The organism is Evansella sp. AB-rgal1, from assembly GCF_041820985.1.
Classification (GTDB): Bacteria; Bacillota; Bacilli; order Bacillales; family Salisediminibacteriaceae; genus Evansella.
Genome location: NZ_JBGUAU010000019.1, coordinates 57,672 through 115,342, shown reverse-complemented (window position 1 = coordinate 115,342; position 57,671 = coordinate 57,672). Strand labels below are relative to the sequence as shown.

50 protein-coding genes and 1 pseudogene (1 of these 51 only partly in view) are annotated in these 57,671 nt (G+C 37.4%); 8 read left to right on the top strand and 43 right to left on the bottom strand.

The window, feature by feature from the left end; all coding sequences use genetic code 11:
* The 12 genes from uvrA to secA form a co-directional block, all read right to left on the bottom strand.
* A protein-coding gene (uvrA, locus tag ACERII_RS16735; protein ID WP_373643872.1) for an excinuclease ABC subunit UvrA crosses the window boundary here: on the bottom strand, positions 1 to 1,128 show its 5' portion. The gene continues 1,749 nt to the left of window position 1, outside the view; only the first 1,128 of its 2,877 coding nucleotides appear in the window; it begins with the start codon at positions 1,126 to 1,128; the stop codon falls past the left edge of the window.
* A gap of 7 nt (positions 1,129 to 1,135) precedes the next feature.
* Entirely contained in the window at positions 1,136 to 3,136 is a 2,001-nt protein-coding gene (uvrB, locus tag ACERII_RS16730) for an excinuclease ABC subunit UvrB (protein WP_373643871.1), read from the bottom strand.
* Between the two features lie 476 nt (positions 3,137 to 3,612).
* On the bottom strand, positions 3,613 to 5,466 hold the full coding sequence (locus tag ACERII_RS16725) for a hypothetical protein (protein ID WP_373643870.1): 1,854 nt from the start codon (positions 5,464 to 5,466) through the stop codon (positions 3,613 to 3,615).
* A 606-nt stretch (positions 5,467 to 6,072) separates the two neighbouring features.
* A complete protein-coding gene (locus tag ACERII_RS16720) occupies positions 6,073 to 7,557 on the bottom strand; it encodes a S41 family peptidase (protein WP_373643869.1) in 1,485 nt (494 codons plus the stop codon).
* 531 nt (positions 7,558 to 8,088) lie between these two features.
* A complete protein-coding gene (locus tag ACERII_RS16715) occupies positions 8,089 to 9,447 on the bottom strand; it encodes a murein hydrolase activator EnvC family protein (protein ID WP_373643868.1) in 1,359 nt (452 codons plus the stop codon).
* An 88-nt stretch (positions 9,448 to 9,535) separates the two neighbouring features.
* The gene (ftsX, locus tag ACERII_RS16710; protein ID WP_373643867.1) at positions 9,536 to 10,429 is read right to left on the bottom strand and encodes a permease-like cell division protein FtsX; all 894 of its coding nucleotides are present in this window, start codon (positions 10,427 to 10,429) and stop codon (positions 9,536 to 9,538) included.
* A complete protein-coding gene (gene ftsE, locus ACERII_RS16705) occupies positions 10,419 to 11,105 on the bottom strand; it encodes a cell division ATP-binding protein FtsE (RefSeq protein ID WP_373643866.1) in 687 nt (228 codons plus the stop codon). The genes ftsX and ftsE overlap by 11 nt, the downstream gene beginning before the upstream one ends.
* A 530-nt stretch (positions 11,106 to 11,635) precedes the next feature.
* Complete coding sequence (locus ACERII_RS16700) at positions 11,636 to 11,977, bottom strand: c-type cytochrome (RefSeq protein WP_373643865.1); 342 nt, start codon at positions 11,975 to 11,977, stop codon at positions 11,636 to 11,638.
* Between the two features lie 74 nt (positions 11,978 to 12,051).
* On the bottom strand, positions 12,052 to 12,936 hold the full coding sequence (locus ACERII_RS16695) for a YitT family protein (protein WP_373643874.1): 885 nt from the start codon (positions 12,934 to 12,936) through the stop codon (positions 12,052 to 12,054).
* A 566-nt stretch (positions 12,937 to 13,502) separates the two neighbouring features.
* A complete protein-coding gene (locus ACERII_RS16690) occupies positions 13,503 to 14,057 on the bottom strand; it encodes a DUF7010 family protein (protein ID WP_373643864.1) in 555 nt (184 codons plus the stop codon).
* A gap of 528 nt (positions 14,058 to 14,585) precedes the next feature.
* Positions 14,586 to 15,687, bottom strand: a protein-coding gene (gene prfB, locus ACERII_RS16685; RefSeq protein ID WP_373643863.1) for a peptide chain release factor 2 whose coding sequence is annotated in 2 segments (ribosomal slippage) — positions 14,586 to 15,614 and positions 15,616 to 15,687 — 1,101 coding nt in all. Because the reading frame shifts where the segments join, the coding sequence is not laid out codon by codon here.
* Between the two features lie 597 nt (positions 15,688 to 16,284).
* On the bottom strand, positions 16,285 to 18,804 hold the full coding sequence (gene secA / locus ACERII_RS16680; protein WP_373643862.1) for a preprotein translocase subunit SecA: 2,520 nt from the start codon (positions 18,802 to 18,804) through the stop codon (positions 16,285 to 16,287).
* A gap of 505 nt (positions 18,805 to 19,309) precedes the next feature.
* Between secA and glcT the strand changes: the two genes are divergently transcribed.
* Together glcT and ptsG are read left to right on the top strand one after the other, a co-directional pair.
* The gene (gene glcT, locus ACERII_RS16675) at positions 19,310 to 20,137 is read left to right on the top strand and encodes a glucose PTS transporter transcription antiterminator GlcT (RefSeq protein ID WP_373643861.1); all 828 of its coding nucleotides are present in this window, start codon (positions 19,310 to 19,312) and stop codon (positions 20,135 to 20,137) included.
* 265 nt (positions 20,138 to 20,402) lie between these two features.
* Complete coding sequence (ptsG, locus tag ACERII_RS16670) at positions 20,403 to 22,475, top strand: glucose-specific PTS transporter subunit IIBC (protein ID WP_373643859.1); 2,073 nt, start codon at positions 20,403 to 20,405, stop codon at positions 22,473 to 22,475.
* Positions 22,476 to 23,384: 909 nt separating this feature from the next.
* Here the strand turns inward: ptsG and hpf are convergent.
* Together hpf and cspD are read right to left on the bottom strand one after the other, a co-directional pair.
* A complete protein-coding gene (hpf, locus tag ACERII_RS16665) occupies positions 23,385 to 23,957 on the bottom strand; it encodes a ribosome hibernation-promoting factor, HPF/YfiA family (protein WP_373643858.1) in 573 nt (190 codons plus the stop codon).
* A 536-nt stretch (positions 23,958 to 24,493) separates the two neighbouring features.
* Positions 24,494 to 24,691, bottom strand: a complete 198-nt coding sequence (gene cspD, locus ACERII_RS16660) for a cold-shock protein CspD (RefSeq protein WP_373643856.1) — start codon at positions 24,689 to 24,691, stop codon at positions 24,494 to 24,496.
* 607 nt (positions 24,692 to 25,298) lie between these two features.
* Here cspD and asnB point away from each other — a divergent pair.
* Both asnB and ACERII_RS16650 read left to right on the top strand, forming a co-directional pair.
* Positions 25,299 to 27,248: an asparagine synthase (glutamine-hydrolyzing) gene (gene asnB / locus ACERII_RS16655; RefSeq protein WP_373643854.1), complete on the top strand. Its 1,950-nt coding sequence runs from the start codon at positions 25,299 to 25,301 to the stop codon at positions 27,246 to 27,248.
* Positions 27,249 to 28,097: 849 nt separating this feature from the next.
* Positions 28,098 to 28,454: pseudogene (locus ACERII_RS16650) on the top strand (transposase); the annotation flags it as partial.
* Between the two features lie 71 nt (positions 28,455 to 28,525).
* On the opposite strand, the gene ACERII_RS16645 reads toward ACERII_RS16650, so the two are convergent.
* Positions 28,526 to 28,717 (bottom strand): hypothetical protein, encoded by a 192-nt coding sequence (locus ACERII_RS16645; protein WP_373643875.1) that lies wholly within the window; start codon positions 28,715 to 28,717, stop codon positions 28,526 to 28,528.
* A 99-nt stretch (positions 28,718 to 28,816) separates the two neighbouring features.
* Between ACERII_RS16645 and ACERII_RS16640 the strand changes: the two genes are divergently transcribed.
* Both ACERII_RS16640 and ACERII_RS16635 read left to right on the top strand, forming a co-directional pair.
* Entirely contained in the window at positions 28,817 to 29,242 is a 426-nt protein-coding gene (locus ACERII_RS16640) for a single-stranded DNA-binding protein (protein WP_373643853.1), read from the top strand.
* Positions 29,243 to 29,383: 141 nt separating this feature from the next.
* A complete protein-coding gene (locus tag ACERII_RS16635) occupies positions 29,384 to 29,623 on the top strand; it encodes a hypothetical protein (RefSeq protein WP_373643852.1) in 240 nt (79 codons plus the stop codon).
* Positions 29,624 to 30,007: 384 nt separating this feature from the next.
* Here ACERII_RS16635 and manA read toward each other — a convergent pair whose 3' ends face one another.
* The 26 genes from manA to ACERII_RS16505 all read right to left on the bottom strand — a co-directional run bounded on the left by manA (position 30,008) and on the right by ACERII_RS16505 (position 52,079).
* Positions 30,008 to 30,958 (bottom strand): mannose-6-phosphate isomerase, class I, encoded by a 951-nt coding sequence (manA, locus tag ACERII_RS16630; protein ID WP_373643850.1) that lies wholly within the window; start codon positions 30,956 to 30,958, stop codon positions 30,008 to 30,010.
* A gap of 117 nt (positions 30,959 to 31,075) precedes the next feature.
* Positions 31,076 to 31,462: a DUF8042 domain-containing protein gene (locus ACERII_RS16625; RefSeq protein ID WP_373643849.1), complete on the bottom strand. Its 387-nt coding sequence runs from the start codon at positions 31,460 to 31,462 to the stop codon at positions 31,076 to 31,078.
* A gap of 202 nt (positions 31,463 to 31,664) precedes the next feature.
* Positions 31,665 to 32,015, bottom strand: a complete 351-nt coding sequence (fliT, locus tag ACERII_RS16620; RefSeq protein WP_373643848.1) for a flagellar protein FliT — start codon at positions 32,013 to 32,015, stop codon at positions 31,665 to 31,667.
* Positions 32,012 to 32,437 (bottom strand): flagellar export chaperone FliS, encoded by a 426-nt coding sequence (gene fliS, locus ACERII_RS16615; RefSeq protein ID WP_373643846.1) that lies wholly within the window; start codon positions 32,435 to 32,437, stop codon positions 32,012 to 32,014. The genes fliT and fliS overlap by 4 nt, the downstream gene beginning before the upstream one ends.
* Before the next feature lie 37 nt (positions 32,438 to 32,474).
* The gene (locus ACERII_RS16610; protein ID WP_373643845.1) at positions 32,475 to 34,145 is read right to left on the bottom strand and encodes a flagellar hook-associated protein 2; all 1,671 of its coding nucleotides are present in this window, start codon (positions 34,143 to 34,145) and stop codon (positions 32,475 to 32,477) included.
* 111 nt (positions 34,146 to 34,256) lie between these two features.
* The gene (locus ACERII_RS16605; protein ID WP_373643844.1) at positions 34,257 to 34,631 is read right to left on the bottom strand and encodes a flagellar protein FlaG; all 375 of its coding nucleotides are present in this window, start codon (positions 34,629 to 34,631) and stop codon (positions 34,257 to 34,259) included.
* A gap of 124 nt (positions 34,632 to 34,755) precedes the next feature.
* Entirely contained in the window at positions 34,756 to 34,998 is a 243-nt protein-coding gene (locus tag ACERII_RS16600; RefSeq protein ID WP_373643843.1) for a hypothetical protein, read from the bottom strand.
* 125 nt (positions 34,999 to 35,123) lie between these two features.
* Complete coding sequence (locus tag ACERII_RS16595; RefSeq protein WP_373643842.1) at positions 35,124 to 35,705, bottom strand: Uma2 family endonuclease; 582 nt, start codon at positions 35,703 to 35,705, stop codon at positions 35,124 to 35,126.
* 134 nt (positions 35,706 to 35,839) lie between these two features.
* Complete coding sequence (locus ACERII_RS16590) at positions 35,840 to 36,040, bottom strand: YjfB family protein (protein ID WP_373643841.1); 201 nt, start codon at positions 36,038 to 36,040, stop codon at positions 35,840 to 35,842.
* Positions 36,041 to 36,060: 20 nt separating this feature from the next.
* A complete protein-coding gene (locus ACERII_RS16585; protein ID WP_373643840.1) occupies positions 36,061 to 36,423 on the bottom strand; it encodes a DUF8042 domain-containing protein in 363 nt (120 codons plus the stop codon).
* Positions 36,424 to 36,538: 115 nt separating this feature from the next.
* Positions 36,539 to 38,185 (bottom strand): flagellin N-terminal helical domain-containing protein, encoded by a 1,647-nt coding sequence (locus tag ACERII_RS16580; protein WP_373643839.1) that lies wholly within the window; start codon positions 38,183 to 38,185, stop codon positions 36,539 to 36,541.
* 369 nt (positions 38,186 to 38,554) lie between these two features.
* A complete protein-coding gene (locus tag ACERII_RS16575; protein WP_373643838.1) occupies positions 38,555 to 39,253 on the bottom strand; it encodes a response regulator transcription factor in 699 nt (232 codons plus the stop codon).
* 226 nt (positions 39,254 to 39,479) lie between these two features.
* Positions 39,480 to 39,710, bottom strand: coding sequence for a carbon storage regulator CsrA (csrA, locus tag ACERII_RS16570; protein WP_373643836.1), 231 nt, complete (start codon positions 39,708 to 39,710; stop codon positions 39,480 to 39,482).
* Between the two features lie 5 nt (positions 39,711 to 39,715).
* Positions 39,716 to 40,168: a flagellar assembly protein FliW gene (gene fliW, locus ACERII_RS16565; RefSeq protein WP_373643835.1), complete on the bottom strand. Its 453-nt coding sequence runs from the start codon at positions 40,166 to 40,168 to the stop codon at positions 39,716 to 39,718.
* 570 nt (positions 40,169 to 40,738) lie between these two features.
* The gene (locus ACERII_RS16560; RefSeq protein ID WP_373643834.1) at positions 40,739 to 41,320 is read right to left on the bottom strand and encodes a DUF6470 family protein; all 582 of its coding nucleotides are present in this window, start codon (positions 41,318 to 41,320) and stop codon (positions 40,739 to 40,741) included.
* Between the two features lie 248 nt (positions 41,321 to 41,568).
* A complete protein-coding gene (flgL, locus tag ACERII_RS16555; protein WP_373643833.1) occupies positions 41,569 to 42,750 on the bottom strand; it encodes a flagellar hook-associated protein FlgL in 1,182 nt (393 codons plus the stop codon).
* Between the two features lie 26 nt (positions 42,751 to 42,776).
* Positions 42,777 to 42,914 carry a hypothetical protein gene (locus ACERII_RS16550; RefSeq protein WP_373643832.1) on the bottom strand — a complete coding sequence of 46 codons (138 nt, stop codon included), beginning with the start codon at positions 42,912 to 42,914 and terminating at the stop codon, positions 42,777 to 42,779.
* Between the two features lie 16 nt (positions 42,915 to 42,930).
* On the bottom strand, positions 42,931 to 44,607 hold the full coding sequence (flgK, locus tag ACERII_RS16545; RefSeq protein WP_373643831.1) for a flagellar hook-associated protein FlgK: 1,677 nt from the start codon (positions 44,605 to 44,607) through the stop codon (positions 42,931 to 42,933).
* A 207-nt stretch (positions 44,608 to 44,814) separates the two neighbouring features.
* Positions 44,815 to 45,312, bottom strand: coding sequence for a flagellar protein FlgN (locus ACERII_RS16540; protein WP_373643830.1), 498 nt, complete (start codon positions 45,310 to 45,312; stop codon positions 44,815 to 44,817).
* Between the two features lie 25 nt (positions 45,313 to 45,337).
* Positions 45,338 to 45,595, bottom strand: a complete 258-nt coding sequence (gene flgM, locus ACERII_RS16535) for a flagellar biosynthesis anti-sigma factor FlgM (RefSeq protein WP_373643829.1) — start codon at positions 45,593 to 45,595, stop codon at positions 45,338 to 45,340.
* Positions 45,596 to 45,689: 94 nt separating this feature from the next.
* On the bottom strand, positions 45,690 to 46,118 hold the full coding sequence (locus ACERII_RS16530) for a TIGR03826 family flagellar region protein (RefSeq protein WP_373643828.1): 429 nt from the start codon (positions 46,116 to 46,118) through the stop codon (positions 45,690 to 45,692).
* A 171-nt stretch (positions 46,119 to 46,289) separates the two neighbouring features.
* The gene (locus ACERII_RS16525; RefSeq protein ID WP_373643827.1) at positions 46,290 to 47,033 is read right to left on the bottom strand and encodes a ComF family protein; all 744 of its coding nucleotides are present in this window, start codon (positions 47,031 to 47,033) and stop codon (positions 46,290 to 46,292) included.
* Positions 47,034 to 47,039: 6 nt separating this feature from the next.
* A complete protein-coding gene (locus tag ACERII_RS16520; protein ID WP_373643826.1) occupies positions 47,040 to 48,698 on the bottom strand; it encodes an ATP-dependent helicase ComFA in 1,659 nt (552 codons plus the stop codon).
* 103 nt (positions 48,699 to 48,801) lie between these two features.
* Complete coding sequence (locus tag ACERII_RS16515) at positions 48,802 to 49,647, bottom strand: DegV family protein (protein WP_373643824.1); 846 nt, start codon at positions 49,645 to 49,647, stop codon at positions 48,802 to 48,804.
* A gap of 463 nt (positions 49,648 to 50,110) precedes the next feature.
* Positions 50,111 to 50,803: a response regulator gene (locus tag ACERII_RS16510; RefSeq protein ID WP_373643823.1), complete on the bottom strand. Its 693-nt coding sequence runs from the start codon at positions 50,801 to 50,803 to the stop codon at positions 50,111 to 50,113.
* Between the two features lie 142 nt (positions 50,804 to 50,945).
* Entirely contained in the window at positions 50,946 to 52,079 is a 1,134-nt protein-coding gene (locus ACERII_RS16505; RefSeq protein WP_373643822.1) for a sensor histidine kinase, read from the bottom strand.
* A 578-nt stretch (positions 52,080 to 52,657) separates the two neighbouring features.
* Between ACERII_RS16505 and ACERII_RS16500 the strand changes: the two genes are divergently transcribed.
* Positions 52,658 to 53,296, top strand: coding sequence for a YigZ family protein (locus ACERII_RS16500; RefSeq protein ID WP_373643821.1), 639 nt, complete (start codon positions 52,658 to 52,660; stop codon positions 53,294 to 53,296).
* A gap of 108 nt (positions 53,297 to 53,404) precedes the next feature.
* Here the strand turns inward: ACERII_RS16500 and ACERII_RS16495 are convergent, their stop codons facing one another.
* Positions 53,405 to 54,253 carry a hypothetical protein gene (locus ACERII_RS16495; RefSeq protein WP_373643819.1) on the bottom strand — a complete coding sequence of 283 codons (849 nt, stop codon included), beginning with the start codon at positions 54,251 to 54,253 and terminating at the stop codon, positions 53,405 to 53,407.
* A gap of 521 nt (positions 54,254 to 54,774) precedes the next feature.
* Here ACERII_RS16495 and ACERII_RS16490 point away from each other — a divergent pair.
* Positions 54,775 to 55,794, top strand: a complete 1,020-nt coding sequence (locus tag ACERII_RS16490) for an LCP family protein (protein ID WP_373643818.1) — start codon at positions 54,775 to 54,777, stop codon at positions 55,792 to 55,794.
* 80 nt (positions 55,795 to 55,874) lie between these two features.
* Here ACERII_RS16490 and ACERII_RS16485 read toward each other — a convergent pair whose 3' ends face one another.
* Positions 55,875 to 57,401 (bottom strand): N-acetylmuramoyl-L-alanine amidase family protein, encoded by a 1,527-nt coding sequence (locus tag ACERII_RS16485; protein WP_373643816.1) that lies wholly within the window; start codon positions 57,399 to 57,401, stop codon positions 55,875 to 55,877.
* Positions 57,402 to 57,671: the final 270 nt, after the last annotated feature.

The following is a 57,671-nucleotide window of genomic DNA, read 5'->3' as shown; positions in this document are numbered from 1 at the left end:
ACCTTCAAAATATATTTCTTTCTCTCGAATATTTCCAAATTCATTTTCGTATCGGAAATAGATTTTCTCTGTACCGCTGCCGAATAAAACTTTTTCCATCTGTGGCTTCGGCAACTGTTCAATCGGAACATCCATATCAATTCCAAAGTGATCACATACACTTGATAAGAGCTGTGGGTAATATTGAGAACTCGTTGGTTCCCACGCGATAATCGCTCCTTCTTTCAAAGTTTTAGTCCAATCAGGAACTACTAACTCTAAATCCACCTCTAATTTTGTTCCTAAGCCGTCACAAGCTTGGCAAGCACCAAATGGACTGTTAAAGGAAAACATTCGAGGCTCTAATTCACCTATAGAAAAACCACAGTGTGGACATGAGTGCTTTTGGCTGAATAATAATTCTTCTTCGCCAATAACGTCTACGATTACTCGCCCATCAGCTAGTTCTAATGCCGTTTCTAATGAGTCCGCAAGTCGTGATTCCACCCCTGACTTGATAACCACACGATCAATCACTACTTCTATATTATGTTTCTTATTTTTTTCTAATTCAATATCTTCTGCAACTTCGCGCATTTCTCCATCTATACGAATACGTACAAAACCTTGTTTTTTCATATCCTCGAGAACTTTCACATGAGTTCCTTTACGACCAGATACTATTGGTGAGAGAATTTGCATTTTTGTTCGCTCAGGATATTCCATCATGCGATCTACCATTTGTTGAATCGTCTGAGATGTGATTTCTACTCCGTGAGTAGGACAAATGGGTTTTCCCACACGAGCGAAAAGAAGTCGTAAATAATCATATATTTCTGTCACGGTACCTACTGTGGACCTTGGATTTCTGCTCGTTGTTTTTTGATCAATGGAAATTGCAGGAGACAACCCTTCAATTGCGTCCACATCAGGTTTGTCCATCTGTCCTAAAAATTGTCTTGCATAAGTAGATAATGATTCCACATATCTGCGTTGCCCTTCCGCATAGATGGTGTCAAAAGCTAACGACGATTTTCCCGATCCAGACAAACCTGTTAAAACAACAAGTTTATTTCGCGGAATTGTTACGTCTATATTTTTCAAGTTATGGGAGCGAGCTCCTTTCACTACAATGTTATTTAAAGCCATTCTTAGGTCACCCTTCCCCTTTTAATTCAATAATTACGTCACGCAATTCTGCAGCACGTTCGAAGTTGAGATTTTTTGCAGCTTCCTTCATCTCTGCTTCCATTCGTTCTATTACTTTTTCTCGTTCCTTTTTGCTTAACTTTTGTTTCGGAGCTAGTACTTTTGGAACATCATAGGCTTCTCCATCTTCTGCAGCATACGTTGCTTGAATTAACTCTGGTACAGCTTTTTGAATGGTCTGAGGAGTAATTCCATGTTTATCATTATGCTCTTTTTGAATAGCACGTCGTCGATTCGTTTCCTCTATGGCGATTCCCATCGATTTCGTCATCTTGTCGGCATACATAATAACATGTCCATTCGCATTTCTTGCAGCTCGCCCCATTGTCTGAATGAGAGAGCGTTCGGAACGTAGAAAACCTTCTTTGTCAGCATCAAGTATTGCAACAAGGGAAACCTCTGGAATATCCAGTCCTTCTCGAAGTAAGTTAATTCCTACTAGAACGTCAAAGTGTCCTAGTCTTAGTTCACGAATAATTTGAATTCGTTCTAATGTTTTGATATCGGAGTGTAAATATCGAACAGATATTCCAATTTCTTTTAAATAGTCAGTGAGATCCTCCGACATTTTTTTCGTAAGTGTTGTAATAAGAACTCGTTCATTTCTTTCTTTTCGTATATGAATCTCTTCGATTATGTCATCAATTTGCCCTTTAATTGGTCGCACGTCGATTGTTGGATCTAATAACCCTGTCGGTCGAATAATTTGTTCTATCATTTCTGGGCAATGTTCTATTTCATATGGTCCAGGAGTTGCAGATACAAATATTGTTTGATGAATATGTTTTTCAAACTCATCAAATGTTAAGGGTCTATTATCCTTCGCTGACGGAAGGCGGAAACCATGATCAACAAGTACACCTTTACGCGCTTGGTCACCATTATACATTCCCCGAACTTGTGGAAGTGTAACGTGAGATTCATCCACTACAATAAGGAAATCTTTTGGAAAATAGTCCAGTAATGTATAAGGAGTTGCCCCTGGTTCTCGTAAGGTAAGATGACGAGAGTAATTTTCAATTCCTGAGCAATAGCCCATCTCATGCATCATTTCAATATCATATTTTGTTCGCTGTTCTAAACGTTGCGCTTCTAGTAGTTTTCCATTATCGTTCATTACTTTCAAGGTTTCTTCTAATTCCTTTTCAATGTTTATGATCGCTCGTTTTAACTTCTCTTCACGGGTTACGAAGTGGGATGCCGGGAAAATAGCAGCATGATTTCTCTCACCGAGAATCTCTCCAGTGAGTGCGTCCACCTCGGTAATTCGATCGATTTCGTCTCCGAAAAATTCAATTCGTAAACAGTGTTCATCACGGGATGCAGGGAATATTTCCACCACATCACCACGAACACGAAATGTTCCTCGAGTAAAATTAATATCATTTCTTTCATATTGAATATCTACTAAATCTCGAAGTAGTTCGTTACGCTCCTTCTCCATTCCTGTTCGTAAGGATACAACGAGTTCACTATATTCCGTAGGTGAACCTAAACCATAAATACATGACACACTGGCAACGATAATAACATCTTTGCGTTCGAACAGTGAACTAGTTGCGGAGTGGCGTAATTTATCTATTTCGTCATTTATGCTTGCGTCTTTCTCTATATACGTATCGGAATGTGGAATGTAGGCTTCTGGCTGATAATAGTCGTAGTAACTAACGAAGTATTCAACGGCATTGTTCGGAAAAAATTCTTTAAATTCACTATAAAGCTGTCCTGCTAGTGTTTTATTATGAGCAATTACTAATGTAGGTTTGTTCACTTCTTTTATTACATTGGAGATAGTGAAAGTCTTCCCAGTTCCTGTTGCGCCTAGTAATGTTTGAAATTTGTCACCACGGTTAACACCTGCAACTAGTTTTTTTATGGCTTCGGGTTGATCCCCTTCTGGTTCATACTTGGAAACTAATTGAAACGTTTGTCCACTTTGTTCTAACACCGCATATACCTCCTTAATGATTATAATCTATTTCATTTTCGTACATTGATTGATGGATTCAATGTTGAATGGCGTTAATCACAATTTTATATATTCTAATTGTTTGTCTGTTTTTGAGTTCAACAACTCCTATTTAAATAGGAATAGCTATCCTATATCATTACGAAAAAAAAGAAAAAAAGCAAATTGGATGCACTAGAAATAACTAGTAATCATTGTTAACACATATAGGACATTATAACACAAAAAACAACAATGCGAACATATATTCTTGTGTTATGTTCACAAAACTTTCGGGTCCCTGGTCCCTGAAAGCTTTGTGAACATTTCCAATTTTGTTCATGAAAAATTCACGGGTCTGGTCCCTGAATATTTTTGGAACTTTCATAGAATTATTGGAGAACAAAAAAAGGAAGGTTGTGTCACATCGCCGTCTGGCTTTGTAACATACTCTTCCTTTTAGACTTTAATCAGTTTTATTCATTGTCTTCCTTATTTTGTTTTTTATTCTTTTGTTTGCTTTTTTCGTTATTATCTTCTACTTTCGGTTTCCATGTGTCTCGATTCGTCACCGTTTTCCGAAATTCTTCATAAAAAGCATTTAGTCCAGCTGCTTGTCCATATGGTGAATCACCAGATTCCGCTCTTCTTTCTTCCACTTCCACGTTTTTTTGAAAAGTATCCTTGTGTTTGGATAGTTCAGAAATTACTTCGTCATCTCTAATAGCCGCTACTTCCTCTTCATCTATAACTGACTCCGTTTCAATAGCCTTGTATTTATCCACATCCACTTTTGGATAATCCTCTTTCTTATCCATTCTTGTTGGAAGACTTTCAATCGCTTCTATTACATCATCTGTTATATTAGAAAAATTACGTTCTTCTTCTGCTTGTTCAGCCCCAACTTCATTTGTTAAAGTCAGTTCCTCTATAGGAGAAATCTCCTCTTTTATAGGAAATGAATCCTCTTCCTCTTGATTAGTGAAGTCTCCCTCATTTTCATTACTAATTATACTTAGTTCATCCTCAGTGGCGTTAGCATCTTTTATAGAAGACTCTGAATCTTTGTTCAATAATACGTTTGCTGTTAAACTCCCACCATTTCGATCATTATGAACTACAACAGATGATCGAAGACCTCTCGCTGATAGATTTGTCATCTCTCCATCAGGAATAAAAAGCAACCCGATGTGATAATGATCTCCCTCATGAATAGAAGATTGAGCGAATCTTCTTTCTCCTTCACGGTCAAGGACTTCTAACTTACAGTAAGCCGAATTTAATTGTAGTGCTTCATAAATATCTCTTTGAGAAAACACCTCATACCCATTCACTTTGCTAATTACTTCACCAACTTCAATTCCCATTTTTTCAGCAGTAGAATGAGGAAGAACCCCTAAAACCGTCAAACCTTTTTCAATGTGTTTAAAGTAACTTGTTTTTTGTTTCTCCGAGTTTATAAATTTCATATAAATAAATTCTCGACCCAACAATCCTATAACGGGCACTGCTAGTAAGATTATGGAAAAATAAGATGCTACTCCTGCCACAACTGCTAACATGACACTCAATATTAATAATTGCTTCCCTAGTTTTTTCATTCCGGTCTTTGGATATTGACTTTGAACAGTCAACTGAAAACCTAATATAAAAGGGATTAACATAAGACCAAATTCAGATGAATTGGCAGATGGAAAAAGTGGCCACCAACCTTCATACGATAAATTTCCAATTGGTAATAATAACAGTATTGGAATTGGCCATAGCTTTTTTGCTTCATGACTTCCCACTGTTTTTCCTCGTTTGCTTTTTAAAAGTTTTGGAGATGTTTCTTTCCAGCCATTTATCATAACAAGTAGTGCCTCTGAAAGAAATAAAGCAACGACAATCCATGCGAACCCAACTAGATTCATTGAATTGATTTGCACTAGCCAATCATTTAAAAATTCGTAGTTGGTTCCTCCATTTGGTAAAAAGCCACTGATAATCAGTGCAAAAGATGCAATGAAGGTCATACTTAACCATCTTATCTTCCTAAACGGTAAAAATAATAACCATAAAGCAGTAATAAGAACCATCATTCCTACAGAAATTTCCATACCTACAACGGTAAAAATAATGGATAATATCAACCCGAAACCAATTCCAATCATTACTGGGGATGTCAATTCATGTATGACATCATAAACTCTTGTATGAAAGTCTTTTCTTTCCCTTTTCACCCGCTTTAATCCTATAAAGAATGCAGCAAGTATAAAGATATAAGTTAACGGATGTAACCATAACCTTCCAAAAGCTTTTAGTATTTCTAAGCCAATGACATCCAACATAAATCCCCCTCTTCTAATAAATGACGACAGTAAGTTTCACTTTACCAAAAGTAACAATATGTAAACTATAGGCTTTGTTAAAGGACAATGTTTATATTTGTGCTATTGTTAATTTTTACGAAGGGTGCGAGACTACTAATGGATATGCAAGCCAGGCAAAGCCACCAGGGAGGTAACGCCCCGGGAGAATTGCGGTTCGCCCCAAGGAATGCGAGGAAACCTTTAGTAAAATTCAACATCAACATTAAACAGAGCCAAACTATAAAATAAAAATATAAGAAATTATAGTAATCGCATAAAAACACCATTTCTATAACTTAACACATCTATCTTTTATACCCTTCCTTTCATTGTAAAACAATTATGAAAAAAGAAAAGACCTTTTTCACTGGAATGATGTCAAATTTATATTTAAAATTATCTAAATAAAACGTTCACAAAACTTTCGGGGACCTGGTCCCCGAAAGTTTTGTGAACAAAAAAGAGAAGTATGTCAATTGGTGTTACTACCTTTGACACACTTCTCTACGTATTATCATCTTTCTAAATCAAGTTGATAAACATCATCCTCAAAGACTTTCACCTGATTTAACCTAGTACATGCATTTATTGAGATAAAATTTCGATGGCCTTTTTCAACTGTAAGTCATGTTCTGGATCTTGAACCGCACTTATTACTTCTTGTTGTAATCTTTCTGCTGTTTCCGTATTTATTTCACCAGTCACATCTATATCAATGTCTCTTTGAAATGATCTAACTGCTTCTACCGTTGTCTCATCGAAGTAACCATCCGTTCTTCCAGGTCCATACCCTAACCCTTCTAGCATTAATTGCGCATTTGCAATTTGAGTGCCATTCATATCAAACGTTAATGTATTTTCCACGTTAATAGGTGATACATAGAAGAATTTTGGTTGATCTACCTCAATAGTTGGTTCAACTCCAACTTCATTAATAAAATTCCCATCCGATGTTAGCCACTTAAATATCGTCAATTTAATTTGACTCCCATCACCCATGCCTTTTGTTTGTTGAACGGTTCCCTTACCAAATGTGGTTTTTCCAACAACATCATATCCGCCAGCTTCCTTTAAAGCAGCTGCCAAAATTTCTGACGCCGAAGCACTACCTTCATTAATTAATGTAACAATTGGATAAGGCTTCTTTTCTTCAAGATTAGATAAAAAGCGAGTGACAGTTCCATCTCTATTTTCCGTTTGAACAATAGGTTCTCCACCAGGAACAACCAAGCTTCCAATGGAATCTACTGCATCTAAATAACCACCTGGGTTTCCACGAACGTCAATAATTAAACCATCGATACCCATTTTTTCAAACTCATTTAACTCTTCTTCCACTCGTTCTGCTGCGTTATCTCCAAAGGAACGAATCTCAATGTATCCAATCGATTTACCATTTTCTTCAAACAATTTAGAGTAGACAGTAATAATTGGTATTTCGTCACGAACAACATCAATGTCAAGTAATTCATTAACACCCGGACGCTGAATAGTTAATGTTACTGTCGTGCCTTTTTCTCCACGAATTTGGAGAACCGCTTCATAAAGTGATAAACCTTCTATATCTTCCCCATCTACTTTCATTATCTGATCATTTGGTCTTAATCCTGCTTTTTCAGCAGGTGAATCTCTCATTGGAGCTACGATAGTTACACGACCATTCGTCATGCTAACTTCCGCACCTATTCCTTCAAAAGAAGAGTCTAGACCTTCCATAAACTCTCTTGCAGTTTGCTCGTCCATATAGACAGAATAAGGATCTTCTAAAGTACCTAACATACCTGCAATGGCACCTTCAATTAATGTATCTTCCTCTAATTCTATAAAGTAATTCTTTAAAATATGTTCATATGCATTTGTAAACTTCTCTAGATTTCTCTTCGATAAACCAACATCATTGGAAATATCCCTACTACTCTCAACCACTTCTTCATCGGGGTCAGTTTGCTCAATAACAGGTGTTGATGAATCCCCTACAACTTGAAGACCTGTATACATTCCTCCTGCACCTAATAATATAGCTAATACAACAATAACAGGTAATAACGCTTTGTTTATATTTCCATTCATCTTCTCACCTCTTTATTCCTCTCTTCATTTTATCGCAATTCATAAAAGTAGAGCCAATAATATCAAGCACACTATTAACATGTATTGAATTATTAGATCATACATATAAATCCATTAGTAAAACTTGGCTTATTATATGCCATATTCACTAGATTATGTGTACCTAGCTATAGAAAGGAACATTCATAGGCATTGATAATATAGTTAATATACATATTACTAACTTAATTCACTCTTCTATCATAACGCAATTATAGTTAGTTTCACAAATATTGAATTCTAAAATATTGTTTATTGAGCTAAGCAAATACTTTCTGAATTCTATTATGTTATTTAGGTGTCTCCCCTGAAAATACTTCATCTCATTGTTAGGGAACTTATCTAGTTTTGCAACTTTGTTGGCATTCATTCCATTCGCTACTTCCCACTCCCTTTCCTGTGAGGAGCTGCCGAGCCACCTTCCATTGGAAAAGAGGGTGTGTTTAAAGGCACCATAACCTCTTAACACACCCTCTTAACAATAATAATCCGTTAATTAATATAATTCATTGGATTTCTTGAATTAGATTTTGCTCCATTCCATCCACCTTCATGTACTTCAAAGTGTAGATGAGGTCCAGTTGATTGACCAGTATTACCCATGATTCCAATTTGTTGACCGCGATTAACTCGTTGTCCACCCGAAACGTGTAAGGCATCCAAATGTGCATATAGAGTAGTAAGTTGACGTCCACCGATAAAATGGGATATTAGAATCGTATTTCCATACCCATTCATCCAACCAGAGTAAACAACGGTTCCTGATTCAGCAGCAACAATCGGAACATTCGAACGACCACCTTGACCAATATCAATCCCATGGTGCATTCTCCCCCATCTCATTCCATATCCTGAAGTAATGGCACCTGTTGCAGGACGCATTAATACTGCAGAACTAGTATTGCTTGGTGGAGGGGTGTTTGAAGTGGTTGAATTATTTGTTCCACTATCAGAACTATTTGTCTGTGTTTGTTGCTGTTGTCTTTGTAATTCTTGCTGTCTACGTTCTTCTTCTAATCTTTTTCTCTCTTCTTCTTCTCTTCGTTTGCGCTCTTCTTCTAATCTACGTTGCTCATCTTCCCATTCTTTCAGTTGAGCCTTCGCAGCATTTTCTTGAGCCTTTAAAATCATTTGCTCTTCTTCATAGGTAACTAATTGGTCTTCTAAATTAATTTGTTTTTCCTCAAGTTTTTTCACTAATCTATTCTTCTCGCTACGTTGTGCTTCTAAAGTCTTTAATAAACCCTCTAACTCTACCATCTGCTCTTCTAGGCTCGTTAATTCTTCCTCTAGTTGAAGCTTTGCTAATTCTACAGCTTCTTTATCAGCACGGTGCTGCTCTAAAATGTTTTTATCTTGTTGTGCAATGGTATTAAGAGCGCTTACTCTCTCAATTAAATCTCCAAAATTCTGAGCCCCAAGGATGACCTCTATGTAATTGATCACGCCCCCAGTTTGGTACATTGAGCGAACGCGATCTTTTAACAACTCATCTCTTTGCGCTATTCTTTCCTCTAATATTTCTATTTCTTCTCGCAACTCTTCTACTACAAGCTTCGTTGCATCAATTTCATCTTGTTTTTCACGGATCTTTGCATTTGTACGGGAAGTTTCTTCATCTAACAATCTGATTTCTTCTGCTGCTTCTCTAATTTCACTTTCAACACGTTGAAGTTCTTGTTCGGCTTTTCTTTTATCGCCGTCTAGTTCACCTTGTTGTTCCTGATAAGATTCAATTTGTTTTTGAAATTCTTCTCCTTCATTCGCTTGTACAAAAACATTTGTTTGAGTACCTATAAAAGTTGAAAATCCAAGGAGTAAAGCAAAAAAAACTAGCACTATTCGATTCATGTAAAATTAACCCTCCTTCTGTCACTTCATGATTTTATTTCCCTGGAAATACATATCTATTTGACAGAATTTGTTTTATTTTAATCTATTAAACTTTTAAAAATTTACGAACACTCATCATACTTCCCCAAATTCCAACAAACGCACCTATACTTATAAGTAATATCGCCATCTGCATAATTAGAGGATCTGGCGCTAGGAAAGTAAAGAAGTCAAGACCTGTATTTTCTCCCATACTATTATAGAAACTATTATAACCGTACAGTAACAGTGAAATAGGAATAATGGCTCCTAAAACCCCTAACAATAGTCCTTCTATAAAGAACGGCCAACGGATAAAACCATTTGTTGCCCCCACAAGTTTCATGATTTGAATTTCTCGTTTTCGAGCTATTATCGTGATTTTAATAGTATTAGCAATAAGGAACATTGCTGTAAACATTAATCCAATGATTACCGCAAAACCAACCAATCTTACGAAATCTGTAACCGCAAATAATTGTTCAAATATGTCTTTCCCATATTCTACAGCTTCCACATGAGACAATTCTTCAATTTCAGAGGCTAAAGCTTCTGTTTCCTGTGGATTCTCTGCTTGTACTACAAACACATCATTCAAAGGATTTTCATCTCGTAATGTTTCAAAGATATCTCCTTGATCTCCTAAACTAGCAATCAAAGAATCTAATCCTTCATCTTTTGGAACATAAAGAATAGAATCAATTCCATCTATTCCTTGGAGATCAGAAAGCAATTCCTCTTGATTTTCGTCCGTTGCAGTTAAATCAATAAACACACGAACCTGGACATCATCTTCTAATGAACTTGCAAAATGATTAACGTTCATTATAATCATTAAAAATGCTCCCACAACCAGAAGCATAACAGTAACAGCACTGATGGATGCAAATGTCATCCAACCATTACGTACTAAGTTTTTCCCACCTTCTTTCACATGACGGGCAAGGGTTCTACTTTTCATAACCGTATTCACCCCTTACTTCATCCCGAACAATGCGGCCACCTTCTATAGCAATAACTCGCTTTCGAATTGAGTTTACAATTTCTTTGTTATGGGTAGCCATAACTATAGTAGTTCCTCTATTGTTGATTTCATCTAGGATGTTCATTATTTCCCATGAAGTGTCCGGGTCAAGGTTACCTGTAGGCTCGTCCGCTATAAGAACAGCTGGATTATTTACGATCGCTCGTGCAATAGCCACTCGTTGTTGCTCCCCTCCGGAAACTTCATGAGGAAAAAAACGGGCCTTATTTTTTAATTGGACTATTTCTAGTACATTCATTACCCTGCGGCGAATGTTACTCTTGCTTTCTTCAATAACCTCCATAGCAAATGCAACATTTTCATAGACAGATAAATTGGGTAGTAACTTAAAATCTTGAAAGATAACCCCAATATTCCTTCGAATATAAGGAATATGTTTTTCTTTTACCTTTGCTAGATTTTTCCCATCAATGATGATATCGCCACGAGTAGGTTTTTCTTCACGGTACATCATTTTAATAAAAGTAGATTTACCAGCTCCACTTGGACCTACTACGTAGACAAACTCACCTTTCATGATTTCAATATCTATCCCATTGACGGCCATTACACCGTTAGGATACGTTTTCCACACTTCGTTCATCGTAATCAATTACATCACTTCCTAATTTGTATTTCCTATAGATGTCGAATAATGATGATTATGTGTGTATGTTATGGCAATATTTTTTTAACCTTCTATAATGGAGAAACATTTGTTGTTATATATTTAGAACATTTTCTTTACTTACACACAATAGTATAAATTCCTTTTTCTACAAAATACACCATTAGTTCTTAAAAAGATATTATTTATTGTAATAATCAGTTGTTCTATTTCAACAATTCTTTCACTATATAACATTATATCATCAAAAAATGACGAATTAAGTTTATTTTTTTTACAATTTCATTTCAAAGTTGAAATATTTCATCCAAAATTGATACGATTTACCAATTTTTACTCTAATCAAGCGTATAAATCACTTTTTACACTCGTTTTTCTGCTCATATACATCTTACTATATACTATTTTTCTGTACACCTGTAAAAAATGTCGAAAATCTGCCTTACAATCTCTTCTATTAAACAACAAAAAAACAGTACAAACTAATTTCGTCTGTACCGTTTTGAAAATCTCTTTTATTGTTGATCTTCAATCCATGCCGCAACATCTTCTGCATCTTGATCTACAATCATATTAGGAGTCATAGGTCCAGGTCCAATACCTAACGCCTCCAACACCTCGTCCTTCGTATATCCAAGTAATGGAGGACCAGATGCACCACCTAAATCTCCACCGTGGCAACCTGCACAATTCTGTCTGTACACTTGCTTCGCATTATCTAAATCATAGCTTAGATCTCCGGTTGCCCCTTGTTCCATGTTATTCTCATCTGCTGTTTGGGGCTCGTCCACATCATTGCCACCACACGCCCCTAGTACTAATACAGCACTAAGTATCGCTACCAGTAACTTTTTCATGCCGCTACCTCCCTCAAAGTTTTTATCGTATTATTACATCATTCAGCATATCTCCAATGATTATTATAACCTAGTTAATTATTTTTGAAACCTTTTCCGAGAACTTCTGATGCATTACTAACAATAACAAATGCAGTAGGATCAATCGTCTGAACGATTTGCTTCAATTTCGTCACTTCATTTCTGCCTACCACACACATAAGAACTGGTCTTTCCTGGTTCGTATATCCACCATACCCAACCAGTTTTGTAACTCCACGATCTACTTTCGTTAAAATTCCTTGCTTCACTTCTTCTTCATAATCAGAAATAATAATTGCCATTTTTGAATAACCCATCCCTACTTGAACTAGGTCAATCGTTTTCCCAGTAACAAATAAACCAATTAAAGCATACAGTGCAAATTCAAATCCGAATATAAACGCAGAAGTAGCAACCACAAGTCCATCCATAATAAATACGCATCCACCGAGCGACAACCCTGTGTATTTATTGATTATTTGCGCAGCCAAATCCGTTCCACCAGTGGATGAATTAGAACGAAAAACGATGCCAAGTCCTAACCCTACTCCAATCCCACCAAAGATAGCTGCTAAAAATGGATCAGACGTGGCTGGTGCAAGATCTCTCGTGATAAAAACAACGAGTGGTAAAAATAACGTGCCCGTCAGTGTTTTTAGCCCATACATAATACTCCCAACTAAACTTCCACCTAAAAGAAGCACTCCACCAATAAAAAGGGGAATATTAAAAGCCCATTGCGTATAGGCCGGCTCAAATCCAAATACAAACTTGAATATAATCGATAACCCTGAAACTCCCCCAGAAGCAATCTGATTCGGAAGTAAAAATATGTTAAATGCAATCGCAACAATCGCGGAACCAACGAGAACATGTAGAAATTCAATTATGATCCGCTGCGTTGGGTTAAGAGGCTCTTTATCCAACCTTCTTTTCATTTTCTTCATCATAATGATCACCTGTTTTCTTAAAGTATGTAAAAAAAACGATTTTACTCGCACCATTTCGCTGTCAAAATTTTTCACATAAAATCCTTTCGTAGTATAACACCGGTTTTCAAACGTGTAAACGCAAGCCTAGTAACGCTTTACAATGATAAAGACACTTCCTTTTTGGATGACTTTGTTCATGAATAGTGATAATTTTTATGCAATGTACAAGAGGATAGAACGTACAAGCGATAACGACCATAGTGTCTTATGGTCGCCTATTGAAGCAGGCTTCCTGAAATAATAATCAATAACAACACTTAAAGAGTCAATTTGATAAAAAAGAGGAAAAGGTTTGTGTTTTTTATAAATAACACTATAAGTAAAGAGGCATTTACTGTGGGGGGGGCAAAACGCAGCAAAAAAGCTGGAGCAAAACACCATAAAACAAAATATACCGCATGATATCAAATCTAAAGCCTTGATATCATGCGGTATTATTTTTTTTATATGTACTATTAGTCATTAGTTTTCCATATATGTTCTATCCCAAAAATATATATTCGCTTTTTTTACTATTGTATGCCATTAGTAATTTTACGCTTATAATCTAAATGGAGCAAAGCGATTAACAATAGAAGCAAAATAGTCATAGACAATGGTATTATCCATAAATTCTCTCCATTTGAATATAAGCCTAAAAACATGATTGCCACGGAATTTATTGGGGCCAATACATAAAAGGGCTTTGCATTATAGAACCAACCATAAGGAAAGAAATGAGCAACTGTTATGATTGCAAAAAAAAGAACTGCATCATGAGGACTTTTTATTATTGCAAAAAATAGGATAGGAAAATAGCTAAGTTGAGCTAGATTTAAATATGTTCCTAGATTACCCAATGGATTATTTGGAAGTTTCCAATCAGCTTTAATTAAGGCTGATATTGCAATCGACAATGGAAACATTATCCCTGTTGTAAATAGCATGAATATGTTTTTCTGTTGAATTTCCATTGGTTGTAAAAATATTATTGTAATGATTGACCAAATGACAACACCAGATAATAAAAATCCTATCCCATTTTTCCCCTTTACAGAAAGATCATTTCTAATATTAATTATGTCCAATCGTTTTTCCCTCCCTTTTTTTGTTCCATCCATGGACTGGTTTGTTCATGAATGTTATTTTTTCTCTAATAGTCTCACATTTTTTTAAACTTTATTAAACATATAATATCTTAACATAAATATCCATTTTTACGTTATAAAAATATATAAATTATCACTGTCAATAGAGTTTCTAATTTCTAAATGATTCTTCCTTGAATGAGAAAAATCTAGTAACAAAAACGCATGTAATCATATGACTACATGCGTTTTATAATTCGGCTATGTTAAACGTTGTTGTTGATTTTTACTCCTAGATACTCACTTTCCTAGGGCGAACCGCAAGCATCCTCGGTCGTTACCTCCCTGCGGGGTCTCGCCAGGCACGCTTTTCCCACAGGACTTTGAGTAAGCTTCCCCGAAAGACACTGCACGCAGAAAAATTCGACCGAATTTTCCAAGGCATCTAGCACCTTCCGTAAAAATCAACATTGTCCCTTAACATAGCCTATAATTTAGAAAAATTATCTAACCCGCTACTTATTTTTGTTAATTAACTTTGGATCGTAAATACGCATCGATGAAAGGATCTAACTCTCCGTCCATCACTGATTGTGTATTCCCAGTTTCATAATTCGTTCGATGATCTTTTACCATATTATATGGGTGGAAAACATAAGAACGAATTTGGCTTCCCCAACCAATGTCTGATTGTTCGCCACGAATTTCGTCTAACTCTTGCTGTTGACGTTCTATTTCTAATTGGAACAATTTTGCCTTTAACATTTTCATTGCTTGCTCACGGTTTTTTATTTGCGATCGCTCAGATTGACATGTAACCACTGTGTTCGTAGGAATGTGTGTGATACGAACAGCGGAATCAGTCGTATTAATATGCTGTCCACCTGCTCCACTTGCACGATATGTGTCTACTTTTAGTTGATCAGGTGAAACTTCAATTTCCACATTATCGTCTAGCTCTGGCATTACTTCACAAGATACGAATGATGTGTGGCGTCGTCCAGACGAATCGAATGGAGAAATACGAACGAGACGGTGAACACCTTTTTCTGCTTTTAAGTAGCCATACGCGTTGTGACCAGAAATCATTAGTGTAACACTTTTCACTCCTGCTTCATCCCCAGGTAGATAGTTCAGTGTTTCCACTTTAAAACCTTTATCATCGGCCCAACGAGTGTACATACGAAGAAGCATCGATGCCCAATCCTGTGATTCCGTACCACCTGCACCAGGGTGCAGCTCGAGAATAGCATTGTTTTTATCGTAAGGCTCGCTCAAAAGAAGCTGAAGCTCAAAATCATTCACTTCTTTTAACAGCTCTTTTACACCAGACGTTAATTCTTCTGCTAATTCTTCGTCTCCTTCTTCTTTCACAAGTTCGTAGGAAACCTCTAAATCTTCATGACTTGATTCTAGTTCACGGTATTTATTTACTGACCCTTTTAATACATTCGTTTCAGAAATTACTTTTTGTGCGTTGTCTTGATCATTCCAAAAGTTCGGTTCTGACATATATTCTTCTAACTCAGCAATTCGTGTCTCTTTTTCTTCTAAGTCAAAGAGACCCCCTAAAGTCGTTTAATCGTTTTGCTATGGAAGCTAATTCATGCTTTAATTCTACTAATTCCATGTTATTCACCTTCGTTTTTTTATTTTGTGTATATTGAAAATACGTATGTCAGACTATAGAGTAATACTAACTTTGTTAACAGTTATTCCATTCGCTACTGCCCACTTCCTTTCCTGTGGGGAGCTGGCAAGCCTCCTCAAGGAATTCCGCCTAAGTGCGCGCCCACGTCCTGTGGGCAACGGCGTCATGTCACCATCCTGGTTCCGCTCTGCGGGGTCTCGCCTCTGCTCTGCTTCCCACTGGAGTTCCGTGGGCATTCGCTCATTCCATCGTAAGTATATTGTACTAATCTACCTCATATCGTATTTTCATCCGCCATGGTGCAAATATCCACTTGCATCGGTGTCTACTCTGAAAATACGCGTATCTGACTATAAAGTAATACTAACTTTGTTGTTTTTTTACCATTCGCTTCAATCTGTTCCAAGTATGTTAACACCTTCGTTCACAAAATATTCGGGGCCCAGGTCCCTGAATTTTTTGTGAACTTTATTGGTTGTTAACAAAAATGGAGAGAAGGTACATTTCGTACCTTCCCTTATATTATGCTCATTTGTATATAGTACCCTTAGCATAAATCATTTTAAACAATATTGCTTATCTACCGTGACATTGTTTATATTTTTTCCCAGATCCGCATGGGCAAGGGTCATTTCTGCCAATGGTGCTTTCTTTACGGAAAGGTGTTTTCCGTTTTTTCTCTTGTTCTGCTTCACTTGCACTACGATGTACCGCTTTTCCTTCTGCAACTTGTTTACGCTCCAAGTTCGTTTGGATTTGTGCGTTCATCGCATAACGGGAAACATCCTCTTCAATAGAAGCAACCATTTCTTCAAACATTTGGAATCCTTCAAATTTATATTCACGCAATGGATCGTTTTGACCATATGCACGCAAGTGAATACCTTGACGTAATTGATCCATTTGGTCAATATGGTTTGTCCACTTCGTATCTACTGTACGTAGTACGATAACTTTCTCAAACTCACGCATACGCTCTGGAGTGAATTCACCCTCACGACGGTCGTATTCTACAGTCACACGATCCATAATAAGTTCGATCATTTCTTCCGGTTCCATGCCATTAATATCTTTCAGTTCAATTTCATTATCGTTTAGTACAGTAGCATTTATATAGTCAACGATTCCTTGTAAGTTCCAGTCCTCAGGAACTTCTGATTCAGGTGTGAAGACTTCAACGTTACGCTTCACCGTAGACTCAATCATTTTCTCCACAACTTCACGTAGGTTGTCTGATTCAAGTACTTCCATACGTTGCTCATAAATGATATCACGTTGCTCGCGCATTACATCATCATATTGTAGCAATTGCTTACGAGCATCGAAGTTGTTACCTTCTACTCGTTTTTGCGCCTGCTCTACGGCACGAGAAACCATTTTACTTTCGATAGGCTGATCTTCATCCATCCCTAATCGTTCCATCATTTTCGTCATGTTATCCGAACCAAAACGACGCATCAACGTATCTTCTAGCGATAAGTAAAAACGCGATTCACCTGGGTCCCCTTGACGACCCGAACGTCCACGAAGCTGGTTATCAATACGTCTACTTTCATGACGCTCTGTACCTAAAACAAATAAACCACCAAGCTCCCTTACACCTTGTCCTAGCTTGATATCTGTACCACGACCAGCCATGTTTGTTGCAATTGTAACAGCTTTTTGCTGACCAGCATTTTCAATGATTTCCGCTTCATGAGCATGGTTTTTTGCATTTAATACGTTATGCGGCACTTTACGTTTTTTCAGCATTCCTGAAATTAACTCCGAAGTATCCACGTTTACCGTACCAACAAGAACTGGTTGCCCTGTGCTATAAAGCTCTGCAATTTGATCAATAATGGAACGGAATTTTCCATCCATTGTTTTGTAAATGTAGTCCGGTTGATCTAGACGAGAAATCGGTTCATTTGTAGGAACAGCGTACACGTTCATTCCATAAATGTTACGGAACTCTTCTTCCTCTGTTTTCGCCGTACCAGTCATACCTGCAAGCTTCTCATACATACGGAAGTAGTTCTGGAACGTGATGGATGCCATTGTCATACTTTCACGTTTAATCTCCAGGCCTTCTTTCGCTTCAATTGCTTGGTGTAAACCATCACTATAGCGACGACCTTTCATCAGACGTCCAGTAAATTGGTCAACGATTTGAACTTCCCCATCTTCCACAACGTAATCCTCATCACGCACCATTACTTTGTGAGCTTTGAGGGCTTGGTTAATATGATGGTTTAATTGAACGTGCTCCGAGTCGAATAGGTTCTCGATGTTAAACGTTCGTTCTGCTTTACTAACACCATCATCCGTAATTTGCACCGTCTTTGTTTTCTCATCATACGTAAAGTCTTCGTCTTCCTTCAGCATACGTACAAAAGAATTTGCGGCAGTATATAATTGCGTTGATTTTTCAGCAGAGCCAGAGATAATTAATGGAGTACGTGCCTCATCAATTAAAATGGAGTCAACCTCATCGACGATTGCATAATGAAGTGGACGTTGGACCATTTGCTCTTTATAAATAACCATGTTGTCACGTAAATAGTCAAAACCAAATTCATTGTTTGTACCATATGTAACGTCACAGTTGTACGCTTCACGTTTTTCATCACGTTGCATACCCGATAAGTTTAAGCCCACAGTTAAGCCAAGGAATGTATAAAGTTTTCCCATTTCCTCCGCGTCACGTTTTGCAAGATATTCGTTCACCGTTACTACGTGAACTCCTTTTTCTGTGATTGCATTTAAATACACTGCGAGTGTTGCAACAAGCGTTTTCCCTTCCCCTGTTTTCATTTCTGAAATATCACCATGGTGAAGAATGATTCCCCCGATAAGCTGAACAGGATAGTGAGTTAAGCCTAATGCACGAGTAGAACCTTCCCTTACAACCGCAAACGCTTCTGGTAAAATACTTTCTAGTTTTTCACCGTTTCGATAACGCTCTTTAAAGTCAGCTGTTTTTTGACGAAGACCATCATCACTCAGCTTTTTCATTTCATCAGCCATTGCTTCGATTTGATCTACTGTCTTTTGAAGCTTCTTTAAATGTCTTCCATCCGAATCTCCAATGACCTTTTTTAATAAACCTAACATCGGACATTGCTCCCTTGTCATTTATTTACCTAAAGTGAATATATAGTAGTAGCAATACGAAACAAGATAACGTCAAGTTTCATATAAAAAACCAGCCTTACCGATCAAAGAAAGAAATTATTTCTATCATACTTTACATAACATACATTTTAACAGTTTGGCCAAGTCCTTACAAGAAATAGTCACAACCTCGCCACCGGTCTGGTCCCCGAATATTTTGTGAACTTTTTCGTATTAGTATTGACACCACAATATCCTGTGGTTTTCGACATAATTTGTTCATGGACCAGACCGGTGAACAATCAGTGAACATTTGTGTCGAAATCCACGATTGAACGGCGACAAATACGTAATCTTCCTCATAAATTTCCCAATTCTTATTAGTTGATGAGTTTCGCTCGCTTGACTATACTATTAATATTACAAAATTCGACACAGATACAACAGAATGCACCACTAACCCAACACAAAACAAAGAATTAGACAAAGGAGGAGGAAACCACAGATGATCCAGGTTGTAAAAGTACTAAACAACAATGTACTCATTGCCAACCACCAGAATTATCAAGAAGTTGTCTTAATTGGAAAAGGTCTAGGTTTTGGTAAGAAACCTGGGGATGAGGTTGCCGGTGAGAAAGCAGAGAAGTTCTTTGTTCTAAGAGATGAGAAAGAACAAGAACAATATAAACACCTATTAGAATATGTTGATGAATCGTTTATTGGCCTAATGAATGACTTTATCGAACGAATAGAAGAACGCTTTCAAGCCCCTCTAAATGAACATATTCATGTCGGCTTAACGGACCACTTATTTTTCGCAATCAAACGAATTAACCAAGGACTAGACATAAAAAATCCATTTCGACTTGAAACAGAATTAGCTTATCCAAAAGAATACGCGATGGCAACAGAATTAGTGGAGTGGCTGAAAGAAACACTTCACATTCAAATACCAGAAGGGGAAATCGGCTTTATAACACTGCATATCCACAGTGCGTTATCCAACCGCCATCTATCCGAAATTAATAAGCACACACAACTCGTTTCAGAGTTAGTAGATATTATAGAAGAAAACATGAAAATAACGATTGATAAAAAAGACAGTAATTACTTACGACTCGTGCGTCATATACACCATACAATTGACCGAGTCCAAACCGGTAATTATATGGAAAACCAAGATGCATTAAAAAAAATATTGCAATCGGAATATCCTATATGCTATACTTTGTCATGGAAATTGATGAAAGTCATGCAACAGCGATTACATAAGCCAGTTCCTGACGCAGAAGCAGTGTATTTAACATTGCATCTCCAACGGCTAGGTAAATAATTCTTCAGAACAAACAACCATAGCGAATTATCATGTAATCACTTAAATTTTTATACTGGAAAACAACTCTTTTCCGTGTTACTGATCATGCAGGCATGAGAGAAAAGGATTGTAGATAACGCCTAAACTAGGGTGAAGTGTATCTTCTCCCCTAACATAAGGCCCTTCTACACTCTTTTCCCTCATGCCTTTTTTTGTTGTCATGATATTTTATCTATCAATTATCCATACTACTCATAAGAAAAAAATAAGGAGGATTCTACTTATGTTTAAACGACTTTTTGGTCAGTTGCAACGTATCGGTAAATCATTAATGTTACCGGTTGCGATCTTACCAGCGGCCGGTTTATTGTTGGCAATTGGTAATGCAATGAAAAACCCAAATATGCTAAACCTTATGCCATTTTTAGAAAATGACTTTTTCGCTAACCTAGCAACCATGATGGAATCAGCAGGTGGAATTGTATTTGATAATTTAGCGCTAATATTCGCCCTCGGTGTTGCTGTAGGTCTTGCTAATGGAGCCGGGGTTGCCGCACTAGCAGCAGCAGTTGGTTTCCTAGTAATGAATGTAACGATGAGCGTAATGGGAGGATTAACTGTTCAAGGAGTACTTGATGCTGGGAACCCTGCACACGCTCTTGTTCTCGGTATTCCAACTCTACAAACAGGTGTATTCGGTGGTATTATCATCGGTGCCCTTGCAGCTTGGGCATACAACCGTTACTTTACCATTGAACTACCAGCTTTCCTAGGGTTCTTTGCAGGAAAACGTTTCGTACCAATCGTAACAGCATTCGCTTCATTCTTCGTCGGGGTAGCCTTATTCTTTATTTGGCCACCAATCCAATCAGGAATGAACAACATTTCCGAATTTTTAATGACAGAAGCAATGACAGTAGCGGTATTCTTCTTTGGATTTGTAAAACGTCTATTAATCCCATTCGGACTACACCATATTTTCCATGCACCGTTCTGGTTTGAATTCGGTTCATACACAACAGTAGCAGGAGACATCGTGCGCGGGGACATGAACATCTTCTTCGCACAACTGCGTGACGGTGTAGACTTAACAGCAGGTCACTTCATGGCAGGGGAATTCCCAATCATGATGTTCGGTCTACCAGCCGCAGCACTTGCTATGTATCATCAAGCACGTCCTGAAAACAAAAAAATCGTTGGTGGTTTACTCGGTTCTGCAGCACTAACATCATTCTTAACAGGTATTACAGAACCAATCGAATTCTCATTCTTGTTCCTTTCACCAATTTTATTCTTCATCCACGCAGTATTGGATGGTATTTCATTCGTAATTTTATACTGGTTAAACATCAACATGGGTTACACATTCTCCGGTGGTGCCATCGACTTCTTCCTATTCGGTGTCGTACCAGGACGGGAACCATGGTGGCTCGTTATTCTAGTTGGTCTTGTATTCGCAGTAATTTACTACGTCCTATTCACATTCATGATCAAGAAGTTCAACCTAATGACACCTGGTCGTGAAAAAGCAAACATGGATCAAGAAGTAGGCGGAAGTGGCAAAAAAGGCGGAAACACAGAATTACCAACTAACATCTTAAAAGCACTTGGCGGAAAAGAAAACTTAACACACCTAGACGCGTGTATCACACGTTTACGAGTATCTGTAGCAGACCCTACACAAGTAAACAAAGATCGCTTGAAAGAACTAGGCGCATCAGGCGTAATGCAGGTGGATAAAAACTTCCAAGCAATATTCGGACCACGCTCAGAGACAATTAAGAGTCAGATCGAAGACGTTATTGCGGGGAAAACACCGACGATCGAAGAAGAGCCAAAAGTGGAAGCTCCTGTAGCAAACCCATCACAAACTGGAGGAGTACCTGCAACAGAATTAGAAATTGCCATCCCGATGGCGGGTGTAATAAAACCAATCTCTGAAGTACCGGATCAAATGTTTGCACAAAAAATGATGGGTGACGGCTTCGCCATTGACCCAACAGACTCAAACGGTACAGTGTATGCACCTGTATCAGGGAAGGTTGTAAACCTATTCCATACAAAACACGCAATCGGTCTTGAAACAGAAGGTGGAACAGAGATCCTAATCCACGTTGGTATTGATACAGTGAAGTTAGGTGGAGAAGGCTTTGAAGCACTAGTGGCACAAGGTGACACAGTAGAACAAGGTCAACCACTGCTTCAAGTAGACATTCCATCCGTGAAGGAAAAAGCACCATCAGTCATGACACCAATCGTATTCACAAACCTAAAAGAAGACGAATACGTGGTCATCGAACGAGAAGGCTCAACGAAAAAAGGCGAAACAAACCGAGTACGCATCGCCAAAAAATAAATAATGTCACAAAAAATACAAGGACCAGGTCCCCGAACTTTCGTTCAGGGACCTGGTCCTTGACGATTTTGTGAACACTTAATCTCTCCTGACTTTAACCCGCTTAATCATGAATACATGCTCAATCGGGAAGAACCCTAGTGTGCTTTTTTATGGACAGAAGCCTGAGAGTTAGACGAAACTATGAGAAAAAGTGTATTTCACTGTAATATAGGTCATATATTTGCGATATTTTGCACTGCAGCTCTTTATTTAATGACAACTTTGAGCTTCCAGAAGTGATTTTGTCAATTATCCTTCTCTTATTTGACAATTCCATGCTTTCAAATGCTGATTTTGTCAATTATCCCTCTCTTATTTGACAGTTCCATGCTCCCACCTGCTGATTTTGTCAATTATCCCTTTCTTATTTGACAATTCCATGCTTTCACCTGCTGATTTTGTCAATTATCCTTCTCTTATTTGACAATTCCGTGCTTTCACCTGCTGATTTTGTCAATTATCCTTCTCTTATTTGACAATTCCATGCTCCCACGTGCTGATTTTGTCAATTATCCTTCTCTTATTTGACAATTCCGTGCTTTCACATACTCATTTTGTCAATTATCCTTCTCTTATTTGACAATTCCGTGCTTTCACCTGCTGATTTTGTCAATTATCCTTCTCTTATTTGACAATTCCATGCTCCCACGTGTTGATTTTGTCAATTATCCTTCTCTTATTTGACAATTCCATGCTCCCACGTGCTGGTTTTGTCAATTATCCTTCTCTTATTTGACAATTCCGAACTTCCATGAGGCGATTTTGTCTAGTACCCAGATATAATCATTATCCCCACTAAAGTAGTTCAACTAAAAGAGGAACCTGCCATTCCGGCAAGTTCCTCTTAACATACATTTCATTTTTATTTTAAGCTTCTGGCTCAATCAATCCGTATCGGCCATCTTTTCGCTTATATACTACACTTGTATTACCACTAATAGCATTCGAGAATACGAAAAAGCTGTGTCCTAGCAGATCCATTTGAAGAATTGCCTCTTCTGCATCCATTGGTTTTAAATCGAAACGCTTCGTACGAACAACTTCAAAGTCATCATCATCTTCAAGCCCAATTGTTGTAGATCTCTCTTCTGCCAGTGGCTCTAATTCATTTTTAAACATATATTTCAAACTATCATCGCCGCCACGGAATTTGCGGTTTACCTTCGTTTTATGCTTACGTATCTGGCGTTCTAATTTTTCAATAACTAGATCAATTGCAGCATACATATCCCCGTGCTTTTCTTCTGCACGTAATAATAACTTTGTCATAGGAATTGTAATTTCCACTTTTTGTTTCGAATTAACCACACTCATTTTTACATTTACATCTGCATTTGGTGTAGTTTCAAAGTACTTCTCAAGCTTTCCAACTTTTTTCTCTACATAATCTCTTAATGCTGGTGTAATTTCAAGGTTTTCGCCACGAATATTAAAATTCATAAGCAAACTCCTCCTTTCGGTTATGTATGTAATATTCTTCATACCCATTTAATAATCCTTCCCAAACATCAAGAAAATTAACAAAGATTTTGTCGAATCTGTGAAGTTTATTTTATTTTTATTAATTTTCCACTTACTTTATTACTTACCACTAGTTTCCTCCAAATATAACCAAAATAATCAACTTCACAAAATTTTCACAGGTCTGGTCCCTGAACAAAAGTTCAGGGACCAGACCTGTGAACTTTATGAGCTTTTTTGCTAATGACATGACCTTCGCTTGACCTTCACTTATATTGAAACTCCTAAAAAACGGAAAAAACCCATCTCTTGAAAAGAGACGGGTTGATTTTTCCGCTATGATTCTTTCCCCAATATCATTCCTACTCAATAACATTTTCATCTTTGAGAAAGTGATGAAATGTCCACAGTGCTCAATCAAATGTAAACACTTACATTTCTTGTTTCTTCTCTCCTGTATATCTTGCATGTTTAAGTAGAATTAAAATTCATTTGTTACTCTTTGGGAATGCGAATTAAAGCTTCGTTACGTTTGCAGCTTGAGGCCCACGAGCTCCCTCAACGATCTCAAACTGAACTTCTTGACCTTCTTCAAGAGTTTTGAAACCCTCTTGTTCGATCGCTGAATAATGAACGAATACATCGTCCCCACCTTCGCGCTCGATAAATCCAAAACCTTTTTCTGCATTAAACCATTTTACTTTTCCTTGCATATTCCTAACACATTCCCTTCATGTTAAAATCTAGTGAAATTACCACTATATCCTCAATATATCAAGGGTTAATCTTCTCGTCAAACTGTTTTATACTGATTATTCCGACTTAAATCGACCTAAAACTGCAATCGCTTTCAGTAAAATTGTAGAAGCTTGTAATACCTTCCCTATTCTTCGATTTACTGAAACATTCTTCATTAAAACATCGTCATACTTTATGAAAAACCGATACTACATCACTGCAATCATTTCCCAAATATTGGTGAAAACACTGTAGAATACATTTGCAATATATATCTGAAGATTTCCCACCTGTGAAAACCCCAAACATTACAATAATTATCTATATATTAGCCTATATTTTAACCAATGTACCATTGCAAAATTGCATTATTTGTTTTACCACCATTGATCAACTCAAATAACATTAATACTTTGTAAAAAACGAAAGCTGAAAAGTATATTCCCACCAAACAAAAATATAACTTTAGTAAGGGGAAAAGCAAAATGTAAAACTTTCTACAACATTCACCTAAAACCCATATTTCAATTACATGAAACTGTTAAAAAAATGAATTTGAAATAATCGGAAGGAGATATTCTCATGTGTGGATTTGTCGGTATTGTATCTAACAATGAAAAATTCATGAACGACCAGCCTTTAGAAAAAATGATGGAAATCATAACCCATCGAGGTCCCGACGATTCCGGAGTGTTTAAAGATAAGTATGCGAAATTTGGGTTCCGTCGCCTTAGTATTGTCGATCTTGAAGGCGGACACCAGCCAATGAAGTACTTTCAAGAACGTTATACCATTATTTTTAACGGGGAAATATACAACGCACCTGAATTAAGAAACCAACTCATAGAATCTAATGAAGCACATTTCGATTCCCACTCTGACACGGAGGTAATACTAGCTCTCTATCATTACTATAAAGAAAAATGCGTCGACTACTTAAAAGGGATGTTCTCCTTTCTAATCTGGGATATAGAAGAAAAACACCTCTTTGGTGCCCGTGACCCTTTCGGAATAAAACCGTTGTTTTACAGAAAATTAAGATATAACACCATTGTTTTTGCATCAGAAAAAAAATCACTTTTTTGCCTCCATGACCCAGCCTATGTAGACGGAGAAGCGGCTTTTCACTATTTAACATTTCAATACATCCCAGAACCACATACAGCAACATCAGAAATAGAAAAACTTCCACCAGGACACGTCGTTACATGGGAACCTAATAATCCTTTGCAGATTTCGAGTTATTGGCAACCCGAGTTTTCCCCGAAAGAGGAAAAAACGAACTTTCTTTCTAGAATACTGCTAGCACCTTTTCGAAAACGAAAATTACTAAAAGAAAAAGAGAACATGCTCACATCCATCCAGGAAACATTAATGGATTCTGTAGAAAGGCATATGCGCTCCGACGTACCTGTAGGAGCCTTCTTATCCGGTGGAATCGATTCATCAGCGATCGTTGCTATGGCCAGAAAACTTCATCCAAGTCTTAATACGTTTACTGCAGAATTTGATCGAATTGGATACAGTGAAGGTGATGTGGCAGAGGAAACAGCACGTGCGCTAGATGTAAACCATAATCGAGTAAAAATTTCTGTCGAACAAGTCATGAATGAGTTTCCCACCATCGTATGGCACATGGATGAACCAGTTGCTGATCCAGCAGCTATCCCCCTTTACTTTGTGGCAAAAGAAGCAAGCCGACACGTCAAAGTAGTGCTTTCTGGCGAAGGGGCCGACGAGCTTTTCGGTGGGTATAATATTTATCGTGAACCACATTCTTTACGAATGTTTAACCATATTCCAACGCCGGTAAAAAAGATGTTAAAACTCATTGCTCATCGTTTTCCTAATGGAGTCAAAGGGCGTGACTTCTTCCTTAGAGGATGCACCCAGTTAGAGAATCGATTTGTTGGAAATGCAAAAATTTTTTCCGACGTGCAAAAAGAAAAGATTTTAATTCCTGGATCCCCCGAATGGAAAACGGATCGGATCGTACAACAATTATATAAAAACACAACTAAATACGATGACGTGACAAAAATGCAATATATTGACATACACACGTGGCTTCGGGGAGATATTTTAGTAAAAGCAGATAAAATGACAATGGCTCATTCTCTTGAGCTTCGAGTTCCATTTCTAGATAGAGATGTTTTTGACATCGCATCGAGAATTCCGAGCTACGGAAAGGTACACAAAAACCAAACGAAAGTATGGCTTCGAGAAGCATTGGAAGAGGTTGTACCAGCTCATGTACTTCATCGGAAAAAACTAGGGTTCCCAGTTCCCATCCGTCATTGGTTGAAAGACGAAATGTACGACTGGGCAAGAAATTGGATTCTTCAAAGTGAGACAGATCATCTTTTCCATAAAATAAACTGTTTACAATTATTAGAGGACCACCGTCTTGGGAAATACGATGCAAGCCGAAAAATATGGACTATTCTAACGTACATGATTTGGCATTATCAGTACATGGAAGATCACAGCCATCAGCATCAAAACAATAGTCACCAATCAAACATTATCTAATTTTCCTGAAAACGAATGTGGAACATTTATGGAATAGCTATTGAGGGCAATGAAAAAGCAAACTTTTTCATTGCCCTTTCTGTTACTCCACACCCTTATATCCAAAAAAAAAATAACAAATAACTATAAACTATTTCCACAAAAAGTAAACCCATTTCACAAAACTTTCCGGTCCCTGGTCCCGTACAATTTTGTGTCCGTAATTAAAATATTTTTATCTCCACAGTAAAATAAGTATTGCGTTTTTAAAAGTTTCGAAATAAAATAAGGCTAAAGATACATAATATGACAAAATTTTCTATCCAATTAATTTCTTCGACAAAACCTTACTTTTAGGTTTTCTTCAAAAAATACTTTTCCAAACAGCTCCAACATCAATAATCCATACAAACTGTATTGAATATACCGTAGCTCACGAGTAAAATCTGACTAGATACATAATCCTAGTAATAAAGTTTCATTAAAATTGACTCCAAAGGACAACTCGCATGTTGCTATCTTCAGCTAACATGTGTGTTGATGTAACTTGTTCCGCCTCCATCTCCATACGAGGAGACGTTAGAATACTGATTAATGAAATACATATTAACAGAATAATTTCCTTATCGACGTCCATCGAACAAGTTACAAAATAAGTGTGAGGAATTTCTGACCAACTTTCCTATATTTCTACCTACCAAAATATCCGGTTTTCCTCACACTTTTTCCTTCATATATAGCAGCAAACGTCTCAAAACGACAACACAAGTCACATCATTTAATGGAATCTCATCCATTAACGCACCATTCCAAACGAAAGCAACATCATCATGTCACACCCTATCCCACCACACGAAGGAGCAGCCAAACATGCCAAACCCAAAACGACAATGGTATCCAGGAGCAATCTACCACGTAATAAGCAGAGGAATTCGCAGAACCCCCATTTACCTAGCTCCATCAGACTTCAACAAATTCATCTCCATTTTAGACGACACATACCATTACACACCCTTCTCTCTTCACGCATACTGCCTCATGACCAATCATTATCACCTATTATTAGGCACAAAAGGAGATCCACTAAACAAAATCATGCATTCCATAAACTGCTCCTATGCCACCTGGTTTAACAAAAAATATAACCTAACCGGTCACGTATTCGAAAGCCGCTATACAAGTCACCCGGTTCCATCAGACTATGGATTAATGACAGTCAGCGCCTACATCCATAACAACCCCCGTGCAGCCACTATTGTCACAGATCCCATTGACTACCCTTATAGCAGCTTCCCATTTTACGCATATCCAGAGTTTGTCGCCGAACCAACCACACAAACTTTACAGACAACGACAGAAAGCCACACCATTGCCACAACCCAGTTATACAATCTACACCCAAACACAGCAAATTGGCACCTTTTCCAACATTCAGAGACCGAATTCCCAACACGCTCACCACCAATCGCTTTCACCAGAGATAGACTCAACCAGCTTTTTCCCACACCGCTTCACTGCCATTACTCCCGATACGTAGACCGAGAATGGACCCTATCAAACTTATAAACAATAGAGGAGTGACCACCAACATGCTAAACCAAATCACACTAATCGGAAGAATCGCCAAAGATCCCGTCATGCAAACAACCGACAAAGGAATATCCGTCACACGCTTAACACTCGCCGTCCGCCGCCCATTTAGAAACAACGACGGAAACTACGACACAGACTTCTTCAACTGCACAGCATGGAAGAAGCTCGCAGAAACATCCGCCGATTATTGTTCCAAAGGCTCCCTCGTATGCGTACAAGGAAGACTAAGCACAAGAAATTACGAAACAACCGACAACAAGAAACTCACCATGAACGACATCATCGCAGAAACCATCACCTTTCTACAACTAAAACGAGTCCAGCCAACAGAAGCAACACCAATACCTAACAACACCGTCGTGGCAGCCTCAGCAACACCGCCACCACCAGCAACAATCAGAACCGAAGACCTTCCTTTTTGAACAACAACAACCTAACTCTTTGCAAATAGGCTATTTCACAATTTGATAGCCTATTTGTACCTAGCTAAAATCCCCACTTAACAAGATTCAATGAAGCTCCGCTTATCCAGCACAAAGTCTAACAGGAAAGGATTGAAAAAAATGACTGAAATAGAGTTATTAAAAGCAATCATACATAAATTGGTAAAAATAGAATCACAAATGATGAAGCAACAAGACCTGATAGAACTGATGGAGCAATTCGTAACTCAAGAGGAATATGCCGAGTCCATCCAAGAAGCACTACTAGAACTCAAGAAGAGTGTAAATCTAAAACACATCGAAAATATTAATTCTGATGAGCTTATCCTCCGATCTATTATGCAGACGAGTGGTTTTTAAGGAAAGTATAGAAAATGATCTCTAATAGGATATAGTATCGTAAAATACTGTACCAATTGCCGGCAAACTATCTAGCACTATCAACAGTGTTGGTATGAATTCCATTCGCTACTGCCCACTCCCTTTCCTAGGGGAGCTGCCGAGCTTCTTTCGTTCCTTCGTCACTACAGAATCTCGCCTATGCTCTATTTCCCCACAGGAGTCTCGTGGGCATTCGCTCATTCTATATGGTGCTAATATTACTAATATTCACATCACGAAAAGAATCATGCTCCGAGGTGAAATTCCTAATCATAAATATCTACTAATTAATAATATATCCTTTTCTTTTGTTCATACCATAAAGTAAAGAAGCCAAGCGGCGAATATCCACTTGGCTTCTCTTTATTTTGTTGTTTCTGATACCATTACAGTCATTTCACCTGATAGTTCAAAGTTACTTACTGTTGATGGGATAATGAAGTGGTCACCTTTTACTAGTTTGTGGGTTCCAGTTTCTGTAGTAACGTTGCCTCCACCAGATATTACACTCATTAATAGATACGAATTATTTTCACGTTTTACTTGTCCACTAACTTCCCATTTATGAAGTGTAAAATATCGCTCTTGAATGAGTCGCTCAATCGTTACTCCTTCTTCTGTCCAAGAAGGTCTGTCTAATTTAGGATCCTCATGTGGCACCATGGAGCATGCAACAGAGTCCTCAATATGAAGCTCACGATGATTGCCTTGGTCATCCGTACGGTCATAGTCATAGAAACGATAGGTGATATCAGAGCTCTGTTGAATCTCCAAGATCATGATCCCTTTTCCGATTGCATGAACCGTTCCACTCGGCACATACACAAAGTCGCCTTTTTCTACAGACACAGAGCGAAAAAGATCCTCCCATTTCTGCTCTTCCACTAGTGTTTGTAATTCTATACGTGTTCTTGCATTGTGCCCCAACACCAACTCAGACCCAGGATCTCGATCTAAAATGTACCAACACTCTGTTTTTCCAAATGCGTAATTTTCATGCTCTTGCGCGTATGTATCGTCAGGGTGCACCTGAACAGAAAGGTCATCTTGTGCATCAATAATTTTAACTAGTAACGGGAACTCTTCTCCCTCTTCATTATCAAACAGTTCCCGGTGCTCTTCCCATAGCTGACGAAGTGTCTTCCCAGCGTATTCCCCATTCTTTACTACATTCGTTCCATGAGCATGTCCAGAAATTCCCCAGCACTCCCCTGTTTTATCTGAAGGGATATCATAGTTAAACTGCTCCTTTAACTTACTACCACCCCAAATTTTTTCCATCAGAACTGGCTTTAATTGAATAATTTCCTTCATTATATTTCCTCCTGCTTAAAAGCAAACAATTTACACTATCTCATTGTACAACTACCAGAATAATCAATCAATTGGCAAAATACCATCTTCGCAGGTCTGGTCCATGAACATTTTGTGTCATTTACTTAATTCATTTCTTTTCGTAATCAAGACTTGCTTCCATTTAATCAGAGCTGGGTGGATGTTTTCATTAATGAACTTCATTCTTGCTTGTTCATTTTCAAATGACTCAGTACTCACTCCTTCATGTATAGCGGAAGAGATATTTCGAAGTCGCTTCATCGTTATTTCATCTGTTCCAAAGATAGAGACAAGTGTCATGTTCTCTTCATTGTAAGATGTCAATCCTGAGAGAACTTCTTTTAATAACCGCTCACCGATATCCGAATCATTATTGCGGTAGCATTCTAATACAAAATGTATTGTTTTCTCTACTTCTTTAAGCAACTGAAGGTAATTATCCAAAAATAATACCTGTGCATCGATCACTTTCTGTTGATTCATCAAACCCCTCCCATTGAATCAATACATGAATATATAATTCCTACTAACTATACTAACGAACCACCACTTAAATTTCCAAAACAAAACATATGAAAGTTCACAAAATATTCAAGTCCCTGGTCCCTGAATATTTTGTGAACTTTATTGACAGAAAAAAACTCAAGAGAGGTCAATAGAGACTCTTGAGTTCTTATATTATATATTAATTTTTCTTGTCGATAAACGCTCCGTCAATAGGGGCATAGTAATATGGATTCTCATACTTTTGCCCTGTTTCTTTTCGCTTTTTGAGATTGTTTATATCCCGTTTAATTGCGAGTAACTCTGACTGAAGCTTTGGTTCCATTTGTTGCTGCATAGAAGCGATTTGCTGTAATAACAGCTTTTCTTGATCAGATGGTTCACGATGAATAGCATTTAACACTATGCCCCGTTCTTCAACCAATGCTACTAAACTTTCAATATAGGTATCTCGTTCTTCTGAAACAACTGGCTTTTCTACTAAATCAAATAGCTTTTTTGATACCTCATACAACTTCACAATCTCGTTCACAATCTCGTAACTCCTGCTGAAGCACCGCCTGCAGTAACCCCATGACGTTGCTTTCGATCAATCATGATCACTTGTTTCCATGTATCACGAAATTCGATTACGAACTGTTCTGCTTCTTTTAGAGCAGTTAAATCATTATTCATATTCGCAGCAACAAGTCGGTTTAAGATAAAGTCATACATTTGTAGCATGTTTTTTGCAACGTCTGTATCTGTTTTTAATGTTACCATGAGTTCATGAATGATATTTTGTGCTTTTAATAAATTCGTGTTTTTATCCTGGACATTCTCGTCAATTATCGCCTTTTCCGCACGTTTAATAAATTTCAAACACCCTTCGTATAGCATTAAAGTTAGCTCACCAGGTGATTTTGTTTCTGTTGCCTTCTGTTTATAGCTTGCATAAGGATTATTTACAGCCACTATTACACGCTCCTAACACTTTTTCTTCTAGCAATGTTTAATTTTGCTGAGGCATCAACATAGACCATATCTGATCTGCTTGTGAGTTTAATTCAGCCATTGCTTTTTCCATTGCCGAGAACTGTCTCCAATACCGTTCTTCTGTTTGTTGCATGCGGCGTTCAAAATTAGAGATTCGATCCTCTAAATTTACTAGTTGTCTCCCGATGGTAAATTGCTGATTAGTCCTACCTTGTCGACCAGCACGTTCGGTTATAGTATTTATCCCACTTTCTAATGTTCCGCGCAACCTGCGTAAAACACCTTGTTCTGATCGTTCATCACTGTTCCCCATAAATAATTGATATACCGATTCACCGTGGTTTTCTATATAATAACGCATACGATCCTCACCATTCATCCGTTCCCCGTTCGGCAGCGTACGCATGCTCGTATCAATTATTATTTTGCCACCGTCCATATAATCAGGTGAGGTTACTAGACCAAAGGCTGATAAATCCTTTAAAATTCTATCGGGATCCTCGTCTGAGATTCCTGAAAACATGGCCATTCTCATTTCAGTTAATGTGTTTCTAAGAGTTGCATCGTTTCTTAACAACCCACTTCGTGCTTTTTCTTCCCACATTTCAATTTCTTTGTCACTCATAGCTTCTTTTTGTTCATCAGTCAAAGGTCGAAAATCTCTAAATCGATCTTCTCTCAGGGCTCCATTAACCATATCCACCAGTTCATTATAATCTTCAACGAATTTCATAATATCTTGCATTATTTTTTCTGTATTCGTTTGTGACGTTATAGTGACAGTCTCATTTTGTCCTGTTACACCATTTAAGGAATAGGTAACGCCATTTATTGTGAAGTTATTTGTTGTTCTTTCTGTCTCATGTCCATTTATTGTAAATACAGCATTTTTTCCAACTCTCGGGTTATTTGGGTTATCAGGATCACTATTAGGGTCACCAGGTGGCCCATATGCTAAAGCGCTCACTACCAACTCTTCTTCAGCATTTTTAACTTCTTCTCTAAAATGAAATCCAAAGTGGGTGAATAATTCTTTTGCATTATTTGTTTCAGTAGAAATTTCATCCCCAAAATAAATAGATGAACCTGCACCTGTCTCAGACATTGTTACAACTACCTGGGGTTGATTTGTTCTTGCATTTTGATCAAGAAACGCTTGGAAGCCTAGTCCTTCTCTATTCATTTTTGTGATAGCAGATTGGATTGTGTCATCTCTACTAAGTTCAAATGAAACCTGTTTTTCTTCACCACCTGGAAGAACAACGTTCATTTTAAATTCAGCGATACCATCTTCATCAAAAGCAATTCCCTCCCAATCACCGAGGGTCTCTTTCGTTTTTGTTTGGTCTATTCCACCTGAAACAAAACTACTTGCGGACGCAAGCCGACCAACTTCCATTCTCACAGAAGTGTTAGGTGTATTAGTTCCAGCTACAGCAGTAACTATTCTATCATTTGAACTAGTTACTGTCTTTTGTAAAAAAGTAGATTGTAAACCTAAACCCGTCGCTCTAAAAGAGTCTCTCAATCCCATCATTTTTACATTTTTTTCCCTATATGAATCACGTTGCCACTCCAAAGTTGTTCGATTCTGTATTAATTTGTCACCTTTCATTCGTTCAGCTCTCATTAAATCCCTTATAATTTGCTCTGTATCCATACCAGAGGCAAGCCCACCAATACGCATCTGTGTATCACTCCTTACATACACTATCCAAGTTATACTATATATTTTTTTATCGGTATTTTTTTAAGAATGTTTAGTAAATAAAAAAAGAAAGCCATTAAAGGCTCCCCATTATATTTTTTCATCAATAATAAGACCAGCAAATTCTAGCATAGACGAGATCATATCTAAAAATTGCTCTGGTGGTATTTCTTTAATTATTTCATCCGTTTGTTTATCCACAATTCGAATCATGGTCCTATCAAGCTTCTCGTGCTTATCAAATCGTAAACCCTTTTCTTGTGTTTCTAACAACTGATTAAGCCCATTTAGCTCATCTTTTAGTTTATCTTCATTCCAGGTACGTTTTGCTTCAATAGAAGTTGCCTCTGCTTGACGCGATGATGTGTCTACACTTCCTTGTGTATTCTGTTGATTCACTCGGGTAGCTTGTGTTTGTGATATCAATTCATTGATTGCTAATGATCCAGTACCCTTCACTTCCATGTGTCTTCCTCCTCTATAAAAAACAATTAATATTATAGTTATCGGAAGATTTAGGTATTTTTTATAGGGGCAAAGAAAAATATTTATACATACGTCTTCAAACTTTTATTGAAAACAGTTTAGTCTACTCGAATTGGATTTGAATATCATGATAAATTTGTTCTAATATCTTTATTTCCTCATTTAATCTTTGTAAAGTTTTGTTATACATTTTTATTTCCTTTGTTGTAAGAGTATTAGATTGAGCGTAATGGGCTATCTGCTTCATTTGATGTAATTTTAGATCAACTTCATTTAGTATATCCATTTTATCTTTCGTTTTTTCTAATTCCGTTTCTAATTTTTCTTTACAAACATTACTATCCATCTTATACTCCTCGCAATGACTATATTTATAATTGATAATCCGTGGATAATATCACGTTGTTTTATATGAATATATATACTTAAACCTTGTTGTGACCTTATGTAAGAAAAAACGAGCAGTGGTAGCTACTCTTCAAATAGTGTATGAAGTTCAATATCTAAACCTTGAACAGTTTTCACTGATATACATCCATCTCGATCAAAAATTTCAGGGCGATCATACTTACCATTGTTTAAATAATGGACCATCACTACTTTATCGACTGGATGAACGATCCAGTATTCCTTCACACCTTTTTTTTCATAAAGATTCATTTTTATAATATAGTCATGCGCAGCATTAGATGGTGAAAGAATTTCAATAATAAGATCAGGTGCGCCTTTACACCCTCGGTCATCCAATTTTGCTGGATCACAAACAACGACAAGGTCTGGTTGAACTACAGTCATTGTCTCTTTATCTTTTGCATTGTTTTCTTCTGGGAGTCGAACATCAAATGGTGCAATGTTAACTTCGCATGTTTTTCCTTTTAAAAAGTTTGCAAACTGACGTCCTAGTTCTAAAAGTACTTGCTGGTGCAACCTTGAAGGTGCAGGTGTCATCATATAAGGAGTACCGTCAATCAGTTCCACCCGCTCACTTTCCGACCAGTTTAAATAATCCTTAAATGAGTATGTCTTTTGAATTTTGGGATTCATCGCAGACATGTCCATCACCCTTGCACTTTTTCTTATATTATAACACAAGTGTCTTCCTATTCTAATCACTCTTTTGTTAAAACCCACACTCGCGATGTATCCTACTATATTTTAGACATAACTACATATATAACTAACAAACACTACAATTTCAAATCGATTTTCCCGCCTAGATGTGGTTGAGCTGCTTGTTGGATGGCGGCTGCATCCGCTGTACTCATCAACTTCTGTAGAGCTTCTCCTTGCTGTTCTGTATTTCCTATTGCTTTTTTCATGACTGATATGGATACTTGTTGTTGAATATGACCTTGATTAAGTGCCATGGATAGAAAAGCGATGTCCATGTGATTACCTCCTTCTCGAATTAGGATACAATGTACGGGTGAAATGTATTTTCTAACTCTTCTTTCCACTTCTTCACCTGTGGGATGAGGGTGAACTGCATGACCTCTTGTACTTTATAGTAATCTTTTTCCTCATAGCGATTTACAACTAATTCTAAGATGTGGTTGAGGTTAGTTGAAGTTTGCTGTTCACATTCTAACTTGTCTTTGATAGGTTTGATTGAATTTTCTATTGTGGAGTAGGCAGAAAGGACATCCTCAAACGTAATGATGGTCTGTTCATGTTTGCCCTCCCCTATAAGTTTTTGAATATGTTGTAGACCTTGTAGCATTGTTTCAGTAAGTTCAAGAGATTGTTTCATTACTTCTATGTATTTTTCCATTTATATCATCTCATTTCAAATCAATTTACTATATTAACTTTCCCATTATGAACCATTATATGTATAAAAAGAGACCCTAGTAGAACTAGAGCCTCTCTTAAGTTGAATAATAGAATTATCCAAGTAATTGTAATACAGCTTGTGGAGCTTGGTTCGCTTGTGCAAGCATTGCTTGAGAAGCTTGAGAAAGAATGTTATTCTTCGTCATTTCCATTACTTCACGAGCCATATCAACGTCACGGATACGAGATTCAGCAGCTTGTAAGTTCTCTGCTGAGTTATTTAAGTTATTAATTGTATGCTCTAAACGGTTTTGAACCGCTCCTAGAGAAGAACGTTGTTCAGAAACTTTCGAAATAGCTTTATCTAATGATTCTAATGCTTTACTAGCACCAGCTTCTGTAGTTACGTTTACACCTGAAACTCCTAATGAAGCCGAACGCATATCACCTATTGAGAAAGTAATTTGTTGACCACGATTTGCACCAATTTGATAAGTCATACCACCATTACTAGATGCGGATGTCTGAGCTTCGCTTAAACCAAGGTCAGATACCATTGTAGCCCCAGTTTTATCAGAGAATGACACAGGTCCACTTTCACTAACTACTTGTAATCGACCGTCATTTAAGGCATTAACCTTTACTGCCTCTATGAAACCTTCCTGTCCTGCTGATCTTCCTTGAGCCGTGTTATAACTATCAACTGCAGTTTTTATTGCTGTTTCGAACCTACTAGCAACCTCTGTCATGTCTACAGTGCCATCACCTGCAACAGCAGCCATAGAACCTTGTAACCTAATACCGTCTACCTCAAAATGAAACTCTGTTGGTCCTTGAATTTCTGCACCACTATATTTAGTAGTTCCTGCAGTTACTTCACTATTCGCAGCAGCAACAGTACCATTCTCATCGGATAAAATACTACTTAATATTGCCTCATCAGTTTTAAATTCAAATCCTGAGTTAGTTCCTTTTGAACCACTTTGTAAAACTAGAGAACCAGAATCATCCACATAACCTGTTACATGTGCTACATTGGCACCTGATGCATCAATAGCTTCATTAATTTTGTTTACAATTAAGTCCTTAGCTGCATTTCTTGCACTTGCATCATTTGAAACTCCAATTAATATGTTTCTCTCAGAACTTGATAGATTTTGCCAATCCACAGTAATTTCTGTTCCATCAATAACCACTTTTTCTTGTTTAAATTCAGATGCAGTAATTGCTGCATTTGCTTCGTGCATCGCCGCATTACCTGTAACTTCACCAGCAGTTTGCTTAGCAATAATTGAACCTGTAGTAGTATCTTGACCCACAGAAACACTTCCTGCGCTTTTTAAATTACCATTTAGTAGCTTTTGAGTATTAAACTCAGTAGTGTCACCGATTCGATCAATTTCTTGTTTTAGTTGGTTTATTTCATTTTGAATAGCTTCACGGTCTTCCTTAGTGTTCGTTCCGTTAGCAGACTGGTTAGCTAATTCACGCATACGTTGAAGGATGTTATGAGTTTCGTCTAATGCACCCTCTGCAGTTTGGATTAATGAGATACCATCTTGTGCATTACGAGAAGCTTGGTCTAAACCACGGATTTGCGCTCTCATTTTTTCAGAGATTGTTAAACCAGCAGCATCATCACCAGCACGGTTGATACGTAGACCTGATGATAATTTTTCCATTGAACTTTGTGCAGCGTTTTGGTTGATCCCCATTTGTCTGAATGAACTTAACGCTGGAATATTATTGTTAATAATCATTTGTAATTTCCTCCTTGAAATTATGTTTTTTTGCTTCCTCCCACATCCTTGTGATCAGAAGTTCGTTGTTTGATCACTCAGTCAAGGTCGGCCGCCCTTTTCTTTATGATCATTCAATACTTATATCGGACGAAAGTTTTAGATGTTTAGCATTTTTTGTTGAAAAAATAAAAAAATTCCCGAATCCATTTCAAAACTCCAATATATTCGGAGGGGGATACAAAAGTAAACGTCACGTCAAGATAAGTAATACTCCAAACCAACTAGTAACTAACGAACTACTTTCCTGCCTACCAAATTATTTTCTCTACCCACCCAAACCAAAAAGAAGCCCCATACAAAAGGCTTCACTCACTTAAAATATATTAATTACCTAGCTGCCTCAACCCACCCATACCGAATGGATTTCACCATGGCATCCGTGCGGTCTTTCGCCTCAATTTTTCGCAATAACTGACTAATAATAGTACTAATAGTGGAGGGTGCTAGGTACAGCTTGTCTGAAATTTGACGATTGTTATACCCATCCAAAATTAACTGAAGAACATCTTTTTCGTTTTCCGTTAATTTCACAGTTTCTCTTTTTAGAATTAATTTCTTGATAGGTTTATCTTTTAGTTTTTGTTTCTCAATTTCAGCTATGAGAGCTTGATGAAGAGTTGGTTCTAAAAACACGCCTTTTTGCTTCAAAAATTGAAAAACAATCCCACTATTTTTTTCCAAAAAAGATAAAGAAACGATACCATTGACAGGAAGCGTAAGATAAGGGATAACCTTCGTTTCACGTAAATCATTGTGAACTAAAACCAAGAATCCTTTTTTCTTTTCTTGCCATTCCTCACAAACAGTAACAATCGATCGAACCGTTGGTCGTGAGTACTCACTTACATAGTAAAAAACAAGATCATGATCAGAGACATTTTTGGGTAATAAATTATTCCTAGTAATAGATCCTTGCTTCATGTTGGAACTAATTGCTTCTATTTGTTCTGAGACTATTTCATTGTGTTTATCAATAAAGAAAATGTTTGGCCCCTTAACTTGTTGTTGTGTTGCTGTCACTAGCATAAGATCTACCCACCTCTGATTAATCTATTACCGTCCTGTTGATTATCGTAAATATATTCGTAAGTAAGTTATCGTTTTTGTCCAATTTTCGACAAAAAAATATAATATTTCACTAAATAGAACGATTTTTTACTATTTTATCACAGAAACAAAAAAAATACCCGCAAAATTTTAGAAATTTCGACTATTTTATTCAAAATTTGACAAAATTTTTAACAATCTCAAGTTAGAACTTGCCTTTTTTGATTAATTGCTGTAATACATCTACTGATGAATTATTGGCTGCTGCATTATTCTCTTCCTGAATCGATAGATATACTTCTTTACGATGAATATCCACATGTCGAGGAGCACTAATTCCAATTTTCACTTGATCTCCATCAACACTAAGAACCTTAATCTCAATATCATCACCGATTTTAATAGCTTCATTTGTTTTCCTAGTAAGAACGAGCATTGTAGTTATCTCTCCTTCTGTCCTGCTGCTGCAAAAGTAGCTAACGGATGTTTTGTTTCATAGCTGGATTCATTTAAAACTATCTGTTTCCCTTTTTGCTTTTTGCTATTAATGACAATTGGTCCTCGTAAGTTCGCTGTGGAATCAACTAACTCATCTCGTAACGTAAGAATTACGAACAAAGCAACATCTTCCTCGTTGTCTATCTCTAATTGTTCAATAACATTATCTGCTAATTTCGCCTCATATTTGGGGAAAAATTGAAACGGTGTCATTACCATAAATGCTAATCCTGGAGTTATAGTAGACTGCAATATATAAAAGGGACTTGGCTCTTCACTGAATGGTAATAAAACAAACTGCTTCTCCTCTTCGAAACTTGGAACTCCTTGCTCGAAATGAATGATATTGGAAGGGTTAATCTCTGTCTCACCTGAATACTTCGTTTCTATTTTCACGTTTATCACTCCATTTTTTAAACTTGGCTATGTTAAAGGACAATGTTGATATTTGTGCCATATTGATTTTTACGGAAGGTGCGAGCTCCTTGAAAAATACTACCGTATTTTTCTGGGTGCGTTGTCTTTCGGAGAAGCGAGCCAGGCGAGACCCCACAGGGAGGCGGAGCCAGGATGGCAAAATGTGGCCGTCCCCCCCCAGGACGTGAGCACGCTCTTAGGCCGAACTGGGAGGGAGGTGGCTTGAGTTTCGCCCTAAGGAAAGCGAGCAACCTGTAGTAAAAATCAACATCGACGTTTAACAAAGCCTAGAACTTAAACTCTAGTCCATATGCTAATTTTCGACATAATCTTATTTTACCATCTTTTCTTCATTTTTCGTTTACTATTTTTTGTATATTGACACTACCTATGACACAACACTTTTATTATCATGATCGTCCATATTTTTAGTAATTTCTTTCTTGTGAAAAAGACAGAATAATCTTTTTTTTCATTTATTCGCGAATAACCACTGTCACCTCAACAAAAAGAAGCCAAAAGATCTCAACAGCATCTTTCAACTTCCCACTATAGTTGTTTATTTACATGACTGCCTGAAACGGAAAAAGAGATAGCATTTTTTTGTTGCAGATAAACATTGGATTCCCATCTAGGTATGTGAATATTAGGCTCATTTTTTTTAAATCTGATCTGTGGTCCCTTCCAATCAATATCAACGCTCACTTCAGAAGGAACATAATTAAATCGAACTTTAAAAGCTGTTTTAGGCACATAACCTAGACCAACTTCATAACTTCTTCTCTCACCATTTTCTTTTGCTAATCCAACTATTGCATTTCCACCATTTTCAATCTTCTTTAACTGCTCTCCTTGTCGAGCAACCTTAGCGATATACTGCATAACGGATTGCTTCGTCGAGGCTGCCCAATTAGAAGCACGTCGTAAAGGTGGAATTGACCCAGCATCAGCAAATGCTTCACTTTGGTCAATAAACAATTTGGAAGCAGTAGAGCTTAACCGGAAACTCCCTGCCAAGTCTTGCTTAATATCTAAATCAGCTTGTTGTTGCCGAATAGACATAGAAGGTCTGTTCTGTGAAATTCCCGTTTCCGCTCTTTGAGTATGAATTTGTATTTTAGGTATTTGCAAGATACCACCACCTTCTATGAAACTACTGGAAAAACAGGTTACTATTTATTTGGCTATGTTAAAGGATAATGTTGATATTTATACAATGTTGATTTTTACGGAAGGTGCGAGACTCCTGTGGGAAAAGCAGGCCAGGCGAGACCCCGCAGGGAGGTAACGACCGAGGAGGCTTGCGGTTCGCCCTAGGAAAGCGAGCAACCTGTAGAAAAATCAACATCAAAGTTTAACAGAGCCATTTATTTATAAATCTATCTTAAGAAGTCCATTAATGATGGCTGCATAATCCGTGACATGGATGACAAGGCAGCACGATGAACATTCTCCGCCATGAGTAAGCTGGATATAACTTTTTCAATATCTGCATCCTCATTATGTGATAACGTTCGTTTTGCAATTACTTCTTGTTCCATTACACGATATTCAATCATTTCTACCCGATTGTATCGAGCACCTAGTTCAGCTCGTTCATTAACGACTTTATCGATATTTCGATCTAAAACAGCAAGGAACTCCGTCATTTTTTCTCCAGTGACATTGGAATCCTTCATCGCCTTTTCAAGTTGGATAAGATCAGCAAAAAACTCACTAGAAAAAATATTGTTAGGGTCTATATTTACAGGAATATTAACACCTTTTAGTAGTTCCATCTCTACGACTTGACTATTTGTAGAAACAGCTTGTCTACTAGAAATAACAAATTCACGTTCCTGTAATACCTTTTCATCTGTAACTTGAACCCCATCTTTTTCATAAGTATGAGAATAGTTTACAGATTGAAGAGAACCATTTTCTTCATTCTTAGATAACATAATTGTTTTCCCAGGATTATTCACATTCACAAACAAATACGTATTATCATCTTTTTCACGAAGCTCATAACGATCTCCCATATGATTTAGTACGTGTGAAAATTCTCCAGGTTCAAACTCATTGTTAGGTAATGCATCTAAAGCATCCGCAATACCAGCAAACCCTACATCCAGAAGATTTTCTTGAACAGGAGGATTTGTGGTATTTGTACCATTAAATAAATACTTATTATTTGCTTTTGTATTAGCCAACGACATCAAATGGTCACGTAGCTGCGCAACTTCCTTTGCAATATTTGAACGCTGAGCACTTTCATATGTATCATTGGACGCTTGAACAGTCAGCTCACGGATACGGTGCAAAGCATTAGTAGCTTCATTTAGTGCGGCATCCCCATTTTCCATCCAATTGTACACTTCTCCTAAATTTCTTTTAAATTGCTCTATTTCTGTTACTTGTGTCCGATATCGCATTCCATTCATCGCAACAACAGGATCTTGAGACGCACGACTGATTTTCTTCCCCGTCGACAATTGATCTTGAAGTGTTTGAAGTGTTTGATAACTACCACTTAAATGACGAAGTGAATTATTCGATAGCATCATTTGTGTAACACGCATATTTCTCCACCTACTTTTATTTATATCTACTCTGAAAATACGTAATAGGAAGCTGTCAAGCTACTAATCGATTGCAAGTACTCTGGTAGCATCTCGCCTTTGCTCTCTTCTATTCGCTTCTGTCCACTCACTTTATCAATGGAAGCACCGAGAACCGTCCCCATGCTTCCTTAAGCTAATCTACCTACCCACAACTCCCATGCCGTTAATTATCCGATCTAGCATCTCGTCAATAACGGTAATATTCCTTGCTGCTGCGTTGTAGGCGTGTTGGAATTGAATCATATTCGCCATCTCTTCATCCAAAGATACTCCACTCACGGACTGTCGGCGATTCTCCACCGAATCACGCAAGCTCTCTGTGTTGTTCATGTTTCTTTCCGATTCTCTCGTTGCAACAGCCATATTTCCAATAACTCCTTGATAGAAGCTCTGTACATTCGTCGTTGTACCATTGAATTCAAGATTACGATCCTTTACATTTGCTAACGCCAACGCATTGGACCCATCCCCTGCAAACGCTACTGCTAACGGATTACCATTCGTTGCCCCAGATGCGGCGATAGTATTTAATTCGTTCAAAATGTTTTCACTAACACGAAGCATGCCGGCAGCACCTTTTATATTATTATCACCAATAACACCATTTGGCCCTTCATTGAACGTAAAGAAATGATATCCTTCTGTTGTTCCATCATCCTGGATAAATTTTCCACCAGTTTCGATCTCTGACAAGCTCCATCCAGATGCATGAACTTTATTAAACTCTTCAACAAAGGTAAACACCATCAAATCAAGCTCCGCTTTCATCCCAGGAATTATGCCCTTCTCCATCTCACCAGTCATATATCCATAAGCCTCTATCGTAGCCTTCAATCCACCTGGTGGCATAAAGCGATCCAAATTAGTAAATTGAGCAACACCCTTTTGCTCTTTCAACGTATCCATATCTACTTTTCCACTACTATCCTTTGCCGCCTCCACCGCTCGAGGATTAGCAAAATACATACCATCCACTAGCTTTGTGTTCTCATCATACGAAAGATGAAGCTCATTCGCTTCTAGACGACTTCCATCTACTAACGTCACACCTAGGTCTCTTCCGTTTTCATCAAGTAGCTTAATCGTGTACCTGCCTGCAGCCGATTCCCTTGCCAAGCCTCCACTATTCACCTGCTCCACACTCACGTTCAAATATAAGGAAAGCTCATCCACCAACTTATCTCGACTATCATACAAATCATTAGGAACTAATCCATTCGGCTCAATCCCTGCAATTAACTTATTAAGATCATTGATTTGACGAGCCAACGAATTAATATGGTCCTTTTGAACCTCAACCTGCTGATGATAATCACGCTGAACCGATTCCAACGAATTATACGTATAATTAAACGTCTCCGCTAACGCAATCCCCTGCTGACGAACAACAGACCTCGCACCTGAATCCTCAGGATGTACCGATAGATCCTGAAGAGAACGCCAAAACCTATCCATTGAATTTGCCAACCCATTTTCTGTAGGCTCATTCATAATATCTTCTACTTTCATATATGCTGTGTGCTTAGCCGACCAATATCCATTTTGATTATTTTCCGCACGAAACTGTAGATCTAAAAAACTTTCACGAATACGTTGAACATCACTCACCTTCACACCTGTTCCAATCTGACCAGGAATCAACGGTGGAGTTAACGAAGGAGTAGGAAACGCATTCGTTGTAGCAAAATTCACCCTCTGTCTTGAAAACCCAGGAGTATTCGCATTCGCAATATTATGTCCCGTCGTATGAAGCGCAGATTGTTGAGCAGATATTGCCCTCCGCATCGTCTCCAACCCATGAAACGTTGATGTCATACCTTACACCCTCTCTAGAAAGAAAAGCACAAAGCGCCCTCTCATCACTCAAATCCAAATATTCCGGACGATAAAAAGCGTTTTTTGCTTTTCATCAGGCAGGTTATTATACATGAGTTGACGGCGCCTGGAGCTAGACAATAATTAGAATTTTATCTTTTCAAACTACCAAATCTTTTTTCAGAAAAAAATAGTAAATCTTACAAACTACGCTTTCGAGTCGAACAATGATTTACCTTCCATACCAACATCCTGCACCTTGTGACTAGTAGGCCGCTGGTAGTTTTCATATTCCCCTCTCGGATACATCGCATCAAGAGATATGTTAACAAATCGCAACGATTCCTCAAGCAACTTTCGATTGAGTTCATTTTGATGTTTAAGCTTTTCTATTTCACTAACAAGTCGCTGCTGCCACAGCAGCAATTCCTGCCGTTCCTCCTCAGGGAAAAACTGCAAAAGCTTATCCATCGTCACGTCCTCTTTCACAAACCCCTTATCTATCATCCAAGCGTTCACCACATGTTCTCTCGTATTTTCTAGCTTGCGAAGCTGTTGAATGAGGACGGTTTCCTCCTTCATTACATTTTCAAGCGCTGGCATATCACCTTTTTTAACCGCGTCCTGTTTTTCCAAAGCATTTTCATTAAATTTTTCATGAACACCTGTTAACGCTTGAAAAATAGTAATAATCTCGTGTTTCATCACTCATCCCTCCCATGTGGTTACTCTACTCATTCCAGTACTCATAAAACTTTCTCGCCGTCTCATGGGCATTGGCTTTGTATGTACCTTGTTCAATTTGATCTTTAATCTTTTCAATTTTCTCTTGTCTATCAATGGCATATTGATTTACCTTCTGCATATTTTGGGCAGCAGATGATATCTCCAATTGATCATGTTTCTTCTGGAGTTCAGTCGACTTCTTTGAACTAACTTCTTGTTGCTTTCGATAAGCGTTTAAAGAATAAATAGGATTAATCTTCACGATCGCAACCTCCTTTTATATACATTCAACATATTATACACAATCCATCTTGTATATCGGTAAAAACGCCCTTCTATTTAACTGTTTTTTCTTTTTACCGTTTTAATCGATCTCCCAACGAAGAATACGTAGTAATTCTCTGGTTTTCTCGACTCTTCTTTCTATCTTCGAACTCTTTCTGACTCTTCAATCCATTTAAACCCGACCGAATATCATTTTGACAATCCGTACAAAGCTTTCCTTCTCGGATCAGCGCTTCACACTTTTCACACGGATACCCCAAATTAGGAAAATCACGCAAATGGATTCTTCCCTCTCGGATGAATTTATAGATAAGATCTATTTCTACCTCTGTATCCTTATGAACTTCATGAAGAGAAGCACTTCGATTTTCTCGCTTCCGTAAATAGTCATACACGATTTGAAACTTACCATCCACTTCTTTATTACAATCATTGCATATAGGACGCAATGCCTTCACAAATACCTTTCCACAACTAGAACAATTAGCTAACTCTGCCATTTGGTTCTCCCCCACCTATTTCTTTCTTATTATATCGACAGAAAAATAAATTAGTTAATAGGTCAAAACGAATAGATTTAGCACAAAGTAGAATGATGCAGAAGTCTAGATAACCCAAATCCATATCTTCCATCTAGTTCGGTCATCATGAACTAATCAAGACCAACCTTGCTATTTCTCCCCAGAAGCCCCAATGGATCTCGCAACAGAAACGGCAGCAACACTCTTCGCTCCCATACTATAAAGAGTCGCACCCGCACTCCGCAACGTGGCACCAGTCGTATAAATATCGTCTACTAATAAAATCCGTTTTCCAACAAGGGAACTTCTCTCTACATCCTCACGTAAAGCGAAGGCACCACTCAACGCCGCTAACCTATCTTCCCTCGTTCGTTTACTTTGCTTATCCTCTGAATTTTTCACCCTATTCAATAGTGGTTCCACCATCCGAAACTTCCCTGCTAACACATCAGCTTGATTAAATCCTCTTTCCCACTCTCGTTTTTCTCGTAACGGAATAGTGGTAACTATATCGAATCCTCCCATTTCCCTCGCTAACGAAACTAAATCGTCGACAAAAAGAGTTGCCAGTTCCACATCTCCTCGATACTTATATCGAGCAATGAACTCCTGAATAAATGGATTATATATGTAAAGCGCTCGATGCAAAAAAGGTTGGCTACTCCAAGGGGGAATCGCCGACCATCTCATGCAATCAGAACACTGGGCCTCCCCTGTCATCTTCACATTTCCTATGTTAGGTCGTCCGCACTCTTTGCATATAACGCTCGTTATCTTCTCCATTTTACTGTTGCATTCATTGCAAAGTTTCCCTGTGCCCCCACCTACAACCCACGACCAGGAAAAAGCTACCGCGAAATGCTCTAGACACCATAAACACCTCTGCTCACTCATCAACACTTACACCTCCCTTTCTCCCAGATCATTCATCATTTTAACGTGCTTCACCGCTTGAACCATTTCCTTTGTTTTCCCATAATGAAAAAACACCACATCACCAGTCGGTTCCTCTGGACTCCGGCCCACTCTCCCAGCAATTTGAACAAGTGCTGATTCGGTAAAAATTCTGTCTTCTGCACCTAACACAGCTACCTGGACTCCTTTCACCGTTACCCCTCTTTCTAAAATGGTCGTCGTCACTAAAATACGGGTATTCCCTTTTCTAAATTCCATAACTTTCTCTCGTCGATCCTCATCTCCCGCATGAACACCCTCCACCACCGAATCCAATTCATCACGGAGGATGACAACGACTTGCTCCATTACCTTCACGCTAGGTACAAACAAAAACACTTGCTTTTCTCTATCCATTTGCTGCAACAACCAACGAAATAGTGTTGATGGAATTCGCCTTTTTTGCAACGTTTTATCCCATTGCCCCGCCCATTGGAACTTCGGTACAGGAAGTGGGTGTTTATGATAACGACGAGCTACTTTTACAGACAAGATTGCTTTCGTTTTCGCTTCCCATTTCATTTTTTCATCAGGGGTGGCAGAAACAAACACCGTTAAACTTCGCTCTTTTTTTGCTTGTGATACGGCATATCGAAGCTTTTTATCTACTGTAAATGGAAAGGCGTCAACCTCATCGATGATAACGAGATCAAATGCCTTGTGAAAACGAAGAAGTTGATGAGTGGTGCTTATTACTAACTCACCATTTGTAAACCTATCTTCTGCCCCACCATACAGCGCGATAACTTTCGTTTTCGGAAAAGCTGATTTAATACGTGGTTCTAGCTCTAACACTACATCGGTTCGAGGCGTGGCAATAAGAACACGGAGATTTTTTTGTAATGCAAGAGCAATACCATGAAACAACATCTCTGTTTTGCCCGCACCACAAACCGCCCAGATTAAGAAAAAAGAAGATGTATTTTTTCCAGCAAAAAAATCCTCGATCGTATCACATAACTTTTCAGATGCTTTTTCTTGATAGGGAGATAACGTTCCTTCCCAGCCTAATTCATGGGAAGTTTCATTCACATTTTCTACATCATTCCACGTTAGTAGTGGTGTACAGCTTGAAATGCGCCCCATCATTAAACAACTCCGACAATACACACAGCTTCCTTTACACCGATAACAAGAAAATGTCGCTAACAAGGAAGAATCTGAGTTGCCACATCGTTGACATTCGTATCCCTTCCCTTTTTGAATAATCCCATGTTGATATGTTAGGAAACCGTTTTTAACATGATCGTATATCTCTTTAATGGAAAACGGGAGCTCATCAAGTAGCAGTCTTCGATGTTGTGCAAAACTTTTCAGTTCTTCGTTATACGGGTACAAGTAATTCGGTGGTGGGAAGTAGATTTGTTTCAGGTCATTTTGAAGGTGAATCAGAGGTTTCGGTTCTATCGTGTGATCAAGAAGTTGATAGGCTGCAGAGTATGTTTCATCTTTTTCGTGCCGAGGTAATTGAGGTAGAAGCCAAAGTTGTGATGCATTTTGCGGATGTTCATATGGTAAAACTTGAAGGAAAGCTTCTTTCTGTGTGTAGGAACACAAAGATAACAACTCACGGACTTTGTGAAAGCTGAGCGGATAAAAAAGCATATTATATTCTCCTTTATGAGGTGATAGGGGTTGATTAACAAGAGGATTCACTAATGAGGATGTTAAGTAAGCGGAGTTGTTTTTGGAACCCCGCTTGTGTTTTTTATTGCTTAACCCAACCAATACCTAAACTACCTTCGCCAAGATGTGTTCCGATAACTGGACCGAAGTAGCTTACCGTTACATTGGTGTTCGGGTATTTGTTGCGAATAGTTGATGCCAATTCTTCTGCTTTTTCTTTTCTATTCGCGTGGATAACAGTGATGTCATATGCTTCACCGCTTTTTACATCTTCATCTAGAAGATCAAAAATTCTATTGATCGCTTTTTTGGATGTTCGAACTTTTTCGAATGGTACAATCACCTTGTTTTCAAAATGTAGCACTGGCTTTATTTGCAATAGGCTACCTACGATAAGTTGAGCACCGTTTAGGCGTCCACCACGATGAAGATGACTAAGATCGTCTGCCATAAAATAAGCACGGCATGTTTGTTTCATTTCATGAAGTTTATTGATGATGTCATTGGCGGAATAATTGCTTTGTGCTAGTTCAGCTGCTTTCAACACATAAAAGCCTTGAACGAAACAGCTTATTTCAGTATCAAACGCATGAACATTCACGCCTTCAACCATGGTAGCCGCACTAAGTGCTGTTTGGTATGTTCCACTAATACCGCTCGAAAGCGTGATGACAATGATGTCTGTGTAATCTTGTTTCAACTCTTCATATTTTTGTTCAAAAAATCCAATGGCTGGTTGCGAAGTTTTGGGAAGATTTTCTGTATTTTTCATTTGCTCATAAAACTGCTCTGCGGTTATCTCTTGCTCTTCCTTATATTCTTCTTCCCCGAAGATGACATTTAAAGGAATCATGTGAATATTATTTTTTTCTCGCATCTCTTTTGGTATGTATGCGGTGCTGTCGGTAACTACTGCGACTTTACTCATGGATAGTTCACTTCTTCCGTTAAAATTTAAAATTAAGTAATTATTTATAAATTCGTATTATGTCTATTAACTGTAAATTTATAGTATCAATAGTGAATAGGTTTGTCTATTATTTCAGTCATATATTTACAGGAAAAATACGACAACATACAAAGGTCTTATGTAAAACAGAGATTAAATAGCAAACATGTAGTCTAAGGGGATTTGAAAAAGGTAAATCTAACAATGGGTGGTTGGATTCTAACAATTGCGCCACATATTCTAACAATTGAGCGTTGCTTTCTAACAAATAGGTGTTCTTTTCTAACAATTGAGCATTGCTTTCTAACAATTTGTCGAATATTGACACTCCTCACCATCATTCCCCCCTAAACTTAACGGACATCCAGCACAAATATAGAAACTTCTAAACAACAAAAAAAACCAACCTCCTAGATTAAGGAGATTGGCTTTCCAACATAAATCAATTTACCCTTACCCACCCATTTTTGATCGCTTCCACTACCGCTTGTGTACGATCGTTCATGTTCATCTTTTGTAAAATATTACTCACATGGTTTTTCACTGTTTTTTCACTAATATATAAAGCTTCTCCAATTGCGCGATTACTCTTACCATCTGTCATTAGTTGAAGAACTTCACACTCTCGACGAGTCAATAAGTGTAGAGGTCGACGGTACTCTACTTCTCTGAAACCAATTTCCGAATCCGATTCATTATCGCTTGCTAAACGGCGGTACTCATTAATTAGATTATGTGTCACTTTCGGGTGAATGTAAGCACCACCTTCTCCAACTACTTTCACCGCTTCGATCAGTGCATCTGTATCCATCTCTTTTAACAAGTAGCCCGTAGCACCTGTTTTTAAAACATGAGTTACATACGTTTCATCATCGTGAATAGAAAGTATTAAAACTTTTACATTCGGAAACGTTTCAACTAACATTTTTGTGGCCTCAACACCATTTACATTCGGCATATTTATATCCATGAGGACAACATCAGGCTGATAATGCCTTACTAAATCTACTACTACATCTCCATCATTTCCTTCTGCAACAACATCAAAGGATGGTTCCATTGCAAGAATTCGTTTTACTCCTTCACGAAATAACTGATGGTCATCAACTAAGACAATTTTAATTTGTTTCTCCATCTCTTTTTTCCTCCCCTGGCTCCCATTAACCATTATGTATTATACATGTGCGCTTCATTTCTTCTACTACTTACTATACCGGAAAAATAACAGTGAATAATAATATGATGCACCTTTATAAAAAACAGTTCTTTTTTACTAATTAATTGGACTTTATTGGTATCTGTACCATGATAAGGGTTCCTCTGCCCGGATTGGAATGAATACTCAACTCTCCATCTAACATATTCACACGCTCTCTCATTCCTAATAAGCCGAAAGAACCTTCTTTTTTTAGATTTGTATTGAAACCTTTTCCATCGTCCTTGATGATAGCAGTAGCACCGTTAAGCTTTAACTCTACCTTCACAGCAATTTCCTTTGCTTCCGAATGTTTATTTGCATTTTGAACTGCTTCCTGGACAAATCGAAAGATAGCTACTTCCATATCAGATGGAATTCTTCTCTCTTTTCCAAAACTTTTAAATGTTATTGTCGCTTTTACATGCTCTTGAATATAGCGTAAATACTTTTCTAACGTAGGGATTAGTCCTAAATCATCCAGTGCCATTGGTCTCAAGTCATAAATAATGCGTCTCACTTCAGATAAAGAGTCCTTCACCATAACACGAAGGTCTCGAATTTCCTTCATCGCTTCCTCAGGTCCTCTTTCGGTATAGATGCGTTCTACTATATCTGATCGAAGCAGTACATTTGCCATCATCTGTGCTGGACCATCATGAATTTCTCTAGAAAGACGTTTTCTTTCCTCTTCCTGAACTTGGATAATCTTTAAGCCAAATTTTTGTATTTCCATTGCATCTGCTACCATCTCTGTTACTTGTTTTAAATCACCAGTTAAATAATTTATAACCACATTAATTTGGTTTACTAGGGTTTCAGCTCGTCCAATTGTATCCTGCAGCTTAATTAACCTACGTTCTATATGGTCTCTTCTTTCCCTTAGTTGCTTTTCCTCTTGGCGTAAAACAGCTAACTTTACTTGATAATCATTTGCCTGTTCATACGCTTTTCTTACTTCTTCATCAGTAAATTTATTGAAATACTTACTTACTTCAGCTAGTCGATTTCTCGCAAAACGAGACTGTACTTCCATTTTTTCATTTTTATTAATTATTTCAATAACATTTGATTGAATATTTTCTAGTTCTCGTTTCAATAAGTTATATTCACCACGAGAGTCTTCGCCAATCTCAAATATCTTTTCTCGACTGTCACCAACAGTTTCCATCATTTTCTCTAGTACTTTTTCAATAGAATACTGATTACTAGACATATGAATTCCCCACTTTCAACCAACTCCGTTGTAATGTAGAATGGCTTAGACATATACTTGTCCAATAAATAATATACTAGGTTGAAAGTATTCTAACTATAAGCTACATAGTGGAGCCGGTTCACTTCCAAACCCATTTTACCACCACAAGAGAAGCGTCACAGAATCCAATATGTAAACTTCTTTTTTAAAGAGTGCTCTTGATCTTAGACATACCTAATATCACTCGGTTTACATATGATACCTTCAGAAAAATAGGTACGATCAAAAGACCACATAAATTATTCGAAACACTTCTCAACATTGTGGGGGTACTTTCTATCTTTTCTTTCCATTCTAATCAATTATGATGTATTCTTGACACGCGCTATGTATACATCTTACATTAAATTTAGAGAAATTGACGTTAATTTTTTATATATGGTTGAAATACACGGAGGCAAAAAATAAGATCATGGCGAAAGTCTCGGTTTTATGTAGGTATTTTGACCTAACAACTAATATGCTATTCCTATATTTAGAAACTTTTTTCTAGAATATAGTATAAAGCTACATAATAGAGAGAGAGGACTGGGCATATGCTATCGTCTTACTTTACTGTAAAAGGATACGGAGAACACGAAATCTCGATCCAACGATCACGATTTATTACATTTGTAAATAGAGTAACTTCAGAGGAAGAAGCACAACAATTTATTGAAAAAATAAAAAAGGAACATTGGAATGCGAACCACAATTGTTCAGCATATATGATAGGTGAGAATGACCAAATTCAAAAAGCAAATGATGATGGAGAACCTTCTGGAACAGCTGGAGTACCAATGTTAGAAGTATTAAAACAGCGGAAGCTAAAAGATACTGTTGTGGTTGTAACTCGTTATTTCGGTGGAATAAAACTAGGCGCTGGAGGATTAATCCGCGCTTACAGTACTGCAACTTCCGAAGGACTAGCACATACTGGCATTGTTGAACGATGTTTAACACAACACTATAAAACAACGATCGACTATCATTTTCTTGGAAAAGTGGAAAACGAACTCCACTCTTCTCCGTATGAAATAAAAGATATTCACTACCTCGAAACAGTTCAAATTGAAACGTATGTATTAGTTGGACAAGAAGATGCTTTCGAGGAATGGATCACAAACTTAACAAGCGGACAAGCCAAGATTGAAAAAGTAAAATTACACTATTTAGAAAAGAGTACATCGTATTAGAAGCATCTACAAATACCCTCTTAAGAAATTGAATATGTAGTAGCAGGTATTTTCGAGGGTAGACATAATAAAAACAAGCTTCCTACTTGAAATTAGGAAGCTTGTTTTTTACGTGTCTAATATGGCAATTTCTTCGTCTACTTTTTTAGGAATCTCGTACTGTAAAGTCAATCCCTCAGAAACGAGTAATTGTCCATCATTTCTTTCTAAACTTCTATTAATCAAGTGCAAGTAAAATAAGAATTCGTCATCTTTCATTTCTGTCATATTGTCGACTTCACTCAAGGACATATGAAGCGAAAAACTATCATCATCTGTTTCAAAGATTACAAAAATAACAGACGGCTCCGCTGCAAAGTCAATCCATTTTTTTATAATTAATGTAATGATAATCCTTAATTGATTTATATCTACATAAATCTCCTTCGCACCGTCTCCCTTTACTTCAAAATGAATATGAGGAATAAACTCTGGCGACTGTCTATGAATCTTGTTTTTAATATATAATTTCAAATCAAATAGATTCATCCATTGAGGCTTCGGAGTTGATTGATAATTAATAGTCAAAAAGTCATTCACATGATTCTTCCCTTTCATTATTTCCTCTTGGGCAATTTGGAGAAGCACTTGTTTCTTTTCAAGACTTTTAACTCCCTCTTGGTCTGTTAATAACATCTGTAAAATTCCGTAAACTGGAGTTAATGCATTTAAAATCTCATGTGCGTAACGCAAACTTATTTGTTGTACTAACCTTTCCGTTTCAGGACTCCATACGTGCTCTCTGTCATTTATATTACTCTCTATTTTTCCAAGTAAGTCATCACGCATACTTTCAGGAGAAAGATGTTCGGTATCTATATTACTTTGATTTTCATATACAGAAGTAACTTTTACATTATCAGTACTGTTTTCATTAACAGCTAATGAATTAGGTGTAGCATCAATATTTTTGATCACGACTCCCCCCCTAAAAAAAAAAAAAAAAAATAAAGTAATGGACACAAAATACAACTTTTTAACTAATCGGTTCTAAATGCGTATTGGACTATTCCATTATATGAATCAAAAGTCATGTATTTGGAACGAAGAAACATTATTAAATTAATTTAGAAATGTTTCCACTTTATTGTAATATCTTGTATATTCATCTGTAAACATTACTTTTCCCCATTATTTAGGTGATGTATGCCAAAACGTATCTATATAACTAGTGTTAATTAAACTCAATACTTTATGCCTACTTAGATTTATTATGATTAACAAAACTTACAATTTACCTTTTAGGTCTTTTAAAGTAAAATAGAAATGTTATATTTCTACAAATTACTTTAAATCCTTGTAGTTTTTTGTAAAATACTTATAGAAGTTTAATAGAAAGTCTCAGAATATCAATAAAAATGAATCCTTTCACACGAATTATCCGTCTATTACTAAGGAGTATAGTTTTGTGAAAATAAGGGGTAAAGGAGTTTTACTTAATGAATCAATCTCGAATCGATATAAAGAATAATAAAAAAGCCAAGAAAAAACAAAACAAATTTAAACGTCTGGGCCTTTTTGTTCTAATTCTTTTCCTTGCAATTGGTGGCTATGGAACATATATGTTTTCAAAGATGGCTAATGTTACTAGCAGTGCCCAACAAGAATTAGAACGAGGAGACCGTTCCGTTATTCGAGAACAAGCTGTAAACCCTAGTAAAGATAATATTTCCATTCTTTTTCTAGGATTAGATGATCGAAGTGGTAGTTTAAAAGGAAGATCCGATGCTATGCTTCTAGCAACTTTTAATGAAAAAGACGGATCTGTAAAAATGTTAAATATTCCACGTGATTCATATGTCGAGATACCTGGCAGAGGGTTTGACAAAATTAATCATGCTCACGCATTTGGAGGAATTGACTTAACTATAAGTACAGTGGAGAATCTATTGAATTTACCTGTTGACTACTTTGTAACACTAAATTTCGATGCTTTTATGGAAATAATCGATACATTTGGTGGAATTGAAGTTGACGTACCTTTCACTTTTTCAGAGATGAACAGCAATGACGAATTAGGGGCAATCACTATTTACGAAGGTCAACAGACATTAAATGGAGAAGAAGCTCTTGCTTACGTTCGAATGAGAAAGCAAGATCCTCTTGGAGATTTAGGACGAGGAGAAAGACAAAAACAAGTATTAGAATCTACAATTAAAAAAGGAGCCTCTTTAACTACTATTACTCGTTTTGGTAGCTTAATGGACAGTTTGGAGGATCACCTAAAAACCAATCTAAGTTTTGGAAATATCCTTGCACTTCATGGTTATGCTCCAAAGTTAGGTCAAATAGAATCATTAGCTTTTGACGGAAATAACACAAGAATAAATTCAATAGCTTACTTTCAATTAAAAGATGAATCCGTTGCTGAAATATCACATGCATTAAGAGTTCATTTAGGATTAGAGAAAGCTATTGAAGTAGCCGATACAGAAGAAACAACCACAATAAACGAATAGAATTAGAAAATAAGAGGAATCTCATTCATGCAAAAAGAGAAGCAACCCCTACATCTAAGGACTGCTTCTCTTTTTCATTTCTAATTCTTAAAATACAAATCGATCCCATTATATATTTCATTAACTAATGCATCCTGCTCATTCACTATTTTCTGAAAATCAGACGGATTTGTCATAAATCCTAGTTCTAAGAGGATTGATGGCATCCTTGTAAATCGAATAACCTGTAAGTTACTATCCCTTATACCTCTATCTCTTAAATGTAAACCTTTCACTAGTTGAGATTGTACTAAATTTGCAAGTCTTTGACTATTTGATCCTGCAAGGACGGAATTATAAAAAGTCTCTACCCCACTAGCAGAACTTCCAGACCAAGAATTCAGATGAACACTGATAAAGATATCAGCTTTCGAGTTGTTCGCCCTATTTACACGCTGGCTAAGTGATAGCGCGGTATCATCGACTCTACTCATGATAACCGTAGCTCCAGCTTGTTCTAGCTTCGTTTTTAATTTATTTGATATATCAAGCACCAATACCTTTTCACCAATACCGTTCACAAAGGCCCCTGGATCTCTTCCACCATGCCCCGGGTCAATAAATATTGTTTTCCCCCTTAGGTTGTCTGAAATTACTGGTAGACTTTCTTGTGATTGGTTCGTTACCTTTACATACGAGCTATGAATCCAGCCCCAACTTTCGTCAATCTTGATCTTGGACCAAACACCAGCTTTTTCATATATATCTACTTTAGCACCTTCTATTAAACTACCAATAATAGAGGAACTAGTACTATTGCTTTCCCTTACATTTAAGCGAGCTACAGTAACATCTCCTGTTTCTATTATTGAATCAGAAGTTTGGGAACTCGGTGGAGTATTTGTGTTAGTAGGTATTAGCTTAATGAAATCTCCATGAACATAACCCCAAGCATTGTTCAGATTTATTTTGTACCACTGATCTGTTTTTTCATGTAATTCCACTTTTGCACCCTTAGTAACACTTCCTATAACGTGAGAATTCGTACTAGCACTTTGTCTTACATTTAATCGCGTTGCAGTTACCTCCCCCTGGTTTACGGAGGAATTGATAGACGTATGTATAATTGTTTGCTGTTGTTGGATTTCTCTTACAAAATCACTATGAATAAATCCCCATTGATTGTTATGTTTTACCTTCCACCAGTCGCCTGTTTTACCGTATAGATCAACTCTTGCTCCTCTTGAGTAATTACCAATAACACCTGAATTAGTATTAGCACTGGATCGAATATTTAACCTAGTGGCGGTTACTTCTCCACTACCTGTAATTTCTGAGATATTACTTTTCACTACCTTAACGAAGTCACCATGGATATAACCCCACTGATTATTTACTTTAATCATGTACCAACTGCCTGATCTTTCATATAAATCTACTTTCGATCCTCTTGTTAGACTCGCTATTATTCTACCATTTGTATTAGGTTGGTTTCTTACATTAAGAGAAGTTGCAGTGATCTCTCCTTGATCAACACTACTTGCAGATACTATGTTGTCATCTGGATTATTAAATAGAAATGTAAAAAGTATAGCTGTTATGATTAATAGAACTGATGCTTTTTTCACCATCGCTTCCCCTCTCTCTTTTAACATTTATCCAAAGCTTAGAAAATACTTCCAGATTACGTCCACTAATTTCGCTAACCCAATTAGGAATATACCTAAACACGCAATACTTAAAGGAGATCCCCATTTAATATCCTTCATTCTTTATGCCTCCGAAAAACTACATTTTTCTTTAAAATACCACAATAATCCAAAAAAAAAATCGGACTTTTCACTATATTGAACGATTTTTTTGTTTTTTCTCATAAAAACTCGAGGTTTGTTGAATCA

Bases quoted from the DNA above. Each gene is read 5' to 3' on its own strand.
- ACERII_RS16490 (WP_373643818.1), top strand. From the start codon at position 54,775: ATGAATCAATCTCGAATCGATATAAAGAATAATAAAAAAGCCAAGAAA.
- hpf (WP_373643858.1), bottom strand. From the start codon at position 23,957: ATGAATTTTAATATTCGTGGCGAAAACCTTGAAATTACACCAGCATTA.
- ACERII_RS16695 (WP_373643874.1), bottom strand. From the start codon at position 12,936: ATGAAAAGAAGGTTGGATAAAGAGCCTCTTAACCCAACGCAGCGGATC.
- ACERII_RS16700 (WP_373643865.1), bottom strand. From the start codon at position 11,977: ATGAAAAAGTTACTGGTAGCGATACTTAGTGCTGTATTAGTACTAGGG.
- ACERII_RS16575 (WP_373643838.1), bottom strand. From the start codon at position 39,253: ATGCTAGTGACAGCAACACAACAACAAGTTAAGGGGCCAAACATTTTC.
- ACERII_RS16635 (WP_373643852.1), top strand. From the start codon at position 29,384: ATGACTGAAATAGAGTTATTAAAAGCAATCATACATAAATTGGTAAAA.
- ACERII_RS16520 (WP_373643826.1), bottom strand. From the start codon at position 48,698: ATGCTTTTTTATCCGCTCAGCTTTCACAAAGTCCGTGAGTTGTTATCT.
- manA (WP_373643850.1), bottom strand. From the start codon at position 30,958: ATGAAGGAAATTATTCAATTAAAGCCAGTTCTGATGGAAAAAATTTGG.
- flgK (WP_373643831.1), bottom strand. From the start codon at position 44,607: ATGACATCAACGTTTCATGGGTTGGAGACGATGCGGAGGGCAATATCT.
- ACERII_RS16715 (WP_373643868.1), bottom strand. From the start codon at position 9,447: ATGAATCGAATAGTGCTAGTTTTTTTTGCTTTACTCCTTGGATTTTCA.
- ACERII_RS16580 (WP_373643839.1), bottom strand. From the start codon at position 38,185: ATGATTATTAACAATAATATTCCAGCGTTAAGTTCATTCAGACAAATG.
- ACERII_RS16640 (WP_373643853.1), top strand. From the start codon at position 28,817: ATGCTAAACCAAATCACACTAATCGGAAGAATCGCCAAAGATCCCGTC.
- ACERII_RS16550 (WP_373643832.1), bottom strand. From the start codon at position 42,914: ATGGGGACGGTTCTCGGTGCTTCCATTGATAAAGTGAGTGGACAGAAG.
- ACERII_RS16720 (WP_373643869.1), bottom strand. From the start codon at position 7,557: ATGAATGGAAATATAAACAAAGCGTTATTACCTGTTATTGTTGTATTA.
- glcT (WP_373643861.1), top strand. From the start codon at position 19,310: ATGATCCAGGTTGTAAAAGTACTAAACAACAATGTACTCATTGCCAAC.
- ACERII_RS16525 (WP_373643827.1), bottom strand. From the start codon at position 47,033: ATGAGTGAGCAGAGGTGTTTATGGTGTCTAGAGCATTTCGCGGTAGCT.
- ACERII_RS16590 (WP_373643841.1), bottom strand. From the start codon at position 36,040: ATGGACATCGCTTTTCTATCCATGGCACTTAATCAAGGTCATATTCAA.
- ACERII_RS16725 (WP_373643870.1), bottom strand. From the start codon at position 5,466: ATGTTGGATGTCATTGGCTTAGAAATACTAAAAGCTTTTGGAAGGTTA.
- ACERII_RS16585 (WP_373643840.1), bottom strand. From the start codon at position 36,423: ATGGAAAAATACATAGAAGTAATGAAACAATCTCTTGAACTTACTGAA.
- ACERII_RS16530 (WP_373643828.1), bottom strand. From the start codon at position 46,118: ATGGCAGAGTTAGCTAATTGTTCTAGTTGTGGAAAGGTATTTGTGAAG.
- flgL (WP_373643833.1), bottom strand. From the start codon at position 42,750: ATGCGTGTTACACAAATGATGCTATCGAATAATTCACTTCGTCATTTA.
- secA (WP_373643862.1), bottom strand. From the start codon at position 18,804: ATGTTAGGTTTATTAAAAAAGGTCATTGGAGATTCGGATGGAAGACAT.
- ftsX (WP_373643867.1), bottom strand. From the start codon at position 10,429: ATGAAAAGTAGAACCCTTGCCCGTCATGTGAAAGAAGGTGGGAAAAAC.
- ACERII_RS16540 (WP_373643830.1), bottom strand. From the start codon at position 45,312: ATGAAACACGAGATTATTACTATTTTTCAAGCGTTAACAGGTGTTCAT.
- ACERII_RS16500 (WP_373643821.1), top strand. From the start codon at position 52,658: ATGCTATCGTCTTACTTTACTGTAAAAGGATACGGAGAACACGAAATC.
- cspD (WP_373643856.1), bottom strand. From the start codon at position 24,691: ATGCAAGGAAAAGTAAAATGGTTTAATGCAGAAAAAGGTTTTGGATTT.
- asnB (WP_373643854.1), top strand. From the start codon at position 25,299: ATGTGTGGATTTGTCGGTATTGTATCTAACAATGAAAAATTCATGAAC.
- ACERII_RS16505 (WP_373643822.1), bottom strand. From the start codon at position 52,079: ATGTCTAGTAATCAGTATTCTATTGAAAAAGTACTAGAGAAAATGATG.
- ACERII_RS16595 (WP_373643842.1), bottom strand. From the start codon at position 35,705: ATGTCTGCGATGAATCCCAAAATTCAAAAGACATACTCATTTAAGGAT.
- ACERII_RS16610 (WP_373643845.1), bottom strand. From the start codon at position 34,145: ATGCGTATTGGTGGGCTTGCCTCTGGTATGGATACAGAGCAAATTATA.
- ACERII_RS16625 (WP_373643849.1), bottom strand. From the start codon at position 31,462: ATGAATCAACAGAAAGTGATCGATGCACAGGTATTATTTTTGGATAAT.
- ACERII_RS16600 (WP_373643843.1), bottom strand. From the start codon at position 34,998: ATGGATAGTAATGTTTGTAAAGAAAAATTAGAAACGGAATTAGAAAAA.
- ACERII_RS16515 (WP_373643824.1), bottom strand. From the start codon at position 49,647: ATGAGTAAAGTCGCAGTAGTTACCGACAGCACCGCATACATACCAAAA.
- ACERII_RS16605 (WP_373643844.1), bottom strand. From the start codon at position 34,631: ATGGAAGTGAAGGGTACTGGATCATTAGCAATCAATGAATTGATATCA.
- ptsG (WP_373643859.1), top strand. From the start codon at position 20,403: ATGTTTAAACGACTTTTTGGTCAGTTGCAACGTATCGGTAAATCATTA.
- ACERII_RS16510 (WP_373643823.1), bottom strand. From the start codon at position 50,803: ATGGAGAAACAAATTAAAATTGTCTTAGTTGATGACCATCAGTTATTT.
- csrA (WP_373643836.1), bottom strand. From the start codon at position 39,710: ATGCTCGTTCTTACTAGGAAAACAAATGAAGCTATTAAAATCGGTGAT.